This window comes from Streptomyces sp. NPDC096193, from assembly GCF_040302905.1.
Lineage (GTDB): Bacteria > Actinomycetota > Actinomycetes > Streptomycetales > Streptomycetaceae > Streptomyces.
Window position 1 is genome coordinate 1 of sequence record NZ_JBEOSJ010000018.1, and the last position, 56,174, is coordinate 56,174.

General features: G+C 72.3%; 49 protein-coding genes and 3 pseudogenes (1 of these 52 running past the window's edge). 24 read left to right on the forward strand and 28 right to left on the reverse strand.

Annotated features, from left to right (window positions below):
* Positions 1-155: 155 nt before the first annotated feature.
* From ABTX78_RS24300 to ABTX78_RS24310, 3 genes are read right to left on the reverse strand one after another with little or no spacing between them, the layout of a single operon-like run.
* The gene (locus ABTX78_RS24300) at positions 156-1,610 is read right to left on the reverse strand and encodes a PTS transporter subunit EIIC (RefSeq protein ID WP_352208901.1); all 1,455 of its coding nucleotides are present in this window, start codon (positions 1,608-1,610) and stop codon (positions 156-158) included.
* A gap of 52 nt (positions 1,611-1,662) precedes the next feature.
* Positions 1,663-2,598 carry an N-acetylmuramic acid 6-phosphate etherase gene (gene murQ / locus ABTX78_RS24305; RefSeq protein WP_352209009.1) on the reverse strand — a complete coding sequence of 312 codons (936 nt, stop codon included), beginning with the start codon at positions 2,596-2,598 and terminating at the stop codon, positions 1,663-1,665.
* A 36-nt stretch (positions 2,599-2,634) separates the two neighbouring features.
* On the reverse strand, positions 2,635-3,552 hold the full coding sequence (locus tag ABTX78_RS24310) for a MurR/RpiR family transcriptional regulator (RefSeq protein WP_352208902.1): 918 nt from the start codon (positions 3,550-3,552) through the stop codon (positions 2,635-2,637).
* A 115-nt stretch (positions 3,553-3,667) separates the two neighbouring features.
* Here ABTX78_RS24310 and ABTX78_RS24315 point away from each other — a divergent pair, with 115 nt between their 5' ends.
* Together ABTX78_RS24315 and ABTX78_RS24320 are read left to right on the forward strand one after the other, a co-directional pair.
* Complete coding sequence (locus ABTX78_RS24315) at positions 3,668-4,024, forward strand: DUF8819 family protein (protein ID WP_352208903.1); 357 nt, start codon at positions 3,668-3,670, stop codon at positions 4,022-4,024.
* Positions 4,021-4,287: a DUF4031 domain-containing protein gene (locus ABTX78_RS24320; RefSeq protein WP_352208904.1), complete on the forward strand. Its 267-nt coding sequence runs from the start codon at positions 4,021-4,023 to the stop codon at positions 4,285-4,287. Before ABTX78_RS24315 ends, ABTX78_RS24320 begins: the two co-directional genes overlap by 4 nt.
* A 439-nt stretch (positions 4,288-4,726) precedes the next feature.
* Here ABTX78_RS24320 and ABTX78_RS24325 read toward each other — a convergent pair whose 3' ends face one another.
* On the reverse strand, positions 4,727-5,962 hold the full coding sequence (locus ABTX78_RS24325) for a Cmx/CmrA family chloramphenicol efflux MFS transporter (protein ID WP_352209010.1): 1,236 nt from the start codon (positions 5,960-5,962) through the stop codon (positions 4,727-4,729).
* 97 nt (positions 5,963-6,059) lie between these two features.
* On the reverse strand, positions 6,060-6,713 hold the full coding sequence (locus ABTX78_RS24330; RefSeq protein ID WP_352208905.1) for an HD domain-containing protein: 654 nt from the start codon (positions 6,711-6,713) through the stop codon (positions 6,060-6,062).
* A 93-nt stretch (positions 6,714-6,806) separates the two neighbouring features.
* Here ABTX78_RS24330 and ABTX78_RS24335 point away from each other — a divergent pair, with 93 nt between their 5' ends.
* From ABTX78_RS24335 to ABTX78_RS24345, 3 genes are all read left to right on the forward strand, one after another.
* Positions 6,807-7,460 carry a maleylpyruvate isomerase family mycothiol-dependent enzyme gene (locus tag ABTX78_RS24335; RefSeq protein ID WP_352208906.1) on the forward strand — a complete coding sequence of 218 codons (654 nt, stop codon included), beginning with the start codon at positions 6,807-6,809 and terminating at the stop codon, positions 7,458-7,460.
* A 144-nt stretch (positions 7,461-7,604) separates the two neighbouring features.
* On the forward strand, positions 7,605-7,925 hold the full coding sequence (locus ABTX78_RS24340) for a DUF6479 family protein (protein ID WP_502993948.1): 321 nt from the start codon (positions 7,605-7,607) through the stop codon (positions 7,923-7,925).
* A 250-nt stretch (positions 7,926-8,175) separates the two neighbouring features.
* Entirely contained in the window at positions 8,176-8,874 is a 699-nt protein-coding gene (locus tag ABTX78_RS24345; protein WP_352208908.1) for a copper homeostasis protein CutC, read from the forward strand.
* 125 nt (positions 8,875-8,999) lie between these two features.
* Here ABTX78_RS24345 and ABTX78_RS24350 read toward each other — a convergent pair whose 3' ends face one another.
* The gene (locus ABTX78_RS24350) at positions 9,000-11,042 is read right to left on the reverse strand and encodes a HelD family protein (RefSeq protein ID WP_352208909.1); all 2,043 of its coding nucleotides are present in this window, start codon (positions 11,040-11,042) and stop codon (positions 9,000-9,002) included.
* A 379-nt stretch (positions 11,043-11,421) separates the two neighbouring features.
* Between ABTX78_RS24350 and ABTX78_RS24355 the strand changes: the two genes are divergently transcribed.
* Positions 11,422-11,613, forward strand: coding sequence for a hypothetical protein (locus ABTX78_RS24355; protein ID WP_352208910.1), 192 nt, complete (start codon positions 11,422-11,424; stop codon positions 11,611-11,613).
* 126 nt (positions 11,614-11,739) lie between these two features.
* On the forward strand, positions 11,740-12,786 hold the full coding sequence (locus ABTX78_RS24360; RefSeq protein WP_352209011.1) for a glycosyltransferase 87 family protein: 1,047 nt from the start codon (positions 11,740-11,742) through the stop codon (positions 12,784-12,786).
* Here the strand turns inward: ABTX78_RS24360 and ABTX78_RS24365 are convergent.
* On the reverse strand, positions 12,744-14,381 hold the full coding sequence (locus ABTX78_RS24365) for a DNA repair helicase XPB (RefSeq protein ID WP_313945637.1): 1,638 nt from the start codon (positions 14,379-14,381) through the stop codon (positions 12,744-12,746). The genes ABTX78_RS24360 and ABTX78_RS24365 overlap by 43 nt on opposite strands.
* Positions 14,382-14,476: 95 nt before the next feature.
* On the opposite strand from ABTX78_RS24365, the gene ABTX78_RS24370 reads away from it, so the two are divergent.
* On the forward strand, positions 14,477-15,172 hold the full coding sequence (locus ABTX78_RS24370) for a VanZ family protein (protein WP_502993949.1): 696 nt from the start codon (positions 14,477-14,479) through the stop codon (positions 15,170-15,172).
* Here the strand turns inward: ABTX78_RS24370 and ABTX78_RS24375 are convergent.
* Positions 15,135-17,705 carry a helicase-associated domain-containing protein gene (locus tag ABTX78_RS24375; RefSeq protein WP_352209013.1) on the reverse strand — a complete coding sequence of 857 codons (2,571 nt, stop codon included), beginning with the start codon at positions 17,703-17,705 and terminating at the stop codon, positions 15,135-15,137. The genes ABTX78_RS24370 and ABTX78_RS24375 overlap by 38 nt on opposite strands.
* 103 nt (positions 17,706-17,808) lie before the next feature.
* On the opposite strand from ABTX78_RS24375, the gene ABTX78_RS24380 reads away from it, so the two are divergent.
* Positions 17,809-18,858, forward strand: coding sequence for a hypothetical protein (locus ABTX78_RS24380; RefSeq protein WP_352208911.1), 1,050 nt, complete (start codon positions 17,809-17,811; stop codon positions 18,856-18,858).
* 22 nt (positions 18,859-18,880) lie between these two features.
* Here ABTX78_RS24380 and ABTX78_RS24385 read toward each other — a convergent pair.
* Positions 18,881-19,057 (reverse strand): annotated as a pseudogene (locus ABTX78_RS24385) (cobalamin/Fe(3+)-siderophore ABC transporter ATP-binding protein); the annotation flags it as partial.
* 139 nt (positions 19,058-19,196) lie between these two features.
* On the opposite strand from ABTX78_RS24385, the gene ABTX78_RS24390 reads away from it, so the two are divergent.
* Positions 19,197-19,868: an HAD family hydrolase gene (locus ABTX78_RS24390; RefSeq protein ID WP_352208912.1), complete on the forward strand. Its 672-nt coding sequence runs from the start codon at positions 19,197-19,199 to the stop codon at positions 19,866-19,868.
* On the opposite strand, the gene ABTX78_RS24395 is transcribed toward ABTX78_RS24390, so the two are convergent.
* Entirely contained in the window at positions 19,844-20,125 is a 282-nt protein-coding gene (locus ABTX78_RS24395; RefSeq protein WP_352208913.1) for a hypothetical protein, read from the reverse strand. The genes ABTX78_RS24390 and ABTX78_RS24395 overlap by 25 nt on opposite strands.
* 179 nt (positions 20,126-20,304) lie before the next feature.
* On the opposite strand from ABTX78_RS24395, the gene ABTX78_RS24400 reads away from it, so the two are divergent.
* Positions 20,305-20,688 carry a cold-shock protein gene (locus ABTX78_RS24400; protein ID WP_189550285.1) on the forward strand — a complete coding sequence of 128 codons (384 nt, stop codon included), beginning with the start codon at positions 20,305-20,307 and terminating at the stop codon, positions 20,686-20,688.
* Between the two features lie 50 nt (positions 20,689-20,738).
* Here the strand turns inward: ABTX78_RS24400 and ABTX78_RS24405 are convergent, their stop codons facing one another.
* The 4 genes from ABTX78_RS24405 to ABTX78_RS24420 all read right to left on the reverse strand — a co-directional run bounded on the left by ABTX78_RS24405 (position 20,739) and on the right by ABTX78_RS24420 (position 24,310).
* On the reverse strand, positions 20,739-21,584 hold the full coding sequence (locus ABTX78_RS24405) for a 1,4-dihydroxy-6-naphtoate synthase (protein WP_352208914.1): 846 nt from the start codon (positions 21,582-21,584) through the stop codon (positions 20,739-20,741).
* On the reverse strand, positions 21,581-22,381 hold the full coding sequence (locus tag ABTX78_RS24410; RefSeq protein WP_352208915.1) for a futalosine hydrolase: 801 nt from the start codon (positions 22,379-22,381) through the stop codon (positions 21,581-21,583). Before ABTX78_RS24410 ends, ABTX78_RS24405 begins: the two co-directional genes overlap by 4 nt.
* Positions 22,382-22,397: 16 nt before the next feature.
* Positions 22,398-22,877 carry a DUF2771 domain-containing protein gene (locus ABTX78_RS24415; RefSeq protein WP_352208916.1) on the reverse strand — a complete coding sequence of 160 codons (480 nt, stop codon included), beginning with the start codon at positions 22,875-22,877 and terminating at the stop codon, positions 22,398-22,400.
* Positions 22,878-22,960: 83 nt separating this feature from the next.
* On the reverse strand, positions 22,961-24,310 hold the full coding sequence (locus tag ABTX78_RS24420) for an MFS transporter (RefSeq protein ID WP_352208917.1): 1,350 nt from the start codon (positions 24,308-24,310) through the stop codon (positions 22,961-22,963).
* 302 nt (positions 24,311-24,612) lie between these two features.
* Here ABTX78_RS24420 and ABTX78_RS24425 point away from each other — a divergent pair, with 302 nt between their 5' ends.
* Both ABTX78_RS24425 and ABTX78_RS24430 read left to right on the forward strand, forming a co-directional pair.
* Positions 24,613-25,545 carry a DUF3027 domain-containing protein gene (locus ABTX78_RS24425; RefSeq protein ID WP_352208918.1) on the forward strand — a complete coding sequence of 311 codons (933 nt, stop codon included), beginning with the start codon at positions 24,613-24,615 and terminating at the stop codon, positions 25,543-25,545.
* A 469-nt stretch (positions 25,546-26,014) separates the two neighbouring features.
* Positions 26,015-29,164, forward strand: coding sequence for a sacsin N-terminal ATP-binding-like domain-containing protein (locus ABTX78_RS24430; protein ID WP_352208919.1), 3,150 nt, complete (start codon positions 26,015-26,017; stop codon positions 29,162-29,164).
* Between the two features lie 202 nt (positions 29,165-29,366).
* On the opposite strand, the gene ABTX78_RS24435 is transcribed toward ABTX78_RS24430, so the two are convergent.
* The 4 genes and pseudogenes from ABTX78_RS24435 to ABTX78_RS24450 form a co-directional block, all read right to left on the reverse strand.
* Positions 29,367-29,960, reverse strand: coding sequence for a hypothetical protein (locus ABTX78_RS24435; protein ID WP_352208920.1), 594 nt, complete (start codon positions 29,958-29,960; stop codon positions 29,367-29,369).
* A 48-nt stretch (positions 29,961-30,008) separates the two neighbouring features.
* Positions 30,009-31,457: an MFS transporter gene (locus ABTX78_RS24440; protein WP_352208921.1), complete on the reverse strand. Its 1,449-nt coding sequence runs from the start codon at positions 31,455-31,457 to the stop codon at positions 30,009-30,011.
* 100 nt (positions 31,458-31,557) lie between these two features.
* Entirely contained in the window at positions 31,558-34,023 is a 2,466-nt protein-coding gene (locus tag ABTX78_RS24445) for an HAD-IC family P-type ATPase (protein WP_352208922.1), read from the reverse strand.
* A 184-nt stretch (positions 34,024-34,207) separates the two neighbouring features.
* A pseudogene (locus ABTX78_RS24450) lies at positions 34,208-34,480 on the reverse strand (DUF2530 domain-containing protein); the annotation flags it as partial.
* Positions 34,481-34,657: 177 nt separating this feature from the next.
* Here ABTX78_RS24450 and ABTX78_RS24455 point away from each other — a divergent pair.
* Positions 34,658-36,094 (forward strand): NCS2 family permease, encoded by a 1,437-nt coding sequence (locus ABTX78_RS24455; RefSeq protein ID WP_352208924.1) that lies wholly within the window; start codon positions 34,658-34,660, stop codon positions 36,092-36,094.
* Positions 36,095-36,148: 54 nt separating this feature from the next.
* On the opposite strand, the gene ABTX78_RS24460 is transcribed toward ABTX78_RS24455, so the two are convergent.
* Positions 36,149-36,331, reverse strand: a complete 183-nt coding sequence (locus ABTX78_RS24460; RefSeq protein ID WP_313945660.1) for a ribbon-helix-helix protein, CopG family — start codon at positions 36,329-36,331, stop codon at positions 36,149-36,151.
* 196 nt (positions 36,332-36,527) lie between these two features.
* Here ABTX78_RS24460 and ABTX78_RS24465 point away from each other — a divergent pair, with 196 nt between their 5' ends.
* The 3 genes and pseudogenes from ABTX78_RS24465 to thpR all read left to right on the forward strand — a co-directional run.
* Positions 36,528-36,968, forward strand: a complete 441-nt coding sequence (locus ABTX78_RS24465) for a MarR family winged helix-turn-helix transcriptional regulator (protein WP_352208925.1) — start codon at positions 36,528-36,530, stop codon at positions 36,966-36,968.
* Between the two features lie 27 nt (positions 36,969-36,995).
* On the forward strand, positions 36,996-38,312 hold the full coding sequence (locus tag ABTX78_RS24470) for an MFS transporter (protein ID WP_352208926.1): 1,317 nt from the start codon (positions 36,996-36,998) through the stop codon (positions 38,310-38,312).
* 132 nt (positions 38,313-38,444) lie between these two features.
* Positions 38,445-39,002, forward strand: a pseudogene (gene thpR / locus ABTX78_RS24475) (RNA 2',3'-cyclic phosphodiesterase); the annotation flags it as partial.
* A gap of 314 nt (positions 39,003-39,316) precedes the next feature.
* Here the strand turns inward: thpR and ABTX78_RS24480 are convergent.
* Entirely contained in the window at positions 39,317-40,306 is a 990-nt protein-coding gene (locus ABTX78_RS24480) for an aldo/keto reductase (protein ID WP_352208927.1), read from the reverse strand.
* Positions 40,307-40,364: 58 nt separating this feature from the next.
* Positions 40,365-40,877, reverse strand: a complete 513-nt coding sequence (locus tag ABTX78_RS24485) for a MarR family winged helix-turn-helix transcriptional regulator (RefSeq protein ID WP_352208928.1) — start codon at positions 40,875-40,877, stop codon at positions 40,365-40,367.
* Positions 40,878-40,919: 42 nt separating this feature from the next.
* Here ABTX78_RS24485 and ABTX78_RS24490 point away from each other — a divergent pair, with 42 nt between their 5' ends.
* Positions 40,920-41,453 (forward strand): carboxymuconolactone decarboxylase family protein, encoded by a 534-nt coding sequence (locus ABTX78_RS24490; protein WP_352209014.1) that lies wholly within the window; start codon positions 40,920-40,922, stop codon positions 41,451-41,453.
* Positions 41,454-41,665: 212 nt separating this feature from the next.
* On the forward strand, positions 41,666-42,133 hold the full coding sequence (locus ABTX78_RS24495; protein ID WP_352208929.1) for a hypothetical protein: 468 nt from the start codon (positions 41,666-41,668) through the stop codon (positions 42,131-42,133).
* A gap of 30 nt (positions 42,134-42,163) precedes the next feature.
* On the opposite strand, the gene ABTX78_RS24500 is transcribed toward ABTX78_RS24495, so the two are convergent.
* Entirely contained in the window at positions 42,164-42,847 is a 684-nt protein-coding gene (locus ABTX78_RS24500; protein ID WP_352208930.1) for a GDSL-type esterase/lipase family protein, read from the reverse strand.
* Between the two features lie 142 nt (positions 42,848-42,989).
* On the opposite strand from ABTX78_RS24500, the gene ABTX78_RS24505 reads away from it, so the two are divergent.
* The gene (locus ABTX78_RS24505; protein ID WP_352208931.1) at positions 42,990-43,967 is read left to right on the forward strand and encodes a WD40 repeat domain-containing protein; all 978 of its coding nucleotides are present in this window, start codon (positions 42,990-42,992) and stop codon (positions 43,965-43,967) included.
* Positions 43,968-44,282: 315 nt separating this feature from the next.
* Here the strand turns inward: ABTX78_RS24505 and ABTX78_RS24510 are convergent, their stop codons facing one another.
* Positions 44,283-45,074, reverse strand: coding sequence for a TetR/AcrR family transcriptional regulator (locus ABTX78_RS24510; RefSeq protein ID WP_352208932.1), 792 nt, complete (start codon positions 45,072-45,074; stop codon positions 44,283-44,285).
* A gap of 99 nt (positions 45,075-45,173) precedes the next feature.
* Here ABTX78_RS24510 and ABTX78_RS24515 point away from each other — a divergent pair, with 99 nt between their 5' ends.
* On the forward strand, positions 45,174-46,184 hold the full coding sequence (locus ABTX78_RS24515; protein WP_352208933.1) for an ATP-binding cassette domain-containing protein: 1,011 nt from the start codon (positions 45,174-45,176) through the stop codon (positions 46,182-46,184).
* Positions 46,181-47,050: an ABC transporter permease gene (locus tag ABTX78_RS24520; protein WP_352208934.1), complete on the forward strand. Its 870-nt coding sequence runs from the start codon at positions 46,181-46,183 to the stop codon at positions 47,048-47,050. The genes ABTX78_RS24515 and ABTX78_RS24520 overlap by 4 nt, the downstream gene beginning before the upstream one ends.
* A gap of 82 nt (positions 47,051-47,132) precedes the next feature.
* Here ABTX78_RS24520 and ABTX78_RS24525 read toward each other — a convergent pair whose 3' ends face one another.
* The 3 genes from ABTX78_RS24525 to ABTX78_RS24535 all read right to left on the reverse strand — a co-directional run bounded on the left by ABTX78_RS24525 (position 47,133) and on the right by ABTX78_RS24535 (position 50,320).
* Positions 47,133-48,305: a serine hydrolase domain-containing protein gene (locus tag ABTX78_RS24525; protein ID WP_352208935.1), complete on the reverse strand. Its 1,173-nt coding sequence runs from the start codon at positions 48,303-48,305 to the stop codon at positions 47,133-47,135.
* A 180-nt stretch (positions 48,306-48,485) separates the two neighbouring features.
* A complete protein-coding gene (serC, locus tag ABTX78_RS24530) occupies positions 48,486-49,604 on the reverse strand; it encodes a phosphoserine transaminase (RefSeq protein WP_352208936.1) in 1,119 nt (372 codons plus the stop codon).
* 104 nt (positions 49,605-49,708) lie between these two features.
* Positions 49,709-50,320: a GTP-binding protein gene (locus ABTX78_RS24535; protein WP_352208937.1), complete on the reverse strand. Its 612-nt coding sequence runs from the start codon at positions 50,318-50,320 to the stop codon at positions 49,709-49,711.
* A gap of 219 nt (positions 50,321-50,539) precedes the next feature.
* On the opposite strand from ABTX78_RS24535, the gene ABTX78_RS24540 reads away from it, so the two are divergent.
* Entirely contained in the window at positions 50,540-53,470 is a 2,931-nt protein-coding gene (locus ABTX78_RS24540) for an FAD-binding and (Fe-S)-binding domain-containing protein (RefSeq protein ID WP_502993950.1), read from the forward strand.
* Here the strand turns inward: ABTX78_RS24540 and ABTX78_RS24545 are convergent.
* Both ABTX78_RS24545 and ABTX78_RS24550 read right to left on the reverse strand, forming a co-directional pair.
* Positions 53,457-53,876, reverse strand: a complete 420-nt coding sequence (locus ABTX78_RS24545) for a pyridoxamine 5'-phosphate oxidase family protein (protein WP_313945674.1) — start codon at positions 53,874-53,876, stop codon at positions 53,457-53,459. The genes ABTX78_RS24540 and ABTX78_RS24545 overlap by 14 nt on opposite strands.
* Positions 53,877-54,327: 451 nt before the next feature.
* Positions 54,328-55,176 (reverse strand): LysR family transcriptional regulator, encoded by an 849-nt coding sequence (locus ABTX78_RS24550; protein ID WP_352208938.1) that lies wholly within the window; start codon positions 55,174-55,176, stop codon positions 54,328-54,330.
* 123 nt (positions 55,177-55,299) lie between these two features.
* Here ABTX78_RS24550 and ABTX78_RS24555 point away from each other — a divergent pair, with 123 nt between their 5' ends.
* Positions 55,300-56,174 carry the 5' portion of an EamA family transporter gene (locus tag ABTX78_RS24555; RefSeq protein ID WP_352208939.1) on the forward strand. 76 nt of this gene lie beyond the right edge of the window, so the window shows 875 of its 951 coding nt (coding positions 1-875); its start codon is at positions 55,300-55,302; its stop codon lies beyond the right edge, outside the window.

Sequence of the window (56,174 nt, forward strand, 5' to 3'; positions counted from 1 at the left end):
CGGGTGTGGGGGGGGCATTTGCCGGGGCGGTGTGGGGGGGGGGGGGCCCCGGGGGGGGGGGGGGGGGGGGGCCCCCCCCCCCCCCCCCCCCGCGCCCCAATCGCCGGCGAGGCTTGCATGTGGGCCGCACATGGTGGCCACGTGGGCGGCAGGTGTCAGACGCCCGCCGCGCTGAACTCCCTCGGCTTCGGGTCCGGAGTCTCCTCCGGCTGCGCCGCGTTCAGGTCCGTCAGCATCTGCTTCGTGAAGCCGAACCAGTACGTCGCCAGGAAGCCCACCGCGTAGCCGGCCAGCAGGCCTCCCGCGTAGATCGCGATCGTCTCGCCCAGGCCCTTGTTTCCGTCGACCAGGGGGAACAGGGCCCAGCCCGACGGGCCGATGGCCGTCGAGCCGACCTTGTCGCCCAGCATGTTGAACAGGCCCACGAAGCCTCCGCCGAACGCGCCGCCGACGCAGGCCGTGATGAACGGGCGGCCCAGCGGGAGCGAGACGCCGTAGATCAGGGGCTCGCCGACACCCAGGACACCCGCGGGGAGTGCGGACTTGATGGTGTTGCGGATCGAGGTGTTGTGCGGGAGACGGGCGTAGACGGCGACCGCCGCGCCGACCTGGCCCGCCCCCGCCATCGCCAGGATGGGGAGCAGGACCGTGAAGCCCTGCTGCTCGATGAGGGTGGCGTGGATCGGGATGAGCGCCTGGTGGAGGCCGAGCATCACCAGCGGGAGGAAGAGTCCGCCGAGGACGAAGCCGGCGCCCGCTCCGCCGCTGGCCAGCAGCCAGTTGGCGAAGTCGCCGATGGCCGTGGAGATCTCACCGGCCACGTACATCAGGCCGAAGATGGTGACCAGGCCGGAGACGAGGACGGTCAGTGTGGGGGTGACGAGGACGTCGAGGGAGGCCGGGACCACGCGGCGGCACCACTTCTCGACGTACACCGCGAGGATCGCCGCGGCGAGCGCGCCCAGCACTCCGCCCTGGCCGGGGGAGAGCTTCTGACCGAAGGCCTCGATGTTCGCGACGCCGGGGAAGACGATGATCGCGGCGACCGCGCCGCCGAGGATCGGGGTTCCGCCGAACTCCTTCGCGGTGTTGTAGCCGACGAAGACCGCGATCAGCGCCATGAAGCCGCTCGCCATGGCGGCGAGTGCGGGGGTGACGGCCGGCACCCACCCGAGGTTGATGAGCAGGCCGTTGAGGCCGGCGATGATGCCGCAGCCGATGAGGGCGGGGATGAGCGGGACGAAGATGTTCGCGATCTTCCGCAGGAAGAGCTTGAAGGGGGTGGCGTTGCGCGACTTCCGCTCCGCCCTGATGGCCGCGCCCCGGTCGGCAAGGGCTTCCGCGGTGACGGGCGCCTCCGCGATCAGCGCCTCGAACTCGGGGGTGACGCGGGCGACGGTGCCGGGCCCCAGCACGATCTGGTAGGTGTCGTCGTCGACCACCCCCATGACGGCGGGCAGCGCGGTGAGTTCCTCGTCCCGGACGAGGGAACGGTCGCGCAGACCGAGGCGGAGACGGGTCATGCAGTGGGCCACGGACGTGACGTTGACGGCGCCTCCGACGAGAGGGAGGATCGCTGCCGCCGTCGCCTTGTGATCGATCGGGCTCATGGTGCGGGTGCCTTGCTGTGCGGGGGCGGGGGACGCGCTGGGGAGGGGCGGATCAGAGAGCGGACTGCAGTGCGGCCCGGAGGTGGCCCCGGGATTCCGTGAGGCGACGGCGGGCCGTGGCGGCGTCCACACCGGCCAGGATGGTCAGGATCGCCTCCTTGACCTCGCCGTCCGTGGCGGCGAGCGCCGCCTCGATCTCCTCGTCGGCGGCTTCGGTGGCGAGCGCGACGATCCGCCGTGAGCGGGCCCGCAGCTTCTCGTTGGAGGCGCGGACGTCGACCATGAGGTTTCCGTACGTCTTGCCGAGGCGGATCATGGTGATCGTCGAGATCATGTTGAGGACGAGCTTCTGCGCCGTACCGGCTTTCAACCGGGTCGAGCCGGTGAGCAGTTCGGGTCCGACGACGACCTCGATGCCGTGGTCGGCGGCCGCGGCGAGCGCGCTGTCCGCGTTGCAGGAGAGCCCGACGGTCAGTGAGCCGAGGGCGCGTGCGTGCTCGACCGCGCCGATGGCGTACGGGGTGCGGCCCGACGCGGAGATCCCGACGACGGTGTCGTCGGCGGTCAGCCGGAGCCCGTCCAGGTCCGCGGTGGCCAGCTCCTTGCTGTCCTCCGCGCCCTCGACGGCCTTGACCATGGCGGAGGGGCCGCCCGCGATCAGGCCCAGGACCTCGGAGGGGTCGGTGTTGAAGGTGGGCGGGCACTCGCTGGCGTCCAGCACGCCGAGCCGGCCCGCCGTCCCCGCGCCCGCGTACACCAGCCGGCCGCCGCGGGACATACGTTCCGCCGTGGCGTCGATGGCGGCGGCGATCCGCGGCAGCTGGGCGGCGACCGCGTCGGGGACGGTGCGGTCCTCGCCGTTCATGACGCGGGCGATCTCGAGGGTGGGCTGCTGGTCGATGTCGGCGAGCTCGGGCCGGAACGCCTCGGTGGTGAGCGTGGCCAGCTGAGCGCGGAGTTCGCCGTGTGCGGGCGACGTGGAGGTCATGGAGGTGCGGCTCTGCTTTCTCATGAGGGGGGCTGATCAGCGGGAGCGCGGGCTGTGCCGGTGCGCCAGGGCTTCGTAGGAGGCGGCGAGGGCAGGGGCCGCCGTCTCGTACGTGCGCTGCGCGATGCCTATGAACAGGCAGTCGACGACGAGAAGCTGACTGGTGCGCGAGGACATCGCGGCCGGGCGCAGCTCGCTCTCGCGCGCGGTGGACGTGGTCAGTACGTGGTCGGCGTACTGCGAGACGGGGCCGTCCGGGCGGCCGGTGATCGCGACGGTGGTCGCCCCGCGGTCGAAGGCCACTCGCAGCGGCTCGATCACGTCGCCGGTGGAGCCCGAGTGGGTGATCGCGATGGCCACGTCGCCGGAGCGCAGCTGCACGGCGTTGGTGACGGCGAGGTGGGGATCGCTGTGGGCGTGGGCGATGAGACCGATGCGCAGCAGCTTCTGCGCGAGGTCCATGCCGACCAGGGAGGAGGCGCCGACGCCGTAGATGTCGATGCGGCGTGCGGTGGCCGCGGCGGAGACCGCCGCGCCCAGCTGGACGGTGTCGAGCCCGGCGGCGGTGTCCGCGAGGGTCTGCTGCTCGTCGTACGCGAGCTTGGTGACGACGTCCGCGATCGGGTCGTCGACGGCGATGTCCGCGGTGACGCTGGGGGCGCGGCCGGACTGCTGGTGGGCGGCCAGGCCGGCCAGCGCGAGGCGCAGGTCGCGGTATCCGGGGTAGCCGAGGAGACGGGCGGTGCGCACCACGGTGGCCTCGCTGGTGCCGGTGAGCTCGGCGAGACCGGTGACCGTGAGGGCCGCACAGCCCGCCGGGTCCTCGGCGACGGCTTCGGCGACCCGCTGCATGGAGCGGGTCATGGACGGCGTGAGCGTCCGCACCTTCGCCGCGAGGGCGGCGGGGGCGGGCGGAGCGTCGCCGCTGAAAATTTCCTTCACTGGATTGGTCACCTCTGAAAGATATTTTCGCTTTTCGCCGGTCGTCAACCCCCTCCGTGGCGGAGAGCTGGGCGGATGCGTGACACCGGGCCCGCGGACGGGGGGCCGGCTGGGTGACAATGTCTGCATGGACGACGCCAATCCGATCGAGCAGGCCCTGCACACGGCGCGCTCCCTGGTCCTCGCCGACCTGGCCGCCCGCGATGTGGCCGACGCCGCGGTGGTGTCGCTGGTCGAGGAGGCCGTGACCCACCGCCGCTGGTGGGTGGAGCAGTGGCCGGAGGGCGTCGAGTACGTCGCCGGTCTGGTCGCGCAGGACGTCCAGGACTCGCTCCTGGAGCGGCACGGCCGCTGGCCGCTGTGCCCGGTCTGCGACGCCGGTGAACCGCACGCCCTCGACGTCGAGCCGGAGCTGGGCGCGGACCCGCACTGGGTCTGCGGCAAGGCGGGCGTGGTCGTGGCCCGGGTCGGCGGTCTGACATGACGGTGTACATCGATCCGCCGACGTGGCCGGGCCACGGCCGTATGTGGTCGCACCTGATCAGCGACGTGTCCTTCGAGGAGCTGCACGCGTTCGCGCAGTCGATCGGCTGCCCGGCCACCGCCTTCGAGCGGGATCACTACGACGTCCCCTCGCACCGGTACGGGGACGCGGTGGCGGCGGGCGCGGTGCAGGTGTCGAGCCGTGAGGTGGTCAGCCTGCTGACGCGGGCGGGGCTGCGGCGGCCGAAGGGCCGCGCGGTCTGACGGCCGGACGGGCTGCGGACGTGCGTGGCGCAGGGCCACGAGGTGTCCGCCGTACGGGCACGACGGTGTCTGCCGTATGGGCACGACGGTGTCTGCCGTATGGGCACGACGGTGTCCGCCGTCCGGGCACGAGATGGGTTGGCCGTATGGGCACGAAGGTGTTTCTGCCGTACGGCCACAAGGTGTGTTGGCCGTCCGGCACGAAAAGCGCGCCGTACAGCCACGAGGTGTATTGGCCGTCCGGGCACGCAAAGCGTGCTGTACGGCCACCCGCATGTCACCGCCGTACGGCCACCGCATGTGTTCGCCGTCCGGCCCCGAGGTGTGTCCGCCGTACGGGCACGAAAGGCGCGCTGTACGGCACACCCTCCGGTGGCCGCCGTACGGCCGCCCCAGGTGTCCGCCCAGCGGCCGGAAAAGTGTGGCCCCGCGCCGCGCGTCAGTCGGCGGTCGGGCGGCAGACGCCGGCCCCGGGCACGGTATGGGACATGTCCGCAGTCTCGTGCCGCGTGGAGGAGGCGATCACGCGCGACCTGCCGTGCAGGCGCAGTGAGATCCCGACCAGGGCCAGCGCGGCGACCGTCATCGCGGCGCCCGCCCACGCCGTGGAGGCGAAGCCGAAGTCGGCGTCGATCACCGTGCCGCCCAGCCACGGGCCTCCCGTGTTGCCCACGTTGAACGCGGCGGTCGTCGTCGCGCCCGCCAGAGTGGGGGCCGCGCCCGCGACATTGAACATGCGGGCGTTGAGGGCCGGGGCGGTGAAGAAGGCCGAGAAACCGAGCAGCAGCGTGAGCACGATGGTCGCCACCGGGCTGGGTGCGAACAGCGCCAGCGCCGCCAGCAGGACCGTCGAGGCGGTGATGCCGCTCAGCAGCACACCGAAGAGGTGCGCGTCGGCGATCCGGCCGCCCACCGTCGTACCGATCAGTGCGCCGATGCCGAAGAGGGCGAGCACACTCGGCACCCAGCCGGCGTCCAGGCCCGAGACGTCCGTGAGCAGGGGCGCCAGGTAGGAGAAGGCGCAGAAGACACCGCCCGCCGCGAACGCCGTGATCGCGACGGAGAGCCAGACCTGACGGTCGCGGTAGATCGACAGCTCGCGCCGCAGCCGCGGCTTCTCGTCGGGCAGCGGGATGCGCGGGATCAGGGTGACGACACCGGCCAGCGCGATCGCGGAGGCCGCGGTGACGGCCCAGAACGCGGAGCGCCAGCCCAGGTGCTCCCCGAGGAACGCGCCCGCCGGGACCCCGAGGACATTGGCGGTGGACAGCCCGCCGATCATCACGCCCATGGCGCGGGCGCGCGAGGTGAACGGCACCATCGCGATGGCGACCGCGGCGCCCACCGCCCAGAAGCCCGCGCAGGCGAGCGCGCTGACCACCCGCGAAGCGAAGAGGATCTGGTACGTCGGTGCCAGGGCACCGGCGATCTGGCCGAGGCCGAACAGCGAGATCAGGGTGACCAGCGTGGTCTTGCGGGGCAGCCGCAGGGTGGCCACCGCGAGCAGGGGCGCGCCGACGACCATGCCGATCGCGAACGCCGAGATGAGCAAGCCGGCCCGGGGTATGGAGACGTTCATGTCGTCCGCGATGGGCGGCAGCAGCCCGGACAGCATGAACTCGCTCGTCCCGAGCGCGAAGACGGACAGCCCCAGGATGTAGACGGCGAGGGGCATACGGGAACGGCGCTCGGCGGATTCGGGCATGACAGCAGCAACGACCTGAATCGCTGATCGCATTCCCGCCGGTGCGACGGCTACGCCGGTCCCGTGCTCAGCCGGCGGCGCCGAGGAGCTCCAGCTCCGTCCCGAGGTTGCGCCGGGCCGCCGGTTCCCACACGCGTTCGCCGTACGGGGTGTGGAACAGCCGTGGCAGCTCCAGCAGTTGGCGCAGCACCGCGGCGCGGCCCGTACGGAAGGCGTCCTCGGGGACGAAGCCGTACTCCTCGCGGACCGCGGCGGCGTAGGCGGCGTACGGTTCCGGGCCGGAGGCCAGGATCGCCAGGTCCGCGTCGCACAGGACCGCGCCGTTGGCGTCGGAGTCGTCCGGGGCGTGCATGATGGTGAGGCGCACCAGGCGGGCGACCTCCGCGGTCGCCTCGGGGGAGAGGCCGGCCTCGGGGAGGGCGCGTTCGGCGAGGCGGGCCGAACGCTCCTCGTTCTCCGAACGGTCGGGGAAGTAGACCGCGTCGTGGAACCAGGCCGCGAGGCGCACCAGATCCGGGTCGGCGGCGTGCTCGGCGAGCGTGTCGATGTGGTCCAGGACCGCGGTCAGATGCGCGGTGGTGTGATAGCGGCGCTGCGGTTCGGCCCAGCGCGCGAGCAGATTCTCGGCGTACGGCAGGGGATCCGGCACGTTCGCCGCGGACGGGCCCCGGCGAGCGGCGAGCAGGGCCTCGGTCCAGCGTTCGCGGAGATCGGCGGTCATGTGCCGACTGTAGTTCCTGCCCTTCGGATCCCGCCGGGCCGATCCCGGCCCCGAACGCTGGAGGCGCTGGGCGCGATGCGGTTGGCTGGGCGCATGGAATCTGTACGCGATCCCGAGCTGCCCGGCCTGCTGCTGCGCACCGAGCGCGACGCCCTCGTCCCGCTGCTGCGCGCCCGCCCCGACGACGATTTCGCCCTCCGCACCTGTTGCCCCGGCTGGACGGTGCGGCATGTGCTGGCCCACTGCAGCTCGGCGCTGATGCGCGTGGTGGACAACCGCTTCGAGGAGGGTGTCTTCACGCCCGCGTCCAACGACCGCGACATCGCCGAGCGGGCGGACTGGACGAACGCCCGCGTCGTCGACGAGCTGGAGCGCGGGATGACCGAGGCGGGTGAGGTCATGGCCGCCGCCGGACACGGAATGCTGGACAAGATCGCCCTCGGCGAGTGGGTGCACGCCGGTGATGTGCGGGCGGCTCTCGGGGAGCCGGGGGCGTACGAGGGGCCGGGGCTGACCCATGCGCTGGCCCTGCTGGCCGCCCTGACCCGGGCGCACAAGTCGCTGCCCCTGCTGGCCCGGCTCGACGGGCACGACGCGCCGCTGGTGCTCGGTTCCGACAGCCCGGAGCCCGCCGTCTACAGCGGGTCGGCGGCCACTCTGGTCAGGCTGGTGGCGGCCCGGCCACTGACGGGGACGCGCTACGAGCTCACCGGGGCGGCGGAGCGGGAGCTGGTCTTCTTCGACTGACGGGTCTTCTTCGACCGGCCGGGGCCGCGCGCTGCCGACGACAGCTTTCGGTGCTGCTGCCTCCGCGGCGGAGTGAAGTTGTCATACCGGGAGATAATGGCACCAAAGGTATGTGTGTCGACCAGTGAGGCGGAGGCAGACGCCATGATCGCAGTGATGATCGTTTTCGGGCTCATCCTGGTGTGTCTCCTGGCGGGGGCCATGTGGTGGGACGGCAGGCGCCGGGAACAGCTCGTCCCGCCGCTTCCCGAGGAGCAGCCCAAGACGCCCGACCACCGCGAGCACATCGAGGAGGTCCGTGAGGAGGACGACGACACCTTCCCGCACGAGGGCGACAACCGGCTCCTTCCGTACAACATGCGCACCCACAGCACCCACAGCACCGGCAAGGGGCCCGACGAGCGGCCACTGCACGGGAAGAACGCGCACAGCGGTTCGTTCGGCAGCGGCGGCCTCGGCGGCTGAGCCCCGGTCGGCGCGGCGGCCGGTCGTGGTCCGTCGCCCGTCCCGGCGTGCCCGAGTGCGTGACCAACGGCTCACATCCTGTCCGACCAGCGACTCATTCCCCTATGGGGTACCTCGTACGGTTGTGCACACCCCCGCCCGGCGGTTCACCGGCGCGGATCCTCGGGTGCAGCTGCTTTCGTGGTACATGCGCATTACGCTGGCATTGGACTAGACCTATACGAGCCGTCTCCCTGGAGGATGGGGTCACATGAGCAACCGTGCAGTCCTGGAGGTGATCGCTCTGGACCCGCAGGACGCGGTCGCGGCGCAGTCCGGAGGGGCGGACCGGCTGGAGTTGGTCACCGACATGGCGGCGGACGGGCTGACCCCGTCTCGGGAGACCTTCGCCCGCATCCGTGACGCCGTGGACATCCCGCTGCGCGTAATGCTCCGCCTCGCGGACGGCTTCTCGTCGGGCTCGCCTGCCGACGTGGACTCCCTCGTCCGGGCGGCGGGCGGGCTGCGGTCCGAGGGTGCGGACCAGTTCGTACTCGGCTTCCTCGACGATGCCGGCAACCCGGACCTGGTGACGGTGGAGCGGCTGATGGCCGAACTGCCCGGCTGCCGCTGGACCTTCCACCGCGCCATCGACCGCGCCGCCGACCGGGACTCCTTGCGCAAGCAGCTGGCGGACATGCCGGGCCTCGACACCTATCTGACCGCGGGATCGCCCGACGGCGTCGACGACGGTCTGCCGACCCTGCTGACGGAGGCCCGCAGGTCGGGCGAACCGGGCTACGAGCCGCAGATCCTGGTGGGCGGCGGGTTGCGGCTGGAGCATCTGCCGGTGCTGCGGGAAGCGGGCGTGGAGGCGTTCCACATCGGCGGGGCGGCGCGGCCGGACGGCTGGGAGCGGCCGGTGGCGCCCGCCGCCGTCGAGGAGTGGCGGCGGGCTCTCGACGCCTGAGCCGTGCCGGCGGCTGCTCACCCGGCGTGCGGACCGCGGCATGCGGACGACGCCGCGTCCGACGGACAGACCTGCGCCCCCACCGGGCGCGGGCCGTCCCCGCTACGCGCGTCGAACCGTCCCCGCTAGGCGAGTTGGGCCGGCAGCGGCGACCTGTGCAGCACCGTGAGGCCCGAGACCGCACGGGTCAGGGCCACGTACAGCCGGCGCAGGCCCGTGCGTTCGTCGGGTTCTGCGGCGACCACCGACGTCGGGTCGTCCAGGACGACGTAGTCGTACTCCAGACCCTTCGCCAAGGACGCCGGGACCAGCGTGAGGCGGGACGTCAGCGTCGTCTCCGAGCCCGGGGTGAGCCACGTCAGGCCCGCCGCGGCGAGTGCCCCGCTCAGCGCCGGGATGCGGCCGTCCGCCGCGATCAGGCCGATCGAGCCCTCGTGGCGCAGCGATTCCTCGCACGCCGCCACCACCGCCGCGTCCAGGTCCGTCACCTCACGGATCGCCAGGGAACCGGGCGACTCCCGCACGGAACTCACCTCCCGCAGGCCGGGGGACATGTGCGGGAGCAGCCGGGAGGCGTACGCGATCACCTCGCGCGGTACACGGAAGCCCGCCGTCAGTTCCTCCACGACCGCGTCCGGCTTGCCGAGGTGGAACAGCGCCTCCTGCCAACTCCCCGTGGCCCAGGGCGTGGTGCCCTGCGCCAGGTCGCCCAGCACGGTGGCGGAGCCCGTCGTGCAGCGCCGGCCCACCGCGCGGTACTGCATCGGGGAGAGGTCCTGCGCCTCGTCGAGGACCACATGACCCAGCGAGTGCGTCCGCGCCACCAGGTCCGTCGCCTCGTCGATCAGCACCGCGTCCGCCGATGACCACTGGGCCGTCCGCGGGCTCCGCGGCGGCTTCTGCCACAGGACTCTCTTCTGTTCCTCGGGCGTCAGCACCCCCTCCGCGTGCGCGGCCAGGAAGTCCGCGTCGGACAGCAGTCGCAGCACCAGTCTCGCCGGGTCCACCGGCGGCCACATCGCCTTGACGGCCGCCTTCACCACGGGGTTGCGTGCCACCGCGTCCTGCACGCGGTCGTCCGGCGCCTCGCCCGCCTGTTCCATGCGGACCAGCACCGTGTGCGCGATGCGCTGCGGCAGCGCATCGCGCGCGGCGCCGTAGCGGATGTCGCGGTCCAGCAACTCGCGGACGATCTCCTCCAGTTCGTAGGCGGGCACCCGCCACCGCCGGGAGCCGCGGACGACCATCAGCGGTTCGGTGGGGAGCGTGACATGGGAGCGGACGGCCCGGAGCAGCACCTCCGCCATCCTCGCGTCGCCCTTGACGACGGCGGTCGCGGCCTCGTCGGTCCCGCGTACCTCCACATGCGCCACGAGGTCGTCGACGGTCGCCTGCTTCACTTCCAACTCACCGAGCGCGGGCAGCACTTGCTCGATGTAGTGGAGGAAGGACCGGTTCGGCCCGACGACCAGCGTGCCCGTCCTCGCCAGCCGCTCCCGGTGCGCGTACAGCAGATAGGCCACCCGGTGCAGACCGACGGCCGTCTTGCCCGTGCCCGGGCCGCCCTGCACACAGACCGTGCCGCCGAGGCCGGACCGTACGATCTCGTCCTGCTCCGGCTGGATCGTGGCGACGATGTCCCGCATCGGGCCCACACGCGGCCGTTCGATCTCCGCCTGGAGGAGCCTGCTGGTCCGTTCCGCCTCGGCCGGATCGCTCAGATGCTCGTCCTCGTACGCCGTGAGGTCACCGGCCGTGTAGCCGAAGCGCCGCCGCAGTGCGACGTCCAGCGGGTCCTTCTTCGACGCCCGGTAGAACGGCTGCGACACCGGCGCGCGCCAGTCGACCACCATCGGATCGCCGTCCACGTCGTGCACATGGCGGCGGCCGATGTAGAAGCGCTGCCCCTCCTGCGTGGTGTGGAGATAGTCGACGCGGCCGAAGAAGAGCGGGGTGTGGGAGAGGTCGGCGAGTGCCTTGATGCGCTCGTCGATCTGCGCCTCCAGCACCGCCGCGTTCACCCAGTTCGCGGTGACGTCCTTGATGTCGAGGGCCTGGACGTCCTCCCGCATGACGCGCAGGGCGTCGCGCGAGGCCGAGAGATGGGCACGTTCACGCGACAGGGGGTCGGTGTCGGCAGTGTCGGGTACAGGGGCGTGCGCGGGCACGGGTCGCCTCCGGCGGCTACGGCAGGGATCTGGGCAGGCAGACCACCCGGTTTCCGACCGGGCGGTGGCGCTCCTCAGCGGGAGGCGGGGAAGACGGAGGAGTCTAGGTCAGCCCGGCCGGCGCGTGCGACCGTATTTCCCGCGAGACGACCGGACGTCCCGTGAGGACGACGGGGGCGACAACGAGGACGACGGGGGGCCGGCGCGGGGGGACGGGGCGACGCGGGGGGCGCGCCAGGACGACGCCGTGCCGCGCGAGTACTACGCGCGAGCGTCCTCCCCGTAGGGGACGGCCTCTGTCCGAAGTCGTACGTGCGCGACCGCAGGGTTCAGTCCATGGATCGATGTTCCGGACGGGCGGGAATCCCATCATGGAGGTATGAGTACAGCGACCTTCACCCCAGCAGCCCATGTCCCTCCACCCCATCACGGAGCCACCGCGACCGGGGCCCCGCACTCCCGGCACCGCGTCGGCAACGCCCTGCGTGCCGTCAAGGTTTTCGCCGAGGCCGTCTTCAGCGTCGCCGTCCTCGGTGAGTACGCGGAGGAAGCGGGCGTCCGCCGCCGTTGATCCACTAGGGTCGCGGCCGTGAAGTACCGGAACGTGACCCCTCGTCTACTCACCGCAGTCACCTCGATCGCTCTCGCCGTCTCCCTCGCCGCGCTCGCCGGCCTCTGCATCGCTCAGCGCATCCCGATGGCCGACACCCTCGTGTACCGGGCGGAGGGAGCAGCCGTCGCCAACGGCACCGATCTGTACGGGTTCACCGTCACGCGCTGGCGTCTGCCCGCCACGTATCCACCCTTCGCCGCGATCCTCTTCGTACCGACCACCTGGCTGCCCGTCCCCGCGCTCAAGGTGGTCTTCGCCGTCGGCAACGTCCTGCTGCTCGCCCTGCTGGTGAGGCTTTCCTGCCGTTTCGCGGGTCTGCCCGCCCGGGCCCCGCTGATCCTGGCCGCCGTGGCCGCCGGCCTGTGGCTCGAACCCGTCTTCCAGACCGTCCTGTTCGGACAGATCAATCTCGCCCTCGTCTGCCTGCTGCTGTGGGACCTGTCCCGAGACGACGCCGCCCTCGGAAAGGGCTTCGCCATCGGGGTCGCCGCGGGCATCAAGCTCACGCCGCTGGTGTTCGTCGTCCATCTGCTGATCACCGGCAGGCTCCGGGCGGGACTGACCGCACTCGGCTCGTTCGCCGGCACCGTGGCCCTGGGAGCGCTCGTCCTGCCGCAGGCCAGCGCGGACTTCTGGACCCGGCGCCTCTTCGAGACGGAGCGGGTCGGCAAGGCGTGGATCATCGACAACCAGTCCCTCCAGGGACTGTTCGCCCGGCTGCTGCACACCGGCGAACCGGGGGCCGTCTGGCTGTTCGCCGCCGCCGTCACCGCCGTGGCGGGGCTGTGGATCGCGGTCCGCACGGACGGGCCGTGGGGCGTCCTGGCCACCGCGACGACCGCCCTGCTCGTCTCCCCGATCAGCTGGTCGCACCACTGGGTGTGGTGCGTCCCGCTGCTGGCCCTGCTGATCGCGGAGAACCGGATGCGCACGGCCGCGGCGGTCGCCGCCGTCTTCATGGCGCGCACCCTGTGGCTGGTGCCGCACCACGGGGACCTCGACCTGCGGCTGCCCTGGTGGCAGCAGGTACTGGCGTCCCCTTACCCGCTGTTGGGATTGGCGGTGCTGGCGCTGGCGCGAGGATGCCGTCAGCGCAGCAGTTCGTCCGCGTCCATGATCCGGTACGCGTAGCCCTGTTCGGCCAGGAAGCGCTGGCGGTGCGCCGCGAAGTCCTGGTCGATCGTGTCCCGCGCGACCACCGAGTAGAACCGTGCCTCGTGACCGTCGGCCTTCGGGCGGAGCACCCGGCCGAGACGCTGCGCCTCCTCCTGACGGGAGCCGAAGGTGCCCGACACCTGGATGGCGACCGTGGCCTCCGGCAGGTCGATCGAGAAGTTCGCGACCTTCGAGACCACCAGGACGGAGATCTCGCCCTGCCGGAACGCCTCGAAGAGCTTCTCCCGCTGGGCGTTGGACGTCTCACCCTTGATCACCGGCGCGTCCAGGTGCTCGCCGAGCTCGTCGAGCTGGTCGATGTACTGGCCGATCACCAGCGTCTGCTCGCCGCGGTGCTTGGCGACCAGCGCCTCCGTCACCTTCCGCTTGGTCGCGGTGGTGGCGCAGAAGCGGTACTTCTCCTCGGTCTCGGCGGTGGCGTACGCGAGCCGCTCCGAGTCGGTCAGATTGACCCGGACCTCGACACAGTCCGCCGGTGCGATGTAGCCCTGCGCCTCGATCTCCTTCCACGGGGCGTCGAAGCGCTTGGGGCCGATGAGCGAGAACACGTCCGACTCGCGGCCGTCCTCACGGACGAGCGTCGCCGTCAGACCGAGCCGGCGGCGGGCCTGGAGGTCGGCGGTGAACTTGAACACCGGGGCGGGCAGCAGATGCACCTCGTCGTAGAGGATCAGGCCCCAGTCGCGGGAGTCGAAGAGCTCCAGGTGGGGGTAGATCCCCTTCCGCCGGGTCGTCAGCACCTGGTAGGTGGCGATGGTGACCGGCCGGATCTCCTTCCTCGTCCCGCTGTACTCGCCGATCTCCTCCTCGGTCAGGCTCGTCCGCTTCACCAGCTCGTGCTTCCACTGGCGGGCGGAGACCGTGTTGGTCACCAGGATCAGCGTGGTCGCCTTGGCCTGCGCCATGGCACCGGCGCCGACGAGGGTCTTGCCGGCGCCGCAGGGCAGCACGACGACACCCGAGCCGCCGTGCCAGAAGCCCTCGACGGCCTGCTTCTGGTACGGGCGCAGCGCCCAGCCGGTCTCGTCGAGGTCGATGCGGTGCGCCTCGCCGTCGACGTAACCGGCATGGTCCTCGGCCGGCCAGCCCAGCTTCAGCAGCGTCTGCTTGATCTGACCGCGCTCGGAGGGGTGCACGGCGACCGTGTCCGGGTCGAGCCGCTCGCCGACCAGCGGCTGGACCTTCTTCGAGCGGAGGATCTCCTCCAGGACCGGCCGGTCGCTGCTGGTGAGGACCAGGCCGTGGACGGGGTGCTTGGAGAGGGTGAGCCGGCCGTAGCGGGCCATCGTCTCGGCGACGTCGACGAGCAGCGCGTGCGGGACGGGGTAACGCGAGAACTCGACGAGAGCGTCGACGACCTGTTCGGCGTCGTGTCCCGCGGCCCGGGCGTTCCACAGACCGAGCGGGGTGACCCGGTAGGTGTGGATGTGCTCGGGCGCGCGCTCCAGCTCCGCGAAGGGCGCGATGGCGCGACGGCAGGCGTCCGCCTGCTCGTGGTCCACTTCGAGGAGAAGAGTCTTGTCGCTCTGGACGATGAGGGGTCCGTTCACACCTGCGCCCTTTCGGTAAGCCAAACCTCCAGTGTGCCGTACCGGGCGACAGAAGTGGCGGGCCTGATCCCGGCGGGCGGGGGCACCAGGGACCCATGACCGTACAACGGGAAGGCACCACGGCCGGAAGCGTCGTGGCACAAGTCTCATGGGGCAGGACCGCCCTCCGCGTTCTGATCATGGTCCTGGGGTTCGTCGCGCTGGTCGGCTTCTCCGCCGTGCTGGCCAAACTGACGCTCACCCCGTCGCCGGCCTCGTCGGAGATCGCCGGAGCCAATCTGCGGCCCGGGAACTCACTGCGGCAGTACGCCGAGGACTACACGTTCCTCGCGGCCTGCAAGCAGGTCGGCGGCAATCTGGTGCTCGGTGCCCCGTTCGGGCTGATCCTGCCCGTGCTGGTTCCGCGCAAGATGCGGATGGTGCGGGTCGTGGTGCTGACCGCGCTCGTGATGGTGCTCGTGGAGATGGCGCAGGGCGCGATCGTCGAGGGACGCGCCTTCGACGTCGACGACGTCATCCTCAACACCAGCGGTGCGCTGATCGCGTACCTCCTGGTGGGGCGCAAGATCGGGCGCCGTTTCCACGCGCTCGCCGAGCCGGGACGGCGGGACCGGGAGCGCGCCGAGCGGGCGGAGGAGCGCCGGCTGGAACACGGCCGGGAGCGCGAGCGCAAGCGCAAGGTGGCCCGGGCCAAGGCCCGTACCCGGCCGGGTGCCGAGTGGCGTGCCGTGCGCACGCGGGTCGCCGACCGGGTCAGGCGGAGTCGTCGGCGAGTTCCGCCACGCCCGTGATGCGGTGCAGCGGATACGTGCGGACCTCGTCGGCCGTGTGGTCGTAGGCCGTCACGAACCCGCCCTCGACGCGCACCGGCGCGATCACGCGCTGGCTCGCCGAACCCTCCGCGTTGACGTAGCCGATCCAGATCGCCGAGCCCGTCATCGCCGCGGCCTGCACCGTGGCGAGGGTCTCGGCCGAGGAGGAGCGCGGCAGGCTGCCGTTGGGTGAGGGCACGGGGGCGGGCTTGCGTTCGACGGTGGCCGCGAGGTCGCCCGCCCGGATCGCCTTCACGGCGGCCCCGAGCAGGGTGGCGTCGGGCACCGGCGGGCCGTCGGGGACCGGAGCCGGAGGGGTGCGCGGCGGTGTACGGCGCGCGTGGGCCCGGGTGATGAGGACATCGCCCTCGGCCGACTCGGCGGCGGGCGCGTACCCCATGGCCCGCAGGCCGTCGAGCAGCGGCCCCGGGTCGGCCTGGGCGGCGAGCACGGTCGGCGCGAGGCGCCGCAGCCGCAGGCCCTGGGAGCGCTTGTCGGCGAGGATCTCGTCGAGCAGGGCGTCGTCGTCGCAGCGCACGTACGCCGACGCGGCGCCGATCCGCAGATGCCCGTGCCGGCGGGCCACGTCGTCGATCAGGTACGACAGCGGCTGCGGAACCGGCGTGCGCGAGTGGGTGGCGAGAAAGGTGTGCAGGTCGGAGGCGGACCGTCCGGCGTCGAGCGCGCGGCGCACCGAGCCGGGTGTGAAGCGGTAGACCGTCGCACCGCCCTTGGACTCCACGTCGGCGAGGACGGCGAGCGTCTCCGCGAGCGGCCGCTCCAGCGGGCCGGGGGCGACGGCCGTGAGGTCGGCCTGGAGGAGCACGTGGTCCAGCGGCTCGGGCAGCAGCGGCGCGAGGGCGGCGGCTGCGAGAGCGACCGGATCGGGTCCGGCACCCGGGGTGCGTGAGGCGTCGGGGCCGGGGGTTCGGGCCGCGTCCGGGCCGGGGGTTCGGGCCGCGTCCGGGCCCGCGCCCGAGGGGCCCGAAGGTCCGAGCAGCGCGCGGCCGTGCGCGGACAGGGCGCCACGGCCCGTCACGCCCAGCGTCTCCGCCTCCGTCAGCGTCCATGCGGCGACGCGGGAGCGCAGATCCACGGAACCGTCGGCGGCGCTGCGGGCGGCGTTGGCGTCCGCACCGGTCCCGCCCCGCAGCGGGCGCTCCCAGCGCAGCCGGGCGAGCACCGTCTCGGGGTCGGGAGCCGTGCCCGCCGGCAGCACGGCCAGCAGATCCAGGACCCGGCGGCGCACCTCGGCGGTCGCCGAGCGGTCCAGGTCGGGACCGAGCGCCGAGAGGGAGCGGCCCTTGGCGTCCTGGCCGCCGATCAGACCGGACGTACGGGTCGCGGTGAGCCAGGCCGATGCCAGCAGTGCCCAGCGCTCGGCCGGGGGCAGGGTGAGCCACTCGTCGTACGCGGGCGTCGGCGCGTACCGTTCGTCGGCCTTGCCGTCCGCCGCCAACAGGCCCGCCGCATAGGCGAGTTCGATCCAGAAGGCGGCCATCTGCTCGCCGGTGTCCAGCGCGGCAGCGGTCCGCTTGAGATCGCGGACGGACAGACCGCCGGAACGCATGACGGCGGGCCCGCCCTCGTGCCAGTCCTGGAGCAGGTCCTCGACCGTCGACAGCGCGGTGAAGGCCTGGCCGGCCGCGGTGCTGTCCACAACCTGTGGACGGCCCTGCGTGAGGGACGCGGTCGCGGCGGGCCCCACCGCCGGCGGCACCGGCTCCGGCACCCGGTGCGCCCGGCCGCCCCGCAGATGCAGGGCCACTTCGCGCGGCAGCACCACGGTGCGGGGCGATGCGGGCAGGAGCATGCCGTGGTCGCGCAACCACTGCACGGGCGGTGCCGGATTCGCCGTCACCTCGCCGTACGGAGGACCCCACACCAGCCGGTCCAGGACCGTCAGCGCCTCCGACGGCGCGGTGTCCAGGAGGGCGCCCATCCGTCTGCGGTCGGTGAACAGCGAGGTCAGCGAGGCGACCGCGGACACCGGATCGTGCGTCGTCGGCAGTCCGGCGGACGCCAGGATGTCCTGGAGCCGGCCCGGCGACATCCCCGACGTTGCCTCCGCGACGGTCGGGCCGAGCCCGGTCGGCGACGGCCGGGTGGGCGAGGGGGCCAGCAGCTCACGGGCGGTACGCACCAGCCGCAGCCGGTCCTCGCCGCCCCACACCAGCGCCTGCCCGCGCAGCACACCCAGCGCGCGCGGCAGCGCCGCCTCGATGTCGGGATCGCCCTCGTCACCGGACAACAGAGCGAGCAGGGTCGCGTACGGAGCCGGGTCGGGGGCCACCGCCAGCGCCTCGGCGGTCTGCAGCGCGAACCGGTCCAGACGCTCCAGTGCCCGCACGACCGAGGCGCGGGTGCCGGCACGGGTGGCCAGCTGCGTCACGTCGTTGGGTACGGGGTTCAGCAGATCGGGGCGGGCGCGCAGCAGCGCCGCCAGCTCCTCGTCGTCGCGGGTACGCAGGGCCTCGGCCAGCGTGCGCGGACTGCTGCTTCCTTCGGGCATGGTCCCCATCCGCCCCACGGTAGACCCTGGAGCGCTACCGTCGGGGACAGGGCGGGCCCGGGAAGACAGGGCGGCCCGGCAGGGGAACGTCAGGGGAACGGCCGTGGGGATCGAGAGCGACCAGCTCGTCTACGACTATCTGAGCCGGGTCGGCGACCTGGCTCAGCAGCAACAGCTGCCGTCCGGCACCCGGATGAAGCTGGTGTCGGCACTGCGCGGCGAGATCGACCGGCAGCGCGCGAAAGCCCTGTCCGACAGCCCGGCGGCCGTGCGCCGCATCCTCGGGCGGCTCGGCACACCGGACGAGGTGGTTGCCTCGGCCTCGGACGGTGACGGCCCGTCGGAGCCGCCGGCCCCCCGGCACACACCCTCCCGCGCGGTCCCGCCGGAACCTCTTCCCACCGCCGATCTGCCGGCCCAGCGTGTACGCCGCCGGGTCCCCCGGCCACGCACCGGAACGGCCCGCGAACGGCCCGGGAATCCGCAGCCGTCGGTGGGCGCGTCGCCGCCCCATCTCGCCGGCATGGACGAGCTCGGGCCGTCCGACGGGGTCGACTGGTGGCGGGTCGAGCCCAAGCCGTTGGGTGCGGGTGAGAGCGTGGCCGGCTTCACCGGCGGCGTGGAGATCCCCGAGATACTCAAACCCCCGCCCACCGAGGAGGAGTTGGCCGCGAAGGCCGCCAGGGCCGCCGAGGAGGAGGCCGAGGCGGCGGAGTACGAGAGCGAGGAGGCGGCCGGTGAGGCGACGGAGACGGTCGTCCCGCGCCGCCGCCGGCGGCTCCGGCTGCGGCGCCGCGCGGAGGAGGCCGTGCCCCGGGCGGGCTTCGGCAACCCGTTCCTGCTGCTCGCGGCGGCGTTGCTGGTCGCCGGCGCGTTTCTCGGCAACTGGCTCGCGCTGGGCCTCGGCTGGCTCCTCGCGTACGGCTCGCGCCGGCTCACGCCCGCGGAGGTGAAGACGGCGGTCTTCGGCCTGCCGGGAGCCGCCGTGGCCGGTGGACTTGTCTGGCTCTGGGGCCGGTTCGAGGGCCGCTGGGGCGAGCCGATCCCGGAGAACGGCATGGGCGACGCGCTGGCCGGGACCTGGCCCTGGGTACTGAAGGGCGCGGCGCTCGCCTCCGCGCTCTATCTCGTGTGGCGGGCGCGGAGGCGGTAGGCCGTGCGGGCTCCGGCGGCGGTCAGGACGTGAGATCGGCCGGGAGCGGTCCGGTGCCCTCGGCCTTCACCGGGGCACGGTCCCCGGTCCCGGCCGACCACGGACTGCCCGGTACCACCAGGGGCGAACCGGTCACCGGGTCCGGGACCACCACCGACTCCAGACCGAAGACCTCGCGTACGAGCGCGGCCGCGACGGCGGCGGCCGTACAGCCGATGCGGCGGACCGCGAGCGCGCGTCTGGCTGACATGGAGACCAATCGAACGGAGCAAGGGGTTGGTAAGGCCTGGCCAACACTACGGAAGGGTCCGCGCGGCCCGGTGGGCACAATGGGTCTCATGGCATCGCACCCCTCACCCGGCCCGTCGCCCGCGTCACCGGCCCGTCCCGACGGCCCCCTCACCGTCGGGTTCGACCTCGACATGACGCTCATCGACTCCCGCCCGGGCATCCACGCCGCCTACCGCGCGCTCGCGGCGGAGACGGGGGTGTGGATCGACGCGGACCTCGCCGTCACCCGGCTCGGCCCACCCCTGGAGCAGGAGTTGGCGCACTGGTTCCCCGACCGGCAGATCCAGGCCATGAGCGACCGGTACCGCGAGCTCTATCCCACGTACGCGATCGGGCCGACCCTCGCGATGCCCGGAGCCCGCGAGGCGGTGACCGCGGTCCAGGAACTCGGCGGCCGCGCGATCGTCGTCACCGCCAAGCATGAGCCGAACGCCAAGCTCCACCTCGCGCACCTGGGCATGGAGCCGGACGCGGTGATCGGCTGGCTGTGGGCGGAGGCCAAGGGGGAGGCGCTGCGCGAGTACGGCGCGCGGGTGTACGTGGGCGATCACACGGGCGACGTGCGCGGCGCGCGCACCGCGCGGGCGCTGTCGGTCGCGGTGCCCACGGGCCCGTGCAGCGCCGATGAACTGCGGGAGGCCGGCGCGGACGTGGTACTCGACGACCTCATGGCGTTCCCGGCCTGGCTGCGCGACTACGCGGCGGGACGAGCCGCCTGAGCCGCCTTAGCCGCCTGCGCCGCCTGTGCCGACCGGGCAGCGCGGCGCTGCACCGCGATGGAGCGCAGCACACCGGCCGCGGCGATCAGGAAGCCGACGCCCATCAGCATGCAGACCGCGTACGCGATGGACGGGAACGGCTCGGTGCCGAGGAACAACGGCGCCACCGTGACCAGTGTGGCGACCGCGCCGACGATGAAGACGATGGCGCCGGCACGGACCAGCCCGTCACCGGGGGCGGGAGGAGTAGCAGTCATCCGGCCAGGGTAGTTCCCTGCGCGTAGGAACCGATCGGGGACGTCTTGTCACCGGCCCCTGGACCATTAGCCTTGGGGGTGGCGGGTCAGGCGACCCGCTGTAGTGCTATCCAGAGCCGTTTTTCGGCGCCCATCTTCCGGTGCCCCAGCGCCCCAAGAGTACGAGGACGAGGACAGACGTGCCTACCGGCAAGGTCAAGTGGTTCAACAGCGAGAAGGGCTTCGGCTTTCTCTCCCGCGACGACGGCGGCGACGTCTTCGTGCACTCGTCGGTTCTGCCCGCCGGGGTGGAGGCGCTCAAGCCCGGTCAGCGTGTCGAGTTCGGCGTGGTCGCGGGACAGCGCGGCGACCAGGCGCTGTCGGTGACGGTTCTCGACCCGACCCCGTCCGTGGCGGCGGCACAGCGCCGCAAGCCCGATGAGCTGGCCTCCATCGTCCAGGACCTGACGACGCTGCTGGAGAACATCACGCCGATGCTGGAGCGCGGCCGCTACCCCGACAAGGTGCACGGCAAGAAGATCGCCGGCCTGCTGCGCGCGGTGGCGGACCAGCTCGACGTCTAGACGCACTCGACGTCCGGACGCGGGAGGCCCGATCGGGCCGCCGGACCCGGTCAGTTGTCGACGAATCCCAGCGCATCGCGGCCGAGGGGCGGTACCAGCCCCTCGGCCGCCGCGCGTGTCAGCAGCCCGCGCACCGCGGCGTAGCCGTCCTCGCCGAGGTCGGCGGTGAACTCGTTGACGTAGAGCCCGATGTGCTGATCGGCCACCGCCGGGTCCATCTCCTGCGCGTGCTCCAGTACGTAGGCGCGGGAGGCCGCGGGATCGTCCCAGGCCATGCGGACCGACGTACGGATCGACTCGGCCAGCTGCCGCAGAGTCCCGGCGCCCAGCGACCGCTTGGCGATGATCGCGCCCAGCGGGATGGGCAGCCCGGTGGTCGACTCCCAGTGCTCGCCCATGTCGGCGAGGCAGTGCAGCCCGTAGTTCTGGTAGGTGAAGCGCGCCTCGTGGATGACCAGTCCGGCGTCCACCTTGCCGTCGCGCACGGCGGGCATGATCTCGTGGAACGGCATCACGACGACCTCGCCGACGCCTCCCGGCACGAGGTCCGCGGTCCACAGCCGGAACAGCAGATAGGCGGTGGAGCGCTCGCTCGGCACCGCGACCGTCTTCCCCCGCAGGTCCGCGCCCGGCTCACGGGTCAGCACCAGCGGACCGCAGCCGCGGCCGAGCGCCCCGCCGCAGGGGAGGAGGGTGTACTCGTCGAGCACCCACGGCAGGACGGCGTAGGAGACCTTGAGGATGTCCGACTCGCCGCGCTCCGCCATGCCGTTGGTGATGTCGATGTCCGCGAAGGTGACGTCGACACCGGGCGCGCCCGGCACCCGGCCGTGCGCCCACGCCTCGAAGACGAACGTGTCGTTCGGGCAGGGCGAGTAGGCGATCTGCAGGGTCACGGCGACTCCTCGAACAGGGGTGTGAGCAGCTGGAAGGCGTGCCGCAGGGAGTCCAGTGCCTCTTTGACGCGCCAGGCGTCGCGGTCGCGCGGGCCGACGGGGTTCGAGACCGCGCGGACCTCCAGGACGGGCAGAGCGTGGGCGGTGGCGGCCTCGGCGACCCCGAAGCCCTCCATCGCCTCGGCGCCGGCGCGGGGGTGACGCCCGATCAGCTCCTCGGCCCGGCGGGCGGTGCCGGTCACCGTGGAGACGGTGAGCACCGGTGCGACGAGATACGGCTGCCCCCCGGCCTCCAGCAGCGCGGCGGCCCGGCCCGGCAGCCCGGGGGGTGGGAGAAGGATGGTGCGGCCGAATCCGAGCTCGTCGACGGGGAGGTATCCGTCGGGGGTCTCGGCGCCCAGATCCGCGGCGATGATCTCGTCGGCGACCACGACCGTGCCGAGCGGGGCGCTGCTCGGGAACCCGCCGCCGATGCCGGCGGAGACGACGAGGTCGTAGGGCGAGAGGGTGGCTGGTGCGACGCCCGGTGCTTGTGCGGGTCCCGCTGTCTGCGCCTGCTCGTGTGCCTGCACGGTCAGGGCGGTCGCCGTCGCTGCCGCCGCCGCTGCCGGACCCACGCCGGCCGCGAGCACGTCCACGAGCACGACCGGGCTCTGCGCACCGGACGCGGGGCGCGTGTACCGCGTCAGGGCGTACCCGCCCGGCAGGGCCCGCGGACCTTTGTCCGCGAAACCCGCGAGGCCGGCGGCGACCGATCCGGCCTCCGCCGCCACCGCGGTCACGACAAGTACGCGCACAGCCTCAATCCTGGGGTCAGGAGGTCTTCTCGAGTGTGAAGTGCCAGATCCCGACGAGCTTCTTGCCGTTCGTCTCCACGATGCTGACCTGGGCCTTGTTCGTGGTCTCGCCGGTCTGCGAGGCGAAGAACGCGTTGCCGGGGATGGTCCGGTACGTCTTCTTGTACGGCTCCTGCTCGGCCTGCTGGCCCCCGATGAACAGGGTCCAGCCGTGGTCGGCGATCTCGGGGTCGACGCCGAAGCGGACCTTGTCGTCCATGGCGACCTTGACGGTCTTGCCGTCCTTCTTGTTCAGGCAGCCCTGGATCAGGGATTCCTTGATGGCCTCGCCGTCGTTGTAGCAGGCCGCCTCGGTGCTGACCGAGTTCGTCCCGACGGTGACGGTCGCGAGCGGCGTCGGCTTGTCGCAGGCGGAGAGTACGAGGAGCCCGGCGGAGACGGCACCGACGGCGGCAGCAGCACGGCGGCGCTTGCCGGAGAAGAACGCAGCGGTCATGGCCGAAAGGCTATCGGGCCCAGGGCGCGGGTCGGCGCGGGGGTGGCGTGTCGCCGGAATTGCCGGGGTACCTGCCCGGAGCGTCAGGCGACCTTCGGGCGCGGGTGGGCGCCCTGGTGGGCCGCCGAGAGCAGGCCCCGTACCGACAGCAGCGCGCCCACCGCCACGAGGCCCGCCGCCACCGACATGCCCAGTGTGCCGTTCAGCGGCAGGGCGATACCGATCGCTCCGCCCACCACCCACGCCATCTGGAGCAGCGTCTCCGAGCGGGCGAACGCCGACGTACGGACCTGCTCGGGCACATCGCGCTGGATCAGCGCGTCCAGGGACAGCTTCGCCAGCGCCTGGCACAGACCCGCCGACGCGCCCAGCACCGCCACCATGCCCGCACCGAAGAACACCGCCGCCGTGATCGCGACCGCCAGCACCAGCGCGAGGACCGTCGCGATGATCACCTCGGGGCCGCGAGACTTCAGCCACGCGCCGACCGTCGTGCCGAGGGCGTTGCCGACACCCGCGGCGACGCCGACGATCCCGAGCGAGACGGCCGCGCTCTGTCCGCCCAGCGGATGCTCGCGCAGCAGGAAGGCGAGGAAGAAGATCAGGAAGCCGGACAGGGCGCGGAACGCCGCGTTCGCCTGGAGACCGTGCAGCACCGAGGGGCCGACCGTGCGCAGGCTCGGCTTCTTCTCCCCGTGCAGGAGCATGTGCGCCTTGGCCTCGCCCTTCGCCGAGTCCACCTTCGGCGGCATGGTAAAGGCCCAGTACGCGCCGAGCAGGAACAGCGCGCACGCCCCGTACAGCGGCCATTGGGGCCCGACGTGTTGCAGCCCCGCCCCGATCGGCGCCGCGATCCCGGTCGCCAGCAGTCCGGCCAGCGTGACCCGGGAGTTCGCCTTGACCAGGGAGAACTTGGGTGGCAGCAGCCGTGGCACGACAGCGCTGCGCACGACGCCGTACGCCTTGGAGGCGACCAGCACCCCGAGCGCCGCCGGATAGAGCTCGAGGCCGCCTGTCGCCACCGCACCCGACATCGTGATCGCCAGCACCGCGCGGGTCAGCATCGCGCCCGCCATCGCCGCCCTGCGGCCGTGCGGGATGCGGTCCAGCAGCGGGCCGATGACGGGAGCCAGCAGGGTGAAGGGCGCCATGGTGATGGCCAGATACAGCGCCACCCGGCCGCGCGCCTCGTCCGTCGGCACGGAGAAGAAGACCGTCGACGCCAGGGCGACGGTGATCATGACATCGCCCGCGCCGTTGACCGCGTGCAGCTCGATCAGCTTTCCGAGACCCGACTCGCCCGCGCCGTGCGCGTGTGTCGCTTTCCGGATGCCGCGGGCGGTGCCGGTGAACGGCAGGTGAAGGGCGCGTCCGACCGCCCGGCCCGCCCTCCCGACCGGCCGGGCCCGCTCCGATGACCTCACCGTTGCCACCACGTCATAGTGCCCCAAGCCCCGCCATGACGAACCGAGATGCGGCGTAGTTGGACCCTTGTTGGGACGGGCAGGTGGGCGGCGGGCTGCGGAGGGGGTAGCGTGCGTAGCGCGCCACCGGCGGTTGTTCTCGGCCGCGCGCCTCTTCGGCATCCCGCAGAATGGATGACGGTAGGTGTGCCCGAGACAGGTTGGTCTGGGCGCGGACGTCGATGCGGCCCTCTGGTCCGCTCCGCCTGCGGCCCGTCCCTCACGAATCGGCCGGCGCACCCGTGAGACGGCGTAGGAGAGAAGCGAGACCTGTGAGTGCTGCGACGACGCGAAGCCGAATCCCCGACCGTCTGTGCGCCGAGGCGGTAGACCTTGCCCGGGAGGCGGCCGAGGAGGCCGCTGCACCAGGAGTGGTCGGCGAGCATGTGTCCCTCGTGTCCGAGGGAGACCGCGTCGTCACGCACTTCTTCGAGAGCAAGGAACCCGGCTACCGCGGCTGGCGCTGGGCCGTCACGGTCGCCCGCGCCTCCCGCGCGAAGGTCGTGACGCTCGACGAGACCGTCCTGTTGCCGGGACCCGACGCGCTGCTGGCCCCCGAGTGGGTGCCCTGGAGCGAGCGGCTGCGGCCCGGCGACATGGGCCCGGGCGATCTGCTGCCCACCGAGGCGGAGGACCTGCGCCTCGAACCCGGCTGGACCGGTGAGGACGCGCCGCCGCCGAACTCCGCCGTCGCCGAGACGCTGCACGACCTGGCCGAACGCGTCGAGGAGGAGGACGCCGAGCTCACCGACCGCAGGCCCGCGGGCACCGGGGGCAACGGCCGGGGCGCGATCACCTCGATCGCCGAGGAACTGGGTCTGCGCCGGGCGCGGGTGCTGTCCCGGTACGGCCTGCGTTCCGCTGCCGCCCGCTGGGAGGACTCCTTCGGGCCGAACACGCCGATGGCGCAGGCCGCCCCCGCTCCCTGTGTCTCGTGCGGGTTCCTCGTGCCGATCGGCGGCTCGCTGGGGCAGGCCTTCGGCATCTGCGCGAACGAGTTCTCGCCCGCCGAGGGGCACGTCGTGTCCTTCGCGTACGGCTGTGGTGGCCACTCCGAGGCCGCCGTGATGCCGAAGACGCCGACGCCCGCACCCCATGTACTCGACTCGATGGGCGCGGACGCGTTCCCGCTGCGGCCCGCCCGTGACGGGGGCTCGGTGTCCTCGGAGCCGGACGCGGACTCGGACGACCTCGGCCACTCGTAGCCGTCCGCGGCGTCCGTGCGGTTCGCGGCAGCCTGCCGGCTCCCGGTGGCCGTGCGGCAGGGGAGGCACGCCGCGGTGCCGAGACGCCCGGTGGCTCCGCTGCGAGGGCGCCTGTGACCCCGGTGGCTCCGCTGCGAGGACGCACGGCGCCTGCGATCGCATCGCACGCACAGCGCGCCGCGAAGCCTCCCCGCGGGCGCACCACATCGCGGACACTCCCCGGCACCGGCCGTGCGGATCGGACCCGTGGTGATCCACCCGCCCGGCGCTTCGTCGTGCCCGCCCCCGACGTGTCCCCCCGTTCGGGGACAAATCGGTGGACACAGGTCCTACCGCCCTCTGGACGTCCCGCGCCCGGTACGCGGTACCTTCGGCCGCACAGGCAACACCGCCGGGACGAGCCCGGGCAACACCGGCAGTAGCGGCAGCACGGGCACCGGCGGCATCAGCGGAAGAGCGGAGTCACAGCGTGAGCGTCAGGACGACCGAGTGGGCCGACCCGTTCGGGACGGCGCGGCTGCGGCGCGGCGTGCTCGACGCGTGGGGTGCGAGCCCCGCCCGCTTCCGGGAGGACGCGAACGCCGAGGAGGACCTCGTCCTCGGCGGCTACCGCGACCGCCTCGTCGTCGAACTCGCCCAGAACGCCGCCGACGCCGCCGCGCGCGCCGGGACCGCCGGCCGCCTGCGACTGACCCTGCACCCCGGCACCGGGGACGCACCGCCCGTCCTGGCCGCCGCCAACACCGGCGCAGCCCTGGACGCCACCGGCGTCGAATCGCTGAGCACCCTGCGTGCCTCCGCCAAGCGAGACAGCGGCGAGAGCGCCGTCGGCCGGTTCGGCGTCGGTTTCGCGGCCGTGCTCGCCGTGAGCGACGAACCCGCGGTCATCGGCCGCCACGGCGGCGTCCGCTGGTCCCTCGCCGAAGCGCGCGGCCTGGCCGAGGAGGCCGCCGAAGCGAGCCCCGGCCTCGGCGACGAGCTGCGCCGCCGCGACGGGCACGTACCGTTGCTGCGGCTGCCGCTGCCCGCCGAGGGCACCGCCCCCGAGGGGTACGACACCGTCGTCGTCCTGCCGCTGCGCGACGGCGCGGCGGCCGACCTCGTGGACCGGCTGCTCGCCGGGGTCGACGACGCGCTGCTCCTCACCCTCCCCGGGCTCAGCGAGATCGTGATCGAAACCCCGGACGGCGTACGGGAGTTGAGGCGAAGCGTCCAGGGCCCCTACGTCCACGTCCAGGACAGCGCGCACGGCGAGCGGCGCTGGCGCGTCGTCAGCCACGGCGGTGCCCTCGCGCCGGCCCTGCTGGCGGACCGGCCCGTCGAGGAGCGGCTGCGGCCCCAGTGGGCCATCACCTGGGCCGTGCCCGTCGACGACGAGGGCGCGCCGGCCCGGCCGCGTACCGCGCCCGTGGTGCACGCGCCGACCCCGACCGACGAACCCCTCGGCGTCCCCGCGCTGCTGATCGCCACGCTTCCGCTGGACACCACCCGCCGCCATCCCGCACCCGGGCCGCTCACCGACTTCCTCGTGGAGCGCGCCGCACAGGCCTATGCCGAGCTGCTCGGCGACTGGCAGCCCGTCACGGTCGGCACGATCGACCTGGTGCCGGGCCCGCTCGGCAAGGGGGAGCTGGACGGCGCGCTGCGGGCGGCGATCCTGCGGCTGCTGCCGCGCACGGCGTTCCTGGAGGCGGCTGCCCCGCGCGACGTCGCCGGGGAGTGGGCCGGACGGGACGACATCGGACTGCCCGTGGGCGAGTCCCCGGCCGGGCTGCGACCGATCGAGGCGGAGGTCCTGGAGGGTGCCGGAGCCGAGACCGTGCGGGTGCTCTCCGAAGTGCTGCCGAGTCTGCTGCCGGCCGGTCTGGAGCGCCGTGTGGAGCTGCGGACGCTCGGCGTCGCCCGGGTCCCGCTGACCGAGGCCATCGACCGGCTCGCGGGGCTGGAGCGCGAACCGGACTGGTGGCGCCGGCTCTACGACAGCCTCGCCGGTGTCGACCCCGACCGGCTGACGGGCCTGCCCGTCCCGCTGGCCGACTCCCGGACCACGATCGGGCCGCGGCAGACGCTGCTCCCGCTCGCCGACACCCCGCAGGAGCTGGCCCGGCTCGGCCTGAAGGTCGTCCACCCCGACGCGGCGCACCCGTTGCTGGAGAAGCTGGGGGCGTTGCCGGCGACGCCGCGCGCGGTGCTCACGACGCCGCAGGTACGGGCCGCGGTCGCCGGGTCGATGGACGCCGGTGAGATGTGGGACGAGGACGCGCTCGACGCCGACGAGGTCGTGCAGACCGTGCTCACGCTCGTACGGGACGCCGGTCTCGAACCCGGCGACGAGCCCTGGCTGGGCGCGCTCGCACTGCCCGACGAGGACGGGGAGCTCGCCCCGGCGGGTGAACTGGTGCTGCCGGGCAGCCCCTTCGCGTCCGTGATGCGCGACGACGAGCTGGCGCTGTGCGATGCGGAACTGGCCGAACGGTGGGGCGAGCAGCCGCTCGCCGCCTGCGGGGTGCTGGCGAACTTCGCGCTCGTACGGGCCACGGACGTCGTCCTCGACCCCGATGAACTGGAGCCCCGCGACGGGGACTTCGCCGAACCCGACGACGCGGGACTGCTGGACGCGGTCGACGTCTGGTGCGAGGACGTGCTCGACCGGCTGCCGGACACACCCGTGCCCCCGGTCGCCACGGAGATCGTCGCGGTGCGCGATCTGGACCTGGTGGACGACGACCGCTGGCCGCAGGCGCTGGCGCTGCTGGCGCAGCCGCCGCTGCGGGACGCGATCACCCAGGCCGTACGGGTCCTGCTGCCGGACGGCACGACGGAGACCGTGCGGCCCTACACCGCGTGGTGGCTGCGGGACCATCCCGTCCTGGACGGCAGGCGCCCCGCCGGGCTGCGGGCCGCGGGCGGCGATCCGCTGCTCGAAGGGCTGTACGAGGCCGTCGACGCGACCGGCTTCGACGACGCGCAGGTGCTGCGGGCGCTGGGCGTCCGGACCTCGGTGGCGTCCCTGCTCGACGAGCCGGGCGGTGCGGCCGAGCTGCTCGGCCGCCTCGCGGACCCCGGCCTACCCGTGCGGCCCGCCCAACTGCACGCGCTCTACACGGCGCTGGCGGAGCTCGACCCCGAGCAGGTGACCCTGCCGGACGAGCTCCGCGCGGTGGTCGACGGCGAGGTCCGGGTGGTCGACGCGGCCGACGCGGTCGTGGCCGACGCCCCCGACCTCCTTCCGCTCACCGCCGGCATCCCGCTGCTGCCGGTGGCTCCGTCCCGGGCGGCGGAGCTGGCGGAGCTGTTCCAGGTACGCCGCCTGAGCGAGACGGTGGCGGCGGAGGTCACGACCGAGGGCGAGGAGTACGAGGTCCCCCAGTCGGTGCACGTCCTGCTGGGCGCGGGCACCCCGGCCACGTACGTCGAGCACGACGAACTGATCGCGGGCGGCACCGAACTCGCGTGGCGCCGCACCCCGGACGGGGTGATCCACGCGTCCACGGTGGAGGGCGTGGCGGCGGGCCTGGCGTGGGCGGCGGCCCAGTGGCCGCGCCGCTTCGAGGTGGCGGCCCTGCTGGAGGACCCGTCGCGTACGGACGAACTGGCCCGGAACCGCTGGTTCGACTGACGCGGCGACCGGCGGGGAGAGGCGGGAGTCGGGAGCCGACAGCCCGAAGACGGCGGCCGGAAGATGCGGGAAGGGGGCGCCCGTCAGGGGCGGCCCCTTCACGTGTGCGGCGACCTGGGGGGCGTCCACGAAGACCACCGGTGAGGCGGCGGCCCCCCACCCCGGGCGTACGAGACATGCCCCCCGCTTGGTGCGGCTGGGGTCAGTGTCCGCCCTTGGGCTCCCTACAGCCGCCTTCTACGTAGAAGCCGTGCGACGCCACTTCGGGGGGCGTGCGGAGGAGGCCGGTGATGCAGGGGCCGGTGTCCGGCACGGGGAAGGTGAAGCCGAGCGGACCGCCCGTCTCGTACACCTCCAGGTCCGCGCTGCCGTAGCCGAGCCGTCCCAGTGCGGCACGCAGGGCGGGCTCGTCCCGGACACCCTCCAGCCCGCGCGCGATGCGCTGGGCGTGCGCCTCACCACGGCAGGCGGCGTCGCCCGACAGCGGTGCCTTCCGCTTGAACGCGTGGTTCTCGGCGTACTTCTGCGCCTCCGGGTCCAGCGACCGTGAGGCGGTGGCTTCGGGGGAGGCGGGCCCACGGTCGGAGCAGACGGCCGCCACGTCCTCGAAGCGGCGGTCGTGCTCGGCCTTCGCGGCCTTCCGCGTGGCTTCGTAGGAGGCGGACGCCGACGCGGCGGCCCGGCCGGCGGTTCGGTCGGCAGTCCGGTCGGCGGCCTGCTCGGTGCCGCAGCCCGCCAGCACCGGTACGGCGAGCACGAGGAGGAGACCGGCGGCGACGGGAGTCAGGCGATTCATGCGGCGATTGTGCGCTGTGGCACGGGTGCCGGTCCTGAGTACGGATACTCAGCCGCGTCCTGCCCTGTCCCCTCCCGCCTCGGCGCCCGCCGGCGGCGGCCACGGCGCGCGCATGGACAGTGGCGGCACCTTGCCGCGGACCACGAGCCGGTGGCGCACCACCATGACGACGACCGACGCCAGCAGGATCACCGCACCGCCGAAGCGCAGGATCGTGTCGTACGCGTCCTCGGCGGGGCTCTCAGGGGTCATCGCCGTGATCGTGGCCGCCGCGCCCGCGAGGGCGATCGCGCCCAGGGTGACCAGGAACGTCAGCACCACCCCCGACGCCTCGCCCGCCCTCGCGGGCGGCACGACCTGCTGGGTCGCGACGCTGGCGAAGGTCCAGCCCAGTCCGAGACCGAGCCCGCACCAGGCGAAGACGGGGAGGTAGAGCCACCAGGCCGTCACCTGGCTGAGCGCGATCATCCCCGTGCCGGCGATCAGCCCGGCGAGTGCCATCACCGCGGTGGGCCGCATACGTGTCCCCAGCCGGGCGCCCAGGGGGCCGGCGCATGCCACGAGCAGTGCGGGGGCCAGGAACACGATGCCCGCCATCAGCGGGGACAGACCGCGTACGCCCTGGAGGTAGAGCGTGGCGACGAAGACGGTGACGCCGTAGCCCATGTTGGCGACCGAACCCATGCCCGTCACCAGGTCGAAGGAGGTGTTGCGGAACAGGCGCAGGTCGACCAGGGGGTGCCGGGCCCGGCGTTCGCGCAGGAGAAAGAGTCCGCCCGCCACCACGGCCACGCCGAAGAGGGCGAGGGTACGGACGCTGTCCCAGCCCCACGCGCTGCCGCGTTCCACGGCCAGCGTGACCGCCGCCAGAGCGCACACGATCGTGAAGCAGCCGGTGAGATCGAGCTGGCGGGGCGCCGAGGGGTCACGGGAGTCGGGGACGGAGCGGAGCGCGACGATCAGTGCCAGCGTGCTGAGCGGGGCGAGCAGCCAGAAGATCCAGCGCCATCCGGGGCCTTCGGTGAACCCGCCGCCCACGAACGGCCCGAGAGCGGTGCCGACGTTGGCGACACCGAACGCGGCGCCCAGCGCGCGCCCCTGGTTCTCGCCGGGGAAGGCGTTGCTGACGACCGCGACGGACACCGGGAAGACGAATCCGGCGCCGATGCCCTGGACGATCCGGGCGGCCACCAGCAGCGGCAGCCCGGGGGCGAGCGCACACGCCACGGAACCCGCCGCGAACAGCGCGATGCCGGCGAGCAGGGTGCCGCGGCGGCCGAAGACGTCTCCGACCCTGCCGCCCACGATGAAGAAGCACCCGACGGCGAGCATGTACGCGGACAGGGTCCACTGGGCGGCCGACGGGGTGACGTCCAGCTCGGCCGATATCCCGGGGATGGCCAGGTTCAGGGCGAAGAAGTCGACCTGGATGCAGAACAGGGCGACAGCGCAGGCGACGAAGGCGCCCTTCTGCGCGGACGACGACTCTGCGCGCATGGGCACGTCCTCTCAGGCGGGCCTGACCGTGTCCCTCGCCGCCCATTCTCGGGCCACCCCCGCGGACCCGCAGCCCGACTCCCGCCCCGCTCCCGCGCGCCTACGCCGGATACTTCCTCCCCACGAACCGCCAGGCCAGCTCCAGCAGCACCGCCCCCACCGCCGCGATCGCCGCCGCGGCCCACGGCATCGTCATGCCGACCAGCTTCAGCGCGAAGAAGTGCTGGAGCCAGGGCACCACCAGCACGATCAGGAAGCAGCCGCCCATCGTCGCCACCAGGGCGATGCGCCACCACGTGTACGGGCGGGCGATGATCGCGAGGACCCACATCGAGACCAGGAACAGCGTGAGGGTCGCCGCGCTCGTCTCCGCCTCGAGGGAGCCTGGGCCGGCGTAGTGGGAGCGGGCCAGCAGGTACGTGCAGAAGGTCGTGACCGCCGCGATCGTGCCCGACGGGATCGCGTACCGCATCACCCGGCGCACGAAGTGCGGCTTCGCGCGCTCCTTGTTCGGCGCGAGTGCCAGGAAGAACGCGGGGACACCGATCGTCAGCGTCGACAGCAGTGTCAGATGCCGGGGCAGGAAGGGGTACTCCACCTGCCAGCAGACCACCAGGATCGCCAGCAGCACCGAGTACACGGTCTTGGTAAGGAAGAGCGTGGCGACGCGGGTGATGTTGCCGATCACCCGTCTTCCCTCCGCCACCACCGACGGGAGGGTCGCGAAGCTGTTGTTCAGCAGCACGATCTGCGCGACCGCCTTGGTCGCCTCGGAGCCGGAGCCCATGGAGACGCCGATGTCCGCGTCCTTGAGGGCGAGGACGTCGTTGACGCCGTCACCGGTCATGGCGACGGTGTGGCCGTTGGACTGGAGCGCGCCCACCATGTCCCGCTTCTGCTGCGGGCTCACCCGGCCGAAGACCGCGTGGGAGTCGAGTTCGGCGGCCATCGCGGTCCGCTCGGAGGGGAGCCGGCGGGCGTCGACCGTGTTCTCCGCGCCCGGCAGACCCAGCTTTCCGGCCACCGCGCCCACGGAGACCGCGTTGTCGCCGGAGATGACCTTCGCGGCGACGTCCTGGTCCGCGAAGTAGCGCAGGGTGTCCGACGCGTCGGGCCGCAGCCGCTGTTCGAGGACCACGAGCGCGGTGGGTGTCGCCCCGTCCGCGACGGCCGGCGCGTCCAGCTCGCCTGCCGCCCGTGCGAGCAGCAGCACCCGCAGACCCTGTTCGTTGAGCTGTTCGATCTCGGCGAGTGTCCCGTCGCCTGCGGGCAGCAGGACGTCGGGCGCGCCCAGCAGCCAGGTGGAGCTGTTGCCGTTGCCCTCGCTGAACGCGGCCCCGCTGTACTTGCGCGCCGACGAGAACGGCAGTGACTGCGTGCACCGCCAGTCCTCGCTGTCCGGGTAGGCGTTGATGATCGCCTGGAGCGAGGCGTTCGGCCGCGGGTCGGACTCGCCCATCGCGCCCAGCACCTTGTGCACATAGGACTCGTCCGCGCCGTCCAGCGGCCGCAGCTCGGTGACGTCCATGCCGCCCTCGGTCAGGGTGCCGGTCTTGTCCAGACAGACGACGTCCACCCGCGCAAGGCCTTCGATCGCGGGCAGCTCCTGGACGAGGCACTGCTTGCGGCCGAGCCGGATGACGCCGATCGCGAAGGCGACCGAGGTGAGCAGCACCAGCCCCTCGGGGATCATCGGCACGATGCCGCCGACGGTCCGGGCGACCGAGTCCTTGAAGTTGTTGTCCTTGACCACCAGTTGGCTGATGATGAGCCCGGTCGCGGTCGGGATCATCATCCACGTCACGTACTTGAGGATCGTGCTGATGCCGCTGCGCAGCTCGGAGTGGACGAGCGTGAAGCGGGACGCCTCCTCGGCGAGCTGGGCCGCGTACGCCTCGCGTCCCACCTTCGTCGCCGTGAACGCGCCGCCGCCCGCCACCACGAAGCTGCCCGACATGACCTGGTCGCCCGGCTGCTTGAGGACCGGGTCGGCCTCACCCGTCAGCAGCGACTCGTCGATCTCCAGGCTCTCCGCCTCGGCCACCTCGCCGTCGACCACGACCTTGTCGCCGGGCCCGAGTTCGACGAGATCGCCGAGGACGATCTCGGAGGTGGAGATCTCCGCGGACGCGCCGTCGCGCCGTACGGACGGTTTGGCCTCACCGATGACGGCGAGCCCGTCGAGGGTCTTCTTGGCACGCAGTTCCTGGATGATGCCGATGCCGGTGTTGGCGATGATCACGAAGCCGAAGAGGCTGTCCTGGATCGGCGCGACGAAGAGCATGATCACCCACAGCACGCCGATGATGGCGTTGAAACGGGTGAAGACGTTGGCCCGGATGATGTCGGCGGTGGACCGGGAGGAGCGGACGGGGACGTCGTTGACCTCGCCCCGCGCGATGGCTTCGGCGACCTCGGCCGCCGTCAGCCCGGTGGCAGGCGGGCGGGTCGCGGTCAGCGACTTAGGCGGCTTCATCGGGTGCACGGGGTCCAGTTCGGCGCCCGCGTCGATGTGGGGGTCGTCCGGCTCGGGGCCGTTGGTCTCGATCCTCGCCCGCTGCGTCATGGTCTCGACGGTACGACCGGACGGTCCCGTTCACCCGCCGAGTCGTCGGGGATCAGACCGGGGGAGGAGAGGAATCGTCCCGGGGAACTACGGGTTCGTCCGAGGAGGACTCCGGCTTGCTCCCGGGAACGGCGGATTCGTCCCCGCGCACGCCCGGCTCGCTCGGCCCGGGTGTGTCCCCGGCGGCCACGGGCGAGGCCGTCGCGTCGTCCACCGCCTTCGCCCGCTTGATCGCGATGTCGCGGCCCCGTACGTACCAGATGCCGATCAGGCCGAGGCCCGCGCCGGCCAGGCAGGTCCACACCCACCACAGCAGGTCGCGTTCGTCGAACCAGTCGTAGAAGGGGATCTGCCCCAGGAAGAGGACGAACCACAGGACGGTGCCGCCGACGACGGTGCCGACGATCGGCCCCTCAAGGGGCTCAGGTGCCTCGTGCCGCGGGGTCCACTTCGCCATGCGGCCAGTCTAGGCGGCGGGCCGTACGCCCTTGCCGCCCGGTCGCCTCCGCTGCTCACACGCTGTCTACGCGCGGAGATAGCGCTCAAGGCTTCATATGTTCATACTGAAACGGTTTGACCCTGACCGGTTTTATTCGTATGAACCGCCAAGTTCAGTCACCGCAATGAGGACCGCATGACCAGCTCGGCCCCCGCCAAGGTCGACCCCCCGCAGACGCCGTCCGGCCCCCTGGACCGCTTCTTCAGCATCTCGCAGCGCGGTTCCACCGTGGCCCGCGAGGTCCGTGGCGGCTTCGCCACCTTCTTCGCGATGGCCTACATCATCGTGCTGAACCCGATCATCCTCGGCAGCGCGAAGGACATGTACGGGCATCAGCTCGACAGTGGCCAGCTGGTCACCGCCACCGTGCTGACCGCGGCCTTCTCCACGCTGCTGATGGGCGTCATCGGCAACGTCCCGATCGCCCTGGCCGCCGGTCTCGGGGTGAACACCGTCGTCGCGCTCCAGCTCGCCCCCCGGATGTCGTGGCCGGACGCGATGGGCATGGTCGTCCTCGCCGGCATCATCGTGATGCTGCTGGTCGCCACCGGGCTGCGGGAGCGGGTGATGAACGCCGTGCCGCGCAGCCTCCGCAAGGGCATCGCGATCGGTATCGGCCTGTTCATCATGCTGATCGGGCTCGTCGACTCGGGCTTCGTCTCCCGTATCCCGGACGTCGCCAACACCACCGTGCCGCTCCAGCTGGGCCTCGACGGCCACCTCAACGGCTGGCCCGTGTTCGTCTTCGCCGTGGGCACCCTGCTCACGCTGGCGCTGATCATCCGCAAGGTGCCAGGCGCGATCCTCATCTCCATCGTCGTGATGACGCTCGTCGCCATGGGCGTCCACGCGGTGGCGGACGTCCCGAGCTGGGGCCTGACCACGCCCGAGTGGCCGGGCAGCCCGGTCGCGACACCCGACTTCGGGCTGGTCGGCGAGGTGAGCCTGTTCGGCGGCTTCGAGAAGGTCGGCTATCTCACCGGTGCGCTGTTCGTCTTCACCGTGCTGCTGTCCTGCTTCTTCGACGCCATGGGCACCATCCTCGGGGTCGGCGACGAGGCGAAGCTGATGGACGAGGACGGCAACTTCCCCGGGATCAACCGGGTCCTGCTGGTGGACGGTCTGGCGGTCGCCTCGGGCGGCGCGACCTCGTCATCGGCGGCGACCTGCTTCGTGGAGTCCACGGCGGGTGTCGGCGAGGGCGCGAGGACGGGGCTCGCCTCGGTGGTGACCGGCGCGCTGTTCTCGGTGGCGCTGTTCCTCACGCCGCTCGCGACCATGGTCCCCTCGCAGGCGGCGACGCCCGCGCTGCTGGCGGTCGGCTTCCTGATCCTCGCCGGTTCGATCCGGGACATCGACTGGAACGACTACACGCTCGCGGTCCCGGCGTTCCTGGCGATGGTGATGATGCCCTTCACCTACTCGATCACCAACGGCATCGGTATCGGCTTCATCGCCTTCAGCGTGCTGCGGCTGGCAGCGGGGCGTGGCCGCGAGGTGCCCGTCGCGATGTATGTCGTCTCGGCGGTGTTCGTCTTCTCCTACGCGATGCCGGCACTCGGCCTCACCTGATCCCCCCTCCCACGGCCCGACGTGACGCCCACGGCCCGGCGTGAGGCCCACGGCTCACGTCAGGCCGTAGAACTTCTCCGTCTCGTCGACGGCCGCCTTGAAGCGTTCGTCGAAGTCGTCGCGAATGAGCGTCCGGACCACATAGTCCTGGACGCTCATTCCGCGTATGGCGGCGTGGTGCCTGAGCCGGTCGAGCAGCTCACCGTCTATCCGCAGGCTGAGCACAGTCGATCCCATGCCCGTCAGGGTCGCCGCAGCGCCGTGGCCGGTGCGTCACTTTCCGGATGCGTCTCACTCATATGGGTGACCTGGCCCTTTCCCGGGCGTTGTCGGATCGCCCTCGGGGTGTGCCCGCCGGGCCGTCTTCGTGCCCCTGCCCGGATCCCCGCCGACGGCTGGTATTTAGCATGGGTAATGAGTTATGCTAACGAACATGTCGGACCTGTCCCACGGCGACGATGCCGCCGCCGTGAACTCCCTGCGCTCGGCCGTCATGCGGCTGGGCAGGCGCCTGAAGCACCAGCGCGTCGACGAATCGCTGAGCCCCACCGAGATGTCGGTGCTCGGCACCTTGGCGCGCTGCGGTTCGGCCACTCCCGGCGAGCTGGCCCGCAAGGAGTACGTACAGCCACCGTCCATGACCCGGATCGTGGCGCTCCTGGAGGCCAAGGGGCTCGTCCGGCTCGAACCGCACCCCGACGACCGCCGGCAGAAGGTCGTCAGCCAGACGGAGCAGGCCGAGGCCATGCTCGAGGAGAGCCGCCGCAAGCGGAACGCCTGGCTGGCCGCCCTCGCCGAGGGGCTCGACGATGAGGAATGGGCCAAGCTGCGCGCGGCCGCTCCCGTACTGGAGAAGCTCGCGCACCTGGCGTGACACCCAACGCCCGAGGAGGCGACGCTTTTGAGTACGGGACCCGGAGCAGACTCCGCACCCGCACCCTCTCCTACCACCATGTTCAGCTCACTGAAGATCCGTAACTACCGGCTCTTCGCCATCGGCCAGGTGGTGTCCAACACCGGCACCTGGATGCAGCGCATCGCGCAGGACTGGCTGGTCCTGACGCTCACCGGCTCCGCGTCCGCCGTCGGCATCACCATCGCGCTGCAGTTCCTGCCGATGCTGCTGTTCGGCCTGTACGGCGGAGTGCTCGCCGACCGGCTGCCCAAGCGCGGTCTGCTGCTGACCACTCAGTCGGCCATGGGCGCGACGGGCGTCGCGCTCGCCGTCCTCACCCTCACCGGGCACGTCGAGGTCTGGCACGTCTACTTCACGGCCTTCCTGCTCGGCATGGTCACCGTCGTCGACAACCCGGCGCGTCAGTCCTTCGTCTCCGAGATGGTGGGCCCCGACCAGCTGGGCAACGCGGTCAGCCTCAACTCCGCCAACTTCCAGTCCGCGCGGCTCGTCGGCCCCGCCGTCGCCGGTGTGCTCATCACGGCCGTCGGCAGCGGCTACGCGTTCCTCTTCAACGGACTGTCCTTCCTCGCCCCCATCGCGGGTCTGCTGCTGATGCGCAACAGCGAGCTGCACAAGGTGGAGCGCGCGCCCCGGGGCAAGGGGCAGTTGCGCGAGGGCCTGCGGTACGTCTCGACGCATCCCGAGCTGATCTGGCCGATCGTCCTGGTCGGGTTCATCGGCACCTTCGGCTTCAACTTCCCGATCTGGCTGTCGGCGTTCGTCGACGACGTCTACCACTCGGGCGCGGGCACCTACGGCCTGCTGAACACGCTGATGGCGGTCGGATCGCTGGCGGGCGCCCTGCTCGCGGCCCGTCGCGGCACCTCACGGCTGCGGTTCCTGGTCGGAGCCGCGGTGATGTTCGGACTGCTGGAGACCGTCGCCGCGTTCGCACCGGGATTCTGGATCTTCGCGCTGATGATGGTGCCGATCGGGATGGCCGGCCTCACCGTCAACGTCACCGCCAACTCCAGCGTCCAGATGGCGACGGAACCGGCGATGCGCGGGCGGGTGATGAGCCTTTTCATGATGGTCTTCGTCGGCGGTACGCCGCTGGGCGCGCCCGTCTTCGGCTGGATCACCGACACCTACGGTCCGCGGATCGGCTTCGCGGCGGGCGGTGTCATCTCCCTGCTGGCGGCGCTCGGCATCGGTGTGATGCTCGCCCGCGCCGGCGGGCTGCGGCTGAAGGTCGACCTCAGGCCGGGCCACAAGCACGTGGAGTTCGTGCCTCGGGAGAGGCTCGCGACCGCCGCGTGAGACGGGGGCCGGCCGAGGCGTGGGACCGGGGCCGGCCACGGTGCGGGACGAGGCTCCGCCGCCGCGTGGGACGTGGCCGGGAAGGGCTCTCGACGGCTGTGTGAACCGGGCCGGCTGGGCCAGACTCGGATGATGAGACTCTTTGCCGCCGTGCTGCCGCCCGGCCGGGCCGTCGACGAACTCGGCCTCGCCGTGGACCGGTTGAGAACCCTGCCCGGCTCGGACGGCCTGCGCTGGACCGGCCGGGCGAGCTGGCACTTCACCCTCGCCTTCATGGGCGAGGTCGACGGGAAACTTCTGCCCGAGCTGTACGAACGACTCGGCCGGGCGGCACGCCGTACCGCGCCCTTCCCGCTGCGCATCCACGGCGGCGGACACTTCGGCAGGCGCGCCCTGTGGGCCGGAGCCTCCGGCGGACTGGCGGAGATGCGCCTGCTCGCCGAACGCGCGGACGCGGCCGCCCGCAGGTCCGGGATCGCCATGGAGGAACACCGCCGCTACACGGCCCACCTCACCGTCGCCCGCAGCCGCGTGGACATGTCGCTGAGCCCGTACGTCGAGGCCCTGGCCGACTTCGACAGCACCCCCTGGGAGGTGTCCGAACTCCATCTCGTCCGCAGCAACCTGCCGGTGAGCGGCGTTAAGGGGGAGGAGCCGCGGTACGAGGCGGTGGGCACCTGGCCGCTCGGCAAAGACGCGGCCGCCCGGCCGGAACCGGGTGCGGAGGCGGCCATGGAACCCGGGCCGGCGACCGATCCGGGGCCGGGCCCCGGGACGGCTCCCGGCACGGAACGGGGCCCGGGTGGGGAGCCGGGTTCGGGGCCGCTCGAACAGCCGCGTTAACCTCGTTGCGTGAAGACCAAGACCAGAAACCAGATCATGGCCGGCGTCCTTGTGCTGATGTTCGGGATCATCGCCGTGGCGGCCGTGGCCGGCCGGTAGCGGCGTCCGGTACCCGTCCGCTGCCACCGGCCCACGGCCGTCCGCCGGTCACTGCCGATGTCCTACCAGGCGAAGGCCTCCGGAGAGGGGCCCGGACCCGGGAAGATCTCGTCGAGACCGGTCAGCAGCTCGTCGCTCAGCCGGAGCTCGACGGCGCGCAGCGCGGACTCCAGCTGGTCCGCCGTACGCGGTCCGACGATCGGGCCCGTGACGCCCGGACGGGAGAGCAGCCAGGCCAGCGCGGCCTCGCCCGGCTCCAGACCGTGCTTGTCGAGCAGGTCCTCGTACGCCTGGATCTGTGCGCGGGAGTCGGCGTCGGCCAGGGCGTCGGCCGCGCGGCCGGTCGCGCGGCGTTTGCCCTGGGCCTCCTTCTTGAGCACCCCGCCGAGCAGCCCGCCCTGCAGCGGCGACCAGGGGATGACGCCCAGGCCGTACTCCTGCGCGGCCGGGATCACCTCCATCTCGGCGCGGCGTTCGGCGAGGTTGTAGAGGCACTGCTCGCTGACCAGACCGAACGAGTTCCGGCGCGTGGCCGCCTCGTTGGCCTGGGCGATCTTCCAGCCCGGGAAGTTGGACGACCCCACGTACAGGATCTTGCCCTGCTGGACGAGCGTGTCGATGGCCTGCCAGATCTCCTCGACCGGGGTGCTGCGGTCGATGTGGTGGAACTGGTAGAGATCGATGTAGTCCGTCTTCAGTCGCTTGAGGCTGGCGTCGACGGCGCGACGGATGTTGAGCGCGGAGAGCTTGTCGTGGTTGGGCCAGGCCTCGCCGTCGGCGGCCATGTTCCCGTAGACCTTGGTGGCGAGGACGACCTTGTCGCGGCGGTCGCCGCCCTTGGCGAACCAGCTGCCGACGATCTCCTCGGTGTGGCCCTTGTTCTCGCCCCAGCCGTAGACGTTGGCCGTGTCGAAGAAGTTGATGCCCGCGCCGAGTGCGGTGTCCATGATCGTGTGGCTGTCGGCCTCGTCGGTGAGAGGCCCGAAGTTCATCGTCCCGAGGACGAGTCGGCTGACTTTGAGTCCCGTGCGTCCGAGCTGCGTGTACTCCATGGGCCACAAGCCAACTCCTTGGAGCGCGCTCGAAGCAAGGCCCGGCCTCGCGGCGCCCTCAAGCCCCGCTGAACCAACCCGCCGCGTCGAGGCGGAAGGCGTCGGCGGGGACGACGGAGCGCAGCGCCGACTCGATGCCGGTGACCCGGTCCGCACCGAGCTTCCGTGCCCAGTCGGCGCGCAGTCGGTCGAAGATCGCGGCCGAGCGTGACAGTGCGTCCAGGCCGTGCGGGGTGAGTCGGACGAGTTTGCGGCGGGCGTCGGACGGGTCGTCGGCGCGGACCGCGTAGCCCAGCGCCACGAGCCGGTCGACGGTCTTTCCGGCGGCCTGCTTGGAGACGCCGAGGCGTCGGCCGACCTCGCTCGCGGTCGCGCCGTCGATGCCGATCGCCTGCATCGCGAAGCCGTGTGCCGGGCGGACGTCGGGGTGCCCCTGACGGGCCAGCTCAAGGTGGAGCCGGTCGATGAGGGACCGGAATCCGGCGAAGAGCAGCAGCGGGAGCTCGTAGCCCCTGCCGGGAACCCCCTTGCCATCATCGACAACCTGGTTTACCTTTTTTTCGTCAACCATGTTGTCCATATTAGAGGGGTCGCCGTGTTCTCCGACCACGCCATTGCCGAACAGGCCTTTGTCGACCACAGCCCGGAGTCCGCTCCGCCCGCGTCCCGTCGTTCGATGGAGGCGGTCCGGCGCAATCTCGGGCATCTGCCGCCGGCGGTCGCCAGACTTGCCGCCTCTCCGCACACGCTGGACGGATTCCTTCAGCTCAGCGCACTCTTCGAGCGCACGACGCTGGATCCGGTCGCGCGCGAGGTCGTCATCATGACGGTCGCGGCGCGCAACGAATGCCATGTCTGCGTCGTGATGCACACCGGCAAGCTCCGGGCGCTGGGAGCCGGTGAGGAGACCGTGGCCGCGCTCGTCGGGCAGCGCCCGCTCCACGACGAACGCCTCGAAGCCGTACGGAGGTTCACGCTCGACGTGATCGCCGCGTCCGGGGCGGTCGGGGACGATGCGCTGGCGGCGTTTTTCGGCCATGGCTTCACTCCGCAGAACGCGCTGGAGGTGGTCATGGGGATCGGGACTTACACGCTCTCGACCTTCGCCAACCGGCTGACGCGCGCACCGCTGGAGCCGACAGCCTGATTTGGCCGTTGCATGTCAACATTCGGCGGCTCTCCTTGTATTCCCCGCAGGCCCGTGCGCCAATGGTGGAGCGTCGCTGACGACCCATCAGCCGCAGCGTGCTCGCAGGCGATCCGACCCCCCGGGCTCCCCACGCCCAGGACCTCGTGCGCACGCCCGATGGCAGCCGCCGGCGCCCGCCCGTGACCCCACACACGAAGGCAGGACCTCCCATGAAGCACGGCACGTTTGGCATCGGCACATTCCTCGGCGTCGGTCTGCTGGCCGCCGGCACGCTCGCCATGGCGCCCACCGCCCAGGCGGTGACCCCGGAGAAGGCGACGCTGTCCTTCGACTGCGGCTCGTTCGGCTCCGGCACGGCGACCCTCACGGCCACGCAGGACGGCACGGCCGCGACCATCAGCCTGGCCACGGACGCCATCACCTCACCCCTGCCCATCTCGGCGAACTCGGTGCGGTCCACGCTCACGCTGGCGAAGAACGGCACGGACACCACGACGTTCACCGGCAACGCCAACCCCGCGATCCCGGCGGGCGGCGCCGTCTCCACCGGACCGCTGGACGGCACGGTGGCGGTGGGCGACAGCCTCGAAGCCACGTCCCTGACCGTGGTGGTGTTCGGCATCACCGCCCAGTGCACGGCGACATCCCCGCAGAACCCGGGGCCGTTCGTCTTCTGACGGTTTCGGCCGGGGCGGGGCGCGGCAGGATCAGGCCGCTGCCTCGTAGCGGGCGCCCAGCCCCCACGCCTGGTGCATCGCCTGCGCGTACGCCGCCGCGAGTTTGTGCTCGCCCGACGCGCTCGGGTGGGTGCCGTCGTAGGTGTCCGTATCGAGGTCGTACCGCTCGGGCCGGGACGCCAGGAGGATCGGGGATGCCGCGGTGTCCAGGTCGGCGACCGCTTTGGCGAGCAGTTCGTTGAAGCGGTCGCACTCCGCCGCGAACGGCGCGTCCGCCCGGGCGCGCACGTTCGGTATGACGGGGAGCAGCACCATCCGGACGTGCGGGTTGGCCGCGCGGGACTCGGCGACGAACCGGCGGACGTTCAGGGCCGTTTGGCCGCTGTCCGTGTAGAAGCCGAGGTCGATCAGCCCGAGTGAGACCAGCAGGACGTCCGGACGCTGGTCGGTCACCGTCTCGCGGATCACCGGCGCCATGTGGAGCCAGCCCTCGCCCCAGCCCGCGAGATGGCGCCGGGCGTCGGCGGGGAACGGGGCCGCGTAGGCGTACGAGCGCGGGGCGTCCACCTCGGTGTCGTACAGCCAGGTGCGCGGGCCGACGATCTCGTACGGGCCCCCGAAAGAGGCGCCCAGGTGCTGCCACATCCGGTAGCGCCAGGTGTAGTCGCCGGCGCGTCCGATGGTCATGGAGTCGCCGACGAACATGAAACGCATGGGGCACATCATGACGGACGGGACGGCTGGTCCGCGATGTGAGACCGGCCACGGGGGCGGTGCCGGTGCCCGCGCGGGCGTGGGTGCCGGGGACGGGTCCGGGGGCGCGGCCGGAACCCGGGCGGGATGGCAGTCTTGGGGCATGCGTTCGCTCCCGTACGTCACCGCCGCTGCCGCCGCGTTCGTCCTGCTCGCCGCCGTGCCGGCCGCCTCCGCGGTGTCGGAGGACCCCGGCTTCACGATCACGGACCCGCGGGTCACGGAGTCCAGCGGCCTCGCCGCCAGCCGTGCGCACCCGGGGGTGTACTGGACGCACAACGACCAGGACGAGCCGCGGGTGTTCGCCGTCGACTCCCGGACGGGGAAGACGGTCGCGACGATCACCCTGCGCGGGGTGGGCACGCCGCGGGACATGGAGGCGATCTCGGTCGGCCCGGACGGCAAGGTCTACGTCGGCGACATCGGCGACAACCTCAACGGCAGCTGGGACCACGTGTGGATCTACACGTTCCCCGAGCCGAAGGAGCTCGGGGACATGACCGTGAACGCCACGCAGTACACGGTCAGGTACGCCGACGGCGCGCGCAACGCCGAGGCGCTGATGGTCCATCCGAAGACCGGGCGGGTCTACATCGCGTCGAAGAACGAGGACGGCGGCGGCCTGTACGAGGGCCCGGCCGAACTCACCCGGTCCGGTTCGAACACCTTCCGCCGGGTCGCCGAAGTGCCGTGGGTGACCGACGGCGCGTTCTCGCCGGACGGGAAGGAGCTGGTGCTGCGCTCGTACTTCAGCGCGCGCGGCTACGAGTGGAACAACGGCCGCCTCGGCGCGGACCACCGGGTGAAGGCGCCGATCCAGGGCCAGGCGGAATCGGTCACGTACACGACGGACGGCACGGCGCTGATGTTCGGGACGGAGGGGGAGCGGAGCGAGGTGGAGCGGGTGCCGCTCGGCAAGGACGCGGCGTCGGGCAGGACGTCGCCGTCGGGGAAGGACGGTGCGTCGGCGGGGGGTGGGGGTGGTGACGACGACCAGAACAGCTTCACCTATGCGGTGATCGGCCTGGCGGCGGCGACGGCGCTGGTTCTGGGATTGAAGCGGCTGCTACGACGTGGGTGAGTGGGTGTGGGGTGGAGTCAGCCCGTCGGGCGTTTGAGGACACGCCCGTGGGGTGTGCCGGGCAGTGACGGTGTGGGTGGGTTGGCGGGGCGCTGCCCCGGGCCCCGCGCCTCAATCGCCGGCGGAGCTTGATGTGCGGCTTGTTGCTCTGGCGGGGCGGGATGGCTGGGTGTGCGGCCTGTTGCCCCGGCGGGGCGGGATGGCTGGGTGTGCGGGGCGATGTCAGCCCGTCCGGCGTTTGAGGACACGCCCGTAGGGCGTGCCCGGCAGCGAGGGTGCGGGCGGCTCGCGGGGCGCTGCCCCGGGCTCCGCGCCTCAATCGCCGGCTGGGCTTGATGTGCCCTCGGACCGGCCCGTGGTCGTCGCGTCGCGGTCGCGGACCAGGACCTCCAGCCCGTCCACCAACCTCCCCAGCCCGAACTCGAAATGGTCGAAGTCGCGGCTGAACGTGTCCTCCGCCAGCGCCGCCATCCGCGGATACTCCCCGCTCGCCATCGCCCTTTCCAGGAACGGCCGTTGCCCCTCCCAGAAGTCCTCGTCACTCCGCCCCGTCGCCTTCGCCGCCTCGATCGTCTCGATCTCCATCCGGGCGATGCCCATCACGAAGCTCTGCGTCGCGATGATCACCGAGATCAGCTCGGGGTCCGTGAGGCCCATGTCCTGAAGACCCGTCAGCGCGTACTCCAGTCCCCGTAGCGCGCTCGGGCCGAGGACCGTTCTGGCCTGGTTGACCTTGAGGAGCCAGGGGTGCTCGCGGTAGAGCGTGAGGTAGCCACGCGCCAGGGCGTCGATCGCGGCGCGCCAGTCCGCCTCGGGTTCCTCCGTGACCGGCGGCTGGCCGCCGACCCGGTCCAGCATCAGGTCGAGCAGCTCGGCCTTGCCGGGGACGTACCGGTAGAGCGTCATCGTGCCGGTGCCCAGTTCGGTGGACAGGCGGCGCATCGAGACCGCCGCCAGCCCCTCCGCGTCCGCGATCTCGATGGCCGCCGTCACGATCCTGTCGAGGGTCAGGCCGGGCTTCGGGCCCCGGCTCGGACGATCGCCCGTGCCCCACAGGAGCTCCAGGGTGCGGGAGATGTCGCCGCTGCCGCTCGTTTCGGTCGTCATGGCTTCAGCCTAATGCGGTGGACAAGAACTGGGTACGGTGTACTCTCTTGTGAGTACACCGTACCCAGTAGTCAGTCATTCGTCCTGCCGGGAGGGCCCGTGAACCAACACGCCGTACTCGCCGAAGCGATCGAGAAGAGATACGGGGACAAGCGCGCGCTCGACGGTTTCGACCTGGCCGTGCGCCGGGGCACCGTGCACGGTCTGCTCGGGCCGAACGGCGCCGGCAAGACCACCGCCGTGCGCGTCCTCAGTACGCTGCTGCGGTTCGACGGCGGACGGGCGCGGGTCGCCGGCGCCGACGTCACGCGCGATGCCCGCCGCGTCCGCGGCAGGATCGGGCTCGCCGGCCAGTACGCCGCCGTCGACGAGATCCTGACGGGTCGCCAGAACCTGGAGATGTTCGGGCGGCTCTTCCACCTGGGCGGCAGGCGGGCCGCGCTGCGCGCCGGTGAACTGCTGGAGCAGTTCGACCTGGTGGAGGCCGCGGACAAGGGCGTCGGACAGTACAGCGGCGGTATGCGCAGACGCCTCGACCTCGCCGCCTCGATGATCCTCGCGCCCGAAGTGCTGTTCCTGGACGAGCCGACGACGGGCCTCGATCCGCGCGGGCGCGGCGAAGTGTGGAAGGCGGTACGGGAGTTGGTGGCGGGCGGGACGACGGTGCTGCTGACGACGCAGTACCTCGACGAGGCGGACAGGCTCGCCTCGCACATCACCGTCATCGACCAGGGCAGGGCCATCGCCGACGACACCCCCGACGGGCTGAAGAACCGGGTGGGCGGCGACCGTATCGAGGTCGTCGTCGGCGATCCGGCGGATCTGGCGGCGGCCGTCGCGGTGGTCGCGCGCGTCGCGCAGGGCCGGCCGGAGACGAACGAGCAGGAGCGCCGGGTGCACGCGACAGTGACCGACCGGGTCGCGGCGCTCACCGAGGTGGCACGCACACTCCAGGACGCGGGCGTCGCGGTGGAGGACATCGGACTGCGCCGGCCCAGCCTGGACGACGTGTTCCTGCGCCTGACCGGCCACCGTACGGAGGCACCCGACAGACCCGACACACCCGACACGACGGGCTCGACCGAGAAGACCGAGGTGAGCGCGGCATGAGCGACGTCATGGACCGCAGCGGACCGGCGACCACCGGCGTCGCCCCCGTCGATCTGCGGGTCGAGACCGAGGGGGAGCGCCGGCTGTACTGGGCTGTGCTGGACTGCTGGAACGTCGTACGCCGCGGACTGACCCACTACCGGCGTCAACCCTCCTACATCGCGTGGCAGTTGGGGTTCCCCATCGTCTCCGTGCTGCTGTACGGCTATGTCTTCGGCGGGGCGATGAAGCCGCCGGGCGGCGGCGACTACCGCGACTTCCTGATGCCGGGCATGTTCGTGATGACCATGGCCTTCGGCTTCATGAACACGGCGATCGCGGTGGTCACCGACTCCTCGAAGGGGGTCATCGACCGTTTCCGTTCGATGCCGATGGCACCGTCCGCCGTCGTCGCCGGCCGCGGGGTCAACGATCTGATCGTGGCCTGCGCCGAGCTGACGATCCTCGCGGCCACGGCCCTGGTGATGGGCTGGCGCTCGGACGGCGGACTCCTCGGCACGGCGGCCGCGTTCGCCCTGCTCGTCCTGCTGCGGTTCAGTCTGATCTGGGTCGGGATCTGGCTGGGCCTGCTGGTGCCGAGCCCGGAGGCGGCGGGTGGTCTCTACGCGGTGGTGTTCCCGCTCACGATGATCTCCAGTGTCTTCGTCCCGCCGTCGTCGATGCCCGACTGGCTCGGCACGGTCGCGGCCTGGAACCCGATCTCGTCGACGGCCGCGGCGACACGGGAACTGTTCGGCAATCCGGTGGCCGGGGACGGGAGCTGGATCCAGGAGCACGGGGTGCTGATGGCCGTGGTGTGGCCGCTGGCCGTGACGGCGGTGTTCCTGCCGCTGGCGGTCCGCCGCTTCCAGCGCCTGAGCCGCTGACGTTCCGCGCCTGGGTCGCGTAGGCGCGCCTCGATCGTGGGTGGGGCCGGAAGTGCGGGCCCCACCCACGTGGCGTACGCGGCTACCGGCGCAGCAGCTCGCAGACGAAGTTCTCCTGGACGTCCCGCAGTTGGCGCAGCAGCTGCGGCTTGTTGAGCCGGTTCACCTGTGTCGTGATCGAGAACGTCAGCGACTTCCTGCCGTCAGCCGTCGCCGCGATCAGCTGTGTGTAGCCGGGAAAGTTTCCGGTGTGGCCGTACACGACCCCGCACCGCGTCGCGTACCGGAAGATCGCGAGACCGGCCTTGTTCGCGCCCGGCCCCGCCGGCTCCGACGCGCCCTCGACCCAGCGCCGCTGCTCGCGGAGCGTGCGCGCGGAGATCAGCCTGCCGCCCGCGTAGCCCCGGACGAAGGCCGTCATGTCCCGCGGTGTGGAGACGATGCCGCCGGAGGCCCAGACCCCCGACGCGCTGAGCACCTCGGAGACGTCCTCCGGCGGGTCCGGCGGGGTGACGTCGTAGCCGTGCATGTAGGGCTCGGGCAGCTCGTACCCCTGCGGGAGACCGGTGTTGCGCAGCCCGAGCGGGTCGTGGACCAACCGGGCGAGCAGGTCCTCGTAGCGCCTGCCTGTGACCGCCTCCGCCATCAGGGCCACGGCGATGTTGTCGGAGTTGGAGTACCGGTACTGCGAGCCAGGCCGGAAGCGGAGCGGCTCGTCGGCGACGAAGTCGAGCAGCCGGCGGGAGTCGAAGCGGCGGCGCGGGTCCGCGAGCAGGAGCTCCAGGAACTCCGGGTCCTCGGAGTAGTCCGGGAGACCGCTCGTGTGGTTCAGCAACTGCCGCAGCGTGACCCGGTGCCAGGCACGCGGCAGCTGCGGCAGCACCCCGCCGATGGTGGAGTCCAGGCGCAGCTTCCCGCGGTCGACGAGGCGGAGGGACACCGCGCCGCTGAACGCCTTGGCGGTACTGGCGATCCGCATGTGGTCGGTCACCCGGATCGGCCGGTTGGTGCCGATCTCGGCGACACCGGCGCGGTGGACCTCGGAGCGGCCGTCGCGCCGGAGGACGGCGATGATGCCGGGCGGCCCGCCCGGGGCGGCGATCAGCTCCCGCAACTGCCGTTGCAGAGCACTGTCGTGGTCGGAGCCGGCGGGCGAGGCGGCGCGGGCGGGGGCGGACACCAGCCCGGCGAGACAGGCGGCGGTCAACAGGGCGGCGGCGGACAGACGGAACGGCGAGCGTCGGGGCAGCGGCACGGTGGTTCTCCCGGTGGGCGAGCACGATGGGCTCGCTCAGCATCGGGCGCCTGCCCCGCCCCTGCCCGCGCCGCTGCTCCATCCGGCCGAGCCCGCACCCACCGGGGCGACGAGGGGCCCGGGACGACGAGGGGCCCGGCAGCCGCGGCCGCCGGGCCCCTCACACGGACGACGTGGGTGTCAGAGGTTCTCGATCACGTAGTCGACGCACGCGGTCAGCGCCTCGACGTCCGCCGGGTCGATCGCCGGGAACATCGCCACGCGCAGCTGGTTGCGTCCCAGCTTGCGGTACGGCTCGGTGTCGACGATGCCGTTGGCGCGCAGCACCTTGGCCACCGCGGACGCGTCGATGTCGTCGGAGAAGTCGATGGTGCCGATGACCTGCGAGCGCTTGGCCGGGTCGACGACGAACGGGGTGGCGTACTTCGACGCCTCCGCCCAGCCGTACAGGGTCCGGGAAGAGGTCGCCGTGCGGCGCACCGACCAGTCGAGACCGCCCTGGCCGTTGATCCACTTCAGCTGCTCGTTCAGCAGGAAGAGGGTCGCCAGCGCGGGGGTGTTGTACGTCTGGTTCTTCAGGGAGTTGTCGATCGCCGTCGGGAGGCTGAAGAACTCCGGGACGTGCCGACCCGAGCCGTGGATGCGCGCGGCGCGCTCCAGGGCCGCGGGGGAGAAGACGCCGATCCACAGGCCGCCGTCGGAGGCGAAGGACTTCTGCGGGGCGAAGTAGTAGACGTCGGTCTCGGCGATGTCGACCGGCAGGCCGCCGGCGCCCGAGGTGGCGTCCACCAGGACCAGCGCACCCTCGTCGGCGCCGTTCACGCGCTTGACGGGGGCGGCGACGCCGGTCGACGTCTCGTTGTGCGTGAAGCCGTACACGTCCACGCCCGCCTCGGCCTCGGGCTCGGGGTGCGTGCCCGGCTCGGAGGTGATGACGGTGGGCTCGGCCAGCCAGGGGGCGAGCTTGGCGGCCTTCGCGAACTTGGAGGAGAACTCGCCGAACGACAGGTGCTGGGACTTGTTGTCGATCAGGCCGTGCGTCGCGACGTCCCAGAAGGCGGTGGAGCCGCCGTTGCCGAGAATCACCTCGTAGCCCTCGGGGAGCCGGAAGAGGTCGCGTACGCCGTCGCGCACCGCGCCGACCAGGTTCTTCACCGGGGCCTGGCGGTGGGACGTACCCATCAGGGACGTGCCGGAGGCGGACAGGGCGTCGAGCGCCTCCGTCCGCACCTTGGAGGGGCCCGCGCCGAAACGGCCGTCGGCGGGCTTGATGTCAGCGGGAATCCGGATCTCAGCCACGTTCCGGAGCGTAGTCGGTCACGGGGCGTCGCGCGGACGCGGTCCGGCGGATGAGACGGCTGCCCATATGACGGTCGTACCGGTGGCCGGCGCCGCCGGCGGGCTCAGTCCTTGTGGCGGACCGCCAGTGCGTGCAGATGCTCGACCAGCGCTATCAGGACGAATTTGCTGGACGAGTGGTCGCGGGCGTCGAACTCCACCATCGGTACGTCCGGGCCGAGCGCGAGCGCCTCGCGGATGTGCTCGTCGCTGTGCAGCGGTCCGCCGAAGTCGTTCACCGCGACGATGTACGGCATGCCGTGGTGTTCGAGACGGTCCAGGGCGTACCAAGCGTCGTCGAGGCAGCGGGTGTCGACGAGGACGACCGCGCCCATCGTGCCCGCCAGCAGGCGTTCCCACAGGAACCAGAAACGCTTCTGGCCGGGGGCGCCGAAGAGATAGAGGACGCTCCGGTCGCCGACGGTGATGCGGCCGAAGTCGAACGCGACGGTGGTGGCGTTCTTGCCGCTGACCCTGTTGGTGTCCTCCAGACTGCGGCCGGCGCGGCTCATCACCTCCTCCGTGTGCAGCGGGCGTATCTCGCTGACGGAACGGACCATCGTGGTCTTGCCGACGCCGAAACCACCGACGACGACGATCTTCAGAGTGTTCTCGGTCGTCCCGACAGGCGTTAGGTGTGGCCCGGCCGGGGGGACCGCCCGCGTACCGCGGGTCATCGCTTCGGAGCGGTGCCGGTCATCGAGTGTTGCCTTCCGAGGGGTGGCGGGGGCAGAACTGGAGCCGTGTGTTCCCGATCAAGTGCTCGTCACTATAGGAGAGTTGGCGATCACTTTGGGCTCTTCCCCCCGGCTTTGCCAAGGCCTGGCGGAGAGCGGCCGCCGGACCGGCCCGTTTCGCGGCGGTGTGACGCGAGTGACGGGGGCATGCTGAGAGACATGGCGGAACAGCGACAGACGGGGCCGGACCGGCAGCCGGACAACGGCTCTGCCCAGGTGTCGACGGCGCACTCCGGGTCCGCGGACGCCCGCACGACGGCCGGTGCGACGACCTCTGCGGCGGGCGAGCTGGCGCGGGCACTGGGGCGCGACGTGCGCGGCGAGGTGGACTTCTCCGCCGCCGCCAGAGCCCTGATGACCATGGACGCGTCCAATTACCGGCGCGTACCGGTCGGCGTCGTCGCGCCCCGCGACGCCGACGACGTGGCGGCCGCACTCGCGGTCTGCCGTGCGTACGAGGTGCCCGTCGTGCCGCGCGGCGCGGGTACGTCGATTGCCGGTCAGGCCACCGGCATCGGCGTCGTGCTCGACTTCACCCGGCACATGAGGGCCGTGCTCGACGTGGACGCACAGGCGCGCACGGCGGTCGTCCAGCCCGGCGTCGTCCTGGACACCCTCCGCGACGCCGTACGCCCCCTCGGCCTCACCTTCGGCCCCGACCCCTCCACCCACGCCCGCTGCACGATCGGCGGGATGATCGGCAACAACTCCTGCGGTGCCCACTCGGTGGCCTGGGGCACGACCGCCGACAACGTGCACGGCCTCTCCGTGACGACCTACGACGGAACCGCCCTGCGCCTTTGCCGGGGCTGGGACTCCGGCGCCCCCGCCGGCCTGCGCGAACTCGTCGACGGCCATCTCGCCCTGCTGCGCACCGGGTTCACGGACGGGCTGCCCCGCCGGATCTCCGGATACGCGCTGGACGCGCTGCTGCCCGAGAAGGGCGTCGACCTCGCCCGCGCGTACTGCGGCAGCGAGGGCACGCTCGGCGTGCTGACGGAGGCGACCGTACGGCTCGTCGACGCCCCCCGGGCCCGGGCCCTCGCGGTCCTCGGCTATCCCGACGAGAGTGCGGCGGCCGAGGCGGCCTCCGGGCTCCTTCCGCTCCGCCCGCTGACCGTCGAGGGCATGGCCGAGGACCTGGTGCCCCCCGGCCACGGGCTGCCGCGCGGCGGGGCGTGGCTGTTCCTGGAGACCGGCGGGGACACCGCCGCCGAGGCACGGGCAGGCGCCGAGGCCGTGCTGCGCGCGGCCGACGCGCTGGACGGCACGGTGGTCGACGACCCGATCGGGATGCGCGCCCTGTGGCGGGTGCGCGAGGACGCGGCCGGTACGGCGACCCGCACCCCCGACGGCACGGAGGCCTGGCCCGGCTGGGAGGACTGCGCGGTGCCGCCCGCCCGGCTGGGTGCCTATCTGCGCGACTTCCGGGCGCTGCTCGCCGCCCACGGTCTGCGCGGCACGCCGTACGGGCACTTCGGCGACGGCTGCATCCACGTCCGTATCGACTTCGACCTGCTGAGCGAGCCGGGCGTGCGGGCCTTCCGCCGCTTCTCCGAGGAGGTCGCCGAACTCGTCGTCGCCCACGGCGGCTCGCTGTCCGGCGAACACGGCGACGGCCAGGCGCGCGCCGAGCTGCTGCCGAAGATGTACGGGGACGAACTGGTCGGCCTCTTCGGCCGGTTCAAGGACCTGTGGGACCCGGCCGGCGGCATGAACCCGGGCATACTGGCCCGCCCCGACCGCCTCGACGCCAACCTCCGCTTCGCCGTGCTCCCCCGGGAGAGGATCGACGTCGTCTTCGGCTACCCGCACGACGGCGGCGACTTCGCCGGCGCGGTGCGGCGGTGCGTGGGCGTCGCCAAGTGCCGCACGACGTCTGCCGGTGCGGGCGGCGGAGTGATGTGCCCGTCCTTCCGCGCCACCGGCGAGGAGGCGCACTCCACCCGCGGCCGGGCCCGGCTGCTGCACGAGATGCTGGCGGGCGAGATCGTGCGGGACGGCTGGCGTTCCCCGGAGGTGCGGGACGCGCTCGACCTGTGCCTGTCGTGCAAAGGGTGCCGCAGCGACTGCCCGGTGGGCGTCGACATGGCCACCTACAAGGCGGAGTTCCTGCACCACCACTACGAGGGACGGCGACGGCCCGCGTCCCACTACGCCATGGGCCGGCTGCCCGAGTGGCTGCGGGCGGCGGCCCCCTTCGCCCGGCTCGTCAACGCCGCCGCCCGGGTCCGGCCGCTGGCGGCCGCCGCCAAGCGGCTGGGCGGCATCGCGCCGGAACGGGACATCCCGCGGCTGGCCCCCGAGACGTTCCGCACCTGGCTGGCCGGGCATCTGCGAGGCCGTACGGAGGTCCTCGCGACGAGCCGTACGGCCGTGCTGTGGCCGGACACGTTCACCGACCACCTCTCCCCGGAGGTCGGCCGGGCGGCGGTACGGGTCATGGAGTCCGCCGGCCTGGGCCTCGTCGTGCCGCCCGGCCGCGTCTGCTGCGGCCTCACCTACGTCTCCACCGGCCAGCTCGACCGCGCCCGCACGGTGATGCGCCGCACCCTGGACACCGTGGAGCCGCTGCTCGACCTGGGCGCCCCCGTGGTCGTCCTGGAGCCGAGCTGCGGGGCGGCGTTGCGGACGGACCTCCCGGAACTCCTCCCGGACGACCCGCGCGCGGCGCGCCTCGCCGCCTCGGTCCGCACCTTCGCCCAGGTGCTGGAGGAGTGCGCCCCGGACTGGACACCGCCGCGCCTCGACCGCCCGGTGGCCGGCCAGACGCACTGCCACCAGCACGCGGTCCTCGGCGAGGAGGCGGAACGCCGGCTGCGCGCACGCGCGGGTCTGGTCGGGGAGCTGAGCGGCGGCTGCTGCGGACTGGCCGGCAATTTCGGCTTCGAGCGCGGCCACTACGAGGTGTCGGTCGCCTGCGCGGAGGACCAGCTCCTCCCGGCGGTCCGTACGGCGGGCCCGGACGCGGAACTCCTCGCGGACGGCTTTTCCTGCCGTACGCAGCTGGCCCAGCTGGAGGGCCACCGTGCACGGCACCTCGCGGAGGTGCTCGCGGAGGCCCTGCCGGACGACGTCAGTCGAGAGTGAGCTCCTCGATCCGCGCGGGCTCCACGGTGAAGTCACTGTGCCGCGCCCAGTGCGCCCGTACCCGCACATACGTGATCCCGGGCCACCCGAGCCGCTCCCGCCCCTCCGGATACGCCGTGAAGTAGGCAGCCTTCAGACGCTCCAGCTCGGGCCCCTCGGGAAAGTCGGCGAGCCCTTCGATCTGCACGGTCACGGCCTCGTCCCACCCGATGACGAGAGCGATACGGGGGTCGGCGAGGAGGTTGCGGTACTTGCGGGTGGTGTTGACGGTGTCGAAGACGATCTCCAACTGATCGCTGACACCGAAACCGACGACGGCGGCTTGCGGTCTGCCACCGGGCCCGACGGAGGCCTCGACGGCGAGCTTGTGTCGACGGAGGAACCAGAGGAGTTCGTCGCGGGTCATGTGCTGTCTGTACCACGGGGGGTGGGGGGAGGGGGGTGCGTGCGGGGGTGTGTCTTGTGTCCTCGTCGCCGGACGGCTCGATGTGGCCGGGTGTGCTGTGCGGCGTTCCGCTCGGGTCGTGGGGCACGCCCTGCGGTCGTGTCCTCGTCGCCGGGCGGGCTGGATCGGCTGGGCACGTCGTGTGGGTTCGCCGCTCGTCGTGGCGGGGGCCGGTGGTCGCGCATTCAGCCTCGCCGGCGTTTTGGGGTACGGGGTTCGGGGTGGAGTCCTGACGAGTGGTGGTTGTCGTTGTGGGGCACGCCCTGCGGTCATGTCCTCGATCGCCGGGCGGGATCGGCTGGGCACCTTGTGTGGGTTCGCCGCTGGTCGCGGCGGGGCCGGTGGCCGCGCATCAGCCTCGCCGGCGTTTGGGGCGCGGGGTTCGGGGCGGAGCTCCGACAAGGGCCCGCCGTCAGGTCAGCTCGCGTGCCAGGGCGAGCAGTTCCGGCAGCGCCGGATGGGGGGACGACGCGCGCCAGGCCAGCATGACGCGCGCCGGGGGCGCGTCCGTCAGGGCGCGGTACGTCACTCCCGGGTGCGGATGCATCGCCGCGGTGGACGCCACCGACACCCCCGCCCCCCGACCCGCCGCGATCGCCGTCAGCCAGTCGTCCGTGTTCGCGACCGTCACCGTCGTCCCCGGCCGGGACTGCGGCGGCCACAGGTCCAGGGTCGTCAGCCCCGAGACCGTGTTGAGGATCATCGGGGTGTCCGTCAGTTCCGCCAGGGTCAGGGACGGGCGCACGGCCAGCGGGCCGTCCGAGGTGACCGCGGCCACCCGGGACTCGGTGAACAGCAGCTCGGTGACCAGGCCCGGCGTGTCCACCGGGCCGCGCAGGACCGCCGCGTCCACCTCACCGCGGACCAGCCCGGCGGTGCGGTCGTCGATCCGCAGGAGTTCCAGCGGGGTCTCGGGATGCTCCCGTTCCCAGCGGCGCAGCAGCGGGGTGGTGTACGGACCGAGCGCGGACCAGGCGTGCCCCAGCCGCAGCGGCCGGCGCCGCAGCCTTCCGGTGTCCAGCGCCTCGTCGAACGCGGCGACCGCCGCGGCCGCCTTGTCGCGGAAGACCCGCCCCTCGGGGGTGAGCGCGAGATGGTGCGTGGAGCGGTCGACCAGCCGGGTGCCGAGTTGTTTTTCGAGAGCGGCCAGCGCGCGGGAGACGGCGGGCTGGGTGAGGTGCAGCCGGACGGCGGCCCTGGTCACGCTGGACTCCTCGGCGATGGCGAGGAAGCAGCGGAGATGGCGCATCTCGATGCTCATGCGCGTGGAGCATAACGGCAGCACAGTCGGCATTTCACGTGGCGGCCCGAGGGGCCGTAGCGTGGGGAGGGCCGCAGCAGGCCGGGGGTGACGAGCCACGGCCCGGCCGATCAGGGAGGTTCCGTGGACGAGGCGCGTACCCCTGTCGTCGTCACCGAGCCGGAGGCCGCTGCCGCCCTCGACGGCGGTGCGGCCACCGGCACCGGCGGCGCCGCCACCGGTCGCGGCGGCCGCACCCTCGGTCCGGTCGCCCTCGTCGTCGCCGGCGCGCTGTCCGTCCAGTTCGGTGCCGCCGTCGCGGTGATGCTGATGCCGCGCGCCGGGGCACTCGGCGTGGTCACCCTGCGGCTCGTCCTCGCCGCCGTCGTCCTGCTCCTTGTGTGCCGCCCGAAGCTGCGCGGTCACTCGCGCGCCGACTGGGGCACGGTCGTGGCGTTCGGCGCGGCCATGGGCGCCATGAACATCCTCTTCTACCAGGCCGCCGACCGGATCCCGCTGGGCGCGGCCGTGACCTTCGAGGTGCTCGGCCCGCTGGCGCTGTCGGTGATCGTGTCGCGGCGGATGATCAATCTGGTCTGGGCGGGTCTCGCCCTGGGCGGTGTGGTGCTGCTCAGTGGCGGGGGCTTCGACCGGCTCGATCCCGTCGGCGCGCTGTTCGCCCTGGGCGCGGGCGCGATGTGGGCCGCGTACATCGTCTTCAGCGCCCGCACCGGACGCCGTTTCCCGCAGGCGGACGGACTGGCGCTGGCGATGGCGGTGGGTGCTCTGCTGAGTCTGCCGCTGGGCATCGCGGAGGCCGGGTCGAAGCTGATCGTGCCGTCGACCCTCGCGTTCGGGCTCGCCGTCGCGCTGATGTCGTCCGTCCTGCCGTACACGCTGGAGCTGTTGGCACTGCGACGGCTGCCCGCGTCGACGTTCGCGGTGCTGATGAGCCTGGAGCCGGCGATCGCCGCGACGGCCGGTTTCCTCGTCCTGCACCAGGGACTGTCCCTGATCGA

What these genes read in the sequence shown, in the direction of transcription:
- ABTX78_RS24300 (WP_352208901.1), bottom strand. Translation starts at nt 1,610, where the DNA reads ATGAGCCCGATCGATCACAAGGCGACGGCGGCAGCGATCCTCCCTCTC.
- murQ (WP_352209009.1), bottom strand. Translation starts at nt 2,598, where the DNA reads ATGACCTCCACGTCGCCCGCACACGGCGAACTCCGCGCTCAGCTGGCC.
- ABTX78_RS24315 (WP_352208903.1), top strand. Translation starts at nt 3,668, where the DNA reads ATGGACGACGCCAATCCGATCGAGCAGGCCCTGCACACGGCGCGCTCC.
- ABTX78_RS24320 (WP_352208904.1), top strand. Translation starts at nt 4,021, where the DNA reads ATGACGGTGTACATCGATCCGCCGACGTGGCCGGGCCACGGCCGTATG.
- ABTX78_RS24325 (WP_352209010.1), bottom strand. Translation starts at nt 5,962, where the DNA reads ATGCCCCTCGCCGTCTACATCCTGGGGCTGTCCGTCTTCGCGCTCGGG.
- ABTX78_RS24330 (WP_352208905.1), bottom strand. Translation starts at nt 6,713, where the DNA reads ATGACCGCCGATCTCCGCGAACGCTGGACCGAGGCCCTGCTCGCCGCT.
- ABTX78_RS24335 (WP_352208906.1), top strand. Translation starts at nt 6,807, where the DNA reads ATGGAATCTGTACGCGATCCCGAGCTGCCCGGCCTGCTGCTGCGCACC.
- ABTX78_RS24340 (WP_502993948.1), top strand. Translation starts at nt 7,605, where the DNA reads ATGATCGCAGTGATGATCGTTTTCGGGCTCATCCTGGTGTGTCTCCTG.
- ABTX78_RS24345 (WP_352208908.1), top strand. Translation starts at nt 8,176, where the DNA reads ATGAGCAACCGTGCAGTCCTGGAGGTGATCGCTCTGGACCCGCAGGAC.
- ABTX78_RS24355 (WP_352208910.1), top strand. Translation starts at nt 11,422, where the DNA reads ATGAGTACAGCGACCTTCACCCCAGCAGCCCATGTCCCTCCACCCCAT.
- ABTX78_RS24360 (WP_352209011.1), top strand. Translation starts at nt 11,740, where the DNA reads ATGGCCGACACCCTCGTGTACCGGGCGGAGGGAGCAGCCGTCGCCAAC.
- ABTX78_RS24370 (WP_502993949.1), top strand. Translation starts at nt 14,477, where the DNA reads ATGACCGTACAACGGGAAGGCACCACGGCCGGAAGCGTCGTGGCACAA.
- ABTX78_RS24375 (WP_352209013.1), bottom strand. Translation starts at nt 17,705, where the DNA reads ATGCCCGAAGGAAGCAGCAGTCCGCGCACGCTGGCCGAGGCCCTGCGT.
- ABTX78_RS24390 (WP_352208912.1), top strand. Translation starts at nt 19,197, where the DNA reads ATGGCATCGCACCCCTCACCCGGCCCGTCGCCCGCGTCACCGGCCCGT.
- ABTX78_RS24395 (WP_352208913.1), bottom strand. Translation starts at nt 20,125, where the DNA reads ATGACTGCTACTCCTCCCGCCCCCGGTGACGGGCTGGTCCGTGCCGGC.
- ABTX78_RS24415 (WP_352208916.1), bottom strand. Translation starts at nt 22,877, where the DNA reads ATGACCGCTGCGTTCTTCTCCGGCAAGCGCCGCCGTGCTGCTGCCGCC.
- ABTX78_RS24435 (WP_352208920.1), bottom strand. Translation starts at nt 29,960, where the DNA reads ATGAATCGCCTGACTCCCGTCGCCGCCGGTCTCCTCCTCGTGCTCGCC.
- ABTX78_RS24440 (WP_352208921.1), bottom strand. Translation starts at nt 31,457, where the DNA reads ATGCGCGCAGAGTCGTCGTCCGCGCAGAAGGGCGCCTTCGTCGCCTGC.
- ABTX78_RS24445 (WP_352208922.1), bottom strand. Translation starts at nt 34,023, where the DNA reads ATGACGCAGCGGGCGAGGATCGAGACCAACGGCCCCGAGCCGGACGAC.
- ABTX78_RS24455 (WP_352208924.1), top strand. Translation starts at nt 34,658, where the DNA reads ATGACCAGCTCGGCCCCCGCCAAGGTCGACCCCCCGCAGACGCCGTCC.
- ABTX78_RS24460 (WP_313945660.1), bottom strand. Translation starts at nt 36,331, where the DNA reads ATGGGATCGACTGTGCTCAGCCTGCGGATAGACGGTGAGCTGCTCGAC.
- ABTX78_RS24465 (WP_352208925.1), top strand. Translation starts at nt 36,528, where the DNA reads ATGTCGGACCTGTCCCACGGCGACGATGCCGCCGCCGTGAACTCCCTG.
- ABTX78_RS24480 (WP_352208927.1), bottom strand. Translation starts at nt 40,306, where the DNA reads ATGGAGTACACGCAGCTCGGACGCACGGGACTCAAAGTCAGCCGACTC.
- ABTX78_RS24485 (WP_352208928.1), bottom strand. Translation starts at nt 40,877, where the DNA reads ATGGTTGACGAAAAAAAGGTAAACCAGGTTGTCGATGATGGCAAGGGG.
- ABTX78_RS24495 (WP_352208929.1), top strand. Translation starts at nt 41,666, where the DNA reads ATGAAGCACGGCACGTTTGGCATCGGCACATTCCTCGGCGTCGGTCTG.
- ABTX78_RS24500 (WP_352208930.1), bottom strand. Translation starts at nt 42,847, where the DNA reads ATGCGTTTCATGTTCGTCGGCGACTCCATGACCATCGGACGCGCCGGC.
- ABTX78_RS24505 (WP_352208931.1), top strand. Translation starts at nt 42,990, where the DNA reads ATGCGTTCGCTCCCGTACGTCACCGCCGCTGCCGCCGCGTTCGTCCTG.
- ABTX78_RS24510 (WP_352208932.1), bottom strand. Translation starts at nt 45,074, where the DNA reads ATGACGACCGAAACGAGCGGCAGCGGCGACATCTCCCGCACCCTGGAG.
- ABTX78_RS24520 (WP_352208934.1), top strand. Translation starts at nt 46,181, where the DNA reads ATGAGCGACGTCATGGACCGCAGCGGACCGGCGACCACCGGCGTCGCC.
- ABTX78_RS24535 (WP_352208937.1), bottom strand. Translation starts at nt 50,320, where the DNA reads ATGACCCGCGGTACGCGGGCGGTCCCCCCGGCCGGGCCACACCTAACG.
- ABTX78_RS24540 (WP_502993950.1), top strand. Translation starts at nt 50,540, where the DNA reads ATGGCGGAACAGCGACAGACGGGGCCGGACCGGCAGCCGGACAACGGC.
- ABTX78_RS24545 (WP_313945674.1), bottom strand. Translation starts at nt 53,876, where the DNA reads ATGACCCGCGACGAACTCCTCTGGTTCCTCCGTCGACACAAGCTCGCC.
- ABTX78_RS24550 (WP_352208938.1), bottom strand. Translation starts at nt 55,176, where the DNA reads ATGAGCATCGAGATGCGCCATCTCCGCTGCTTCCTCGCCATCGCCGAG.